General features: G+C 46.1%; 54 protein-coding genes (1 of these 54 running past the window's edge). 31 read left to right on the plus strand and 23 right to left on the minus strand.

The features are described from left to right. The first annotated feature begins 868 nt into the window (after positions 1-868). Both JGK14_RS13835 and JGK14_RS13840 read left to right on the plus strand, forming a co-directional pair. Complete coding sequence (locus tag JGK14_RS13835; protein ID WP_442921449.1) at positions 869-2143, plus strand: type IV pilus twitching motility protein PilT; 1275 nt, start codon at positions 869-871, stop codon at positions 2141-2143. A 701-nt stretch (positions 2144-2844) separates the two neighbouring features. Next, on the plus strand, positions 2845-3648 hold the full coding sequence (locus JGK14_RS13840) for a circadian clock KaiB family protein (protein WP_325315189.1): 804 nt from the start codon (positions 2845-2847) through the stop codon (positions 3646-3648). Between the two features lie 10 nt (positions 3649-3658). On the opposite strand, the gene JGK14_RS13845 is transcribed toward JGK14_RS13840, so the two are convergent. Beyond that, on the minus strand, positions 3659-4198 hold the full coding sequence (locus tag JGK14_RS13845; RefSeq protein ID WP_293213952.1) for a hypothetical protein: 540 nt from the start codon (positions 4196-4198) through the stop codon (positions 3659-3661). A gap of 225 nt (positions 4199-4423) precedes the next feature. Here JGK14_RS13845 and JGK14_RS13850 point away from each other — a divergent pair, with 225 nt between their 5' ends. Together JGK14_RS13850 and JGK14_RS13855 are read left to right on the plus strand one after the other, a co-directional pair. Continuing rightward, on the plus strand, positions 4424-4690 hold the full coding sequence (locus JGK14_RS13850) for a hypothetical protein (RefSeq protein ID WP_293181474.1): 267 nt from the start codon (positions 4424-4426) through the stop codon (positions 4688-4690). A gap of 242 nt (positions 4691-4932) precedes the next feature. Continuing rightward, positions 4933-5073 (plus strand): hypothetical protein, encoded by a 141-nt coding sequence (locus tag JGK14_RS13855; RefSeq protein WP_293223948.1) that lies wholly within the window; start codon positions 4933-4935, stop codon positions 5071-5073. A gap of 73 nt (positions 5074-5146) precedes the next feature. On the opposite strand, the gene JGK14_RS13860 is transcribed toward JGK14_RS13855, so the two are convergent. Then, a complete protein-coding gene (locus tag JGK14_RS13860) occupies positions 5147-6358 on the minus strand; it encodes a lipid-A-disaccharide synthase-related protein (RefSeq protein ID WP_293192812.1) in 1212 nt (403 codons plus the stop codon). 112 nt (positions 6359-6470) lie between these two features. Between JGK14_RS13860 and JGK14_RS13865 the strand changes: the two genes are divergently transcribed. From JGK14_RS13865 to JGK14_RS13915, 11 genes are all read left to right on the plus strand, one after another. After that, on the plus strand, positions 6471-7634 hold the full coding sequence (locus JGK14_RS13865) for a GuaB3 family IMP dehydrogenase-related protein (protein ID WP_293181480.1): 1164 nt from the start codon (positions 6471-6473) through the stop codon (positions 7632-7634). 576 nt (positions 7635-8210) lie between these two features. Then, complete coding sequence (gene trxA / locus JGK14_RS13870) at positions 8211-8534, plus strand: thioredoxin (protein WP_006631199.1); 324 nt, start codon at positions 8211-8213, stop codon at positions 8532-8534. 188 nt (positions 8535-8722) lie between these two features. Continuing rightward, entirely contained in the window at positions 8723-9784 is a 1062-nt protein-coding gene (locus JGK14_RS13875) for an LOG family protein (RefSeq protein WP_293181483.1), read from the plus strand. Between the two features lie 259 nt (positions 9785-10043). Further along, positions 10044-10310 (plus strand): hypothetical protein, encoded by a 267-nt coding sequence (locus JGK14_RS13880; RefSeq protein WP_293181486.1) that lies wholly within the window; start codon positions 10044-10046, stop codon positions 10308-10310. 156 nt (positions 10311-10466) lie between these two features. Next, positions 10467-11714 carry an RNA-guided endonuclease InsQ/TnpB family protein gene (locus tag JGK14_RS13885; RefSeq protein WP_293198765.1) on the plus strand — a complete coding sequence of 416 codons (1248 nt, stop codon included), beginning with the start codon at positions 10467-10469 and terminating at the stop codon, positions 11712-11714. A 30-nt stretch (positions 11715-11744) separates the two neighbouring features. Next, positions 11745-12110, plus strand: coding sequence for a hypothetical protein (locus tag JGK14_RS13890; protein ID WP_325315190.1), 366 nt, complete (start codon positions 11745-11747; stop codon positions 12108-12110). Between the two features lie 160 nt (positions 12111-12270). Continuing rightward, a complete protein-coding gene (locus tag JGK14_RS13895) occupies positions 12271-13476 on the plus strand; it encodes an urease accessory protein UreH domain-containing protein (RefSeq protein ID WP_293223950.1) in 1206 nt (401 codons plus the stop codon). Beyond that, positions 13451-13921: a hypothetical protein gene (locus JGK14_RS13900; RefSeq protein ID WP_293205188.1), complete on the plus strand. Its 471-nt coding sequence runs from the start codon at positions 13451-13453 to the stop codon at positions 13919-13921. Before JGK14_RS13895 ends, JGK14_RS13900 begins: the two co-directional genes overlap by 26 nt. Before the next feature lie 528 nt (positions 13922-14449). Beyond that, the gene (locus JGK14_RS13905) at positions 14450-15892 is read left to right on the plus strand and encodes a cytochrome ubiquinol oxidase subunit I (protein WP_293181498.1); all 1443 of its coding nucleotides are present in this window, start codon (positions 14450-14452) and stop codon (positions 15890-15892) included. A gap of 8 nt (positions 15893-15900) precedes the next feature. Then, positions 15901-16914 carry a cytochrome d ubiquinol oxidase subunit II gene (gene cydB, locus JGK14_RS13910; RefSeq protein WP_293181501.1) on the plus strand — a complete coding sequence of 338 codons (1014 nt, stop codon included), beginning with the start codon at positions 15901-15903 and terminating at the stop codon, positions 16912-16914. A gap of 469 nt (positions 16915-17383) precedes the next feature. Continuing rightward, on the plus strand, positions 17384-20788 hold the full coding sequence (locus JGK14_RS13915; protein ID WP_325315191.1) for a PAS domain S-box protein: 3405 nt from the start codon (positions 17384-17386) through the stop codon (positions 20786-20788). 17 nt (positions 20789-20805) lie between these two features. Here the strand turns inward: JGK14_RS13915 and JGK14_RS13920 are convergent, their stop codons facing one another. Beyond that, positions 20806-23028, minus strand: a complete 2223-nt coding sequence (locus JGK14_RS13920) for a PAS domain-containing sensor histidine kinase (RefSeq protein ID WP_325315192.1) — start codon at positions 23026-23028, stop codon at positions 20806-20808. Positions 23029-24018: 990 nt separating this feature from the next. Further along, positions 24019-25497 carry a leucyl aminopeptidase gene (locus JGK14_RS13925; RefSeq protein WP_293316870.1) on the minus strand — a complete coding sequence of 493 codons (1479 nt, stop codon included), beginning with the start codon at positions 25495-25497 and terminating at the stop codon, positions 24019-24021. A gap of 190 nt (positions 25498-25687) precedes the next feature. On the opposite strand from JGK14_RS13925, the gene JGK14_RS13930 reads away from it, so the two are divergent. Next, positions 25688-27889: a lytic transglycosylase domain-containing protein gene (locus JGK14_RS13930; protein ID WP_325315193.1), complete on the plus strand. Its 2202-nt coding sequence runs from the start codon at positions 25688-25690 to the stop codon at positions 27887-27889. A gap of 320 nt (positions 27890-28209) precedes the next feature. On the opposite strand, the gene JGK14_RS13935 is transcribed toward JGK14_RS13930, so the two are convergent. Further along, positions 28210-28707 carry a pentapeptide repeat-containing protein gene (locus tag JGK14_RS13935; RefSeq protein ID WP_293229982.1) on the minus strand — a complete coding sequence of 166 codons (498 nt, stop codon included), beginning with the start codon at positions 28705-28707 and terminating at the stop codon, positions 28210-28212. 108 nt (positions 28708-28815) lie between these two features. On the opposite strand from JGK14_RS13935, the gene JGK14_RS13940 reads away from it, so the two are divergent. Further along, a complete protein-coding gene (locus tag JGK14_RS13940) occupies positions 28816-29181 on the plus strand; it encodes a phage holin family protein (RefSeq protein ID WP_293190171.1) in 366 nt (121 codons plus the stop codon). 4 nt (positions 29182-29185) lie between these two features. Here the strand turns inward: JGK14_RS13940 and JGK14_RS13945 are convergent, their stop codons facing one another. Beyond that, positions 29186-30019: a cobalamin biosynthesis protein gene (locus JGK14_RS13945; RefSeq protein WP_293269663.1), complete on the minus strand. Its 834-nt coding sequence runs from the start codon at positions 30017-30019 to the stop codon at positions 29186-29188. Positions 30020-30254: 235 nt separating this feature from the next. Between JGK14_RS13945 and JGK14_RS13950 the strand changes: the two genes are divergently transcribed. Beyond that, positions 30255-30620 (plus strand): hypothetical protein, encoded by a 366-nt coding sequence (locus tag JGK14_RS13950; protein ID WP_293181524.1) that lies wholly within the window; start codon positions 30255-30257, stop codon positions 30618-30620. Positions 30621-30628: 8 nt separating this feature from the next. Here the strand turns inward: JGK14_RS13950 and JGK14_RS13955 are convergent, their stop codons facing one another. Together JGK14_RS13955 and JGK14_RS13960 are read right to left on the minus strand one after the other, a co-directional pair. Further along, a complete protein-coding gene (locus tag JGK14_RS13955; protein WP_293181527.1) occupies positions 30629-31150 on the minus strand; it encodes a GNAT family N-acetyltransferase in 522 nt (173 codons plus the stop codon). Positions 31151-31418: 268 nt separating this feature from the next. Then, positions 31419-32033 carry a TetR/AcrR family transcriptional regulator gene (locus tag JGK14_RS13960; RefSeq protein WP_293181530.1) on the minus strand — a complete coding sequence of 205 codons (615 nt, stop codon included), beginning with the start codon at positions 32031-32033 and terminating at the stop codon, positions 31419-31421. Between the two features lie 487 nt (positions 32034-32520). On the opposite strand from JGK14_RS13960, the gene JGK14_RS13965 reads away from it, so the two are divergent. From JGK14_RS13965 to JGK14_RS13975, 3 genes are all read left to right on the plus strand, one after another. Next, positions 32521-34116, plus strand: coding sequence for a M16 family metallopeptidase (locus tag JGK14_RS13965; protein WP_293181533.1), 1596 nt, complete (start codon positions 32521-32523; stop codon positions 34114-34116). 305 nt (positions 34117-34421) lie between these two features. Then, positions 34422-35903: a M16 family metallopeptidase gene (locus JGK14_RS13970; RefSeq protein WP_293269665.1), complete on the plus strand. Its 1482-nt coding sequence runs from the start codon at positions 34422-34424 to the stop codon at positions 35901-35903. Between the two features lie 112 nt (positions 35904-36015). Then, the gene (locus JGK14_RS13975; protein ID WP_325315194.1) at positions 36016-37266 is read left to right on the plus strand and encodes a class I SAM-dependent methyltransferase; all 1251 of its coding nucleotides are present in this window, start codon (positions 36016-36018) and stop codon (positions 37264-37266) included. Positions 37267-37459: 193 nt separating this feature from the next. Here the strand turns inward: JGK14_RS13975 and JGK14_RS13980 are convergent, their stop codons facing one another. The 3 genes from JGK14_RS13980 to JGK14_RS13990 all read right to left on the minus strand — a co-directional run bounded on the left by JGK14_RS13980 (position 37460) and on the right by JGK14_RS13990 (position 40299). Beyond that, complete coding sequence (locus JGK14_RS13980; protein WP_293323615.1) at positions 37460-38245, minus strand: Uma2 family endonuclease; 786 nt, start codon at positions 38243-38245, stop codon at positions 37460-37462. Positions 38246-38435: 190 nt separating this feature from the next. Next, positions 38436-39827, minus strand: coding sequence for an asparagine--tRNA ligase (gene asnS, locus JGK14_RS13985; protein WP_293190183.1), 1392 nt, complete (start codon positions 39825-39827; stop codon positions 38436-38438). A gap of 106 nt (positions 39828-39933) precedes the next feature. Continuing rightward, positions 39934-40299, minus strand: a complete 366-nt coding sequence (locus JGK14_RS13990; protein ID WP_293181554.1) for a DUF2203 domain-containing protein — start codon at positions 40297-40299, stop codon at positions 39934-39936. A gap of 114 nt (positions 40300-40413) precedes the next feature. Between JGK14_RS13990 and JGK14_RS13995 the strand changes: the two genes are divergently transcribed. After that, the gene (locus JGK14_RS13995; protein ID WP_293181557.1) at positions 40414-40689 is read left to right on the plus strand and encodes a DUF6439 family protein; all 276 of its coding nucleotides are present in this window, start codon (positions 40414-40416) and stop codon (positions 40687-40689) included. A 609-nt stretch (positions 40690-41298) separates the two neighbouring features. Here JGK14_RS13995 and JGK14_RS14000 read toward each other — a convergent pair. Both JGK14_RS14000 and JGK14_RS14005 read right to left on the minus strand, forming a co-directional pair. Next, positions 41299-41790, minus strand: a complete 492-nt coding sequence (locus JGK14_RS14000) for an ATP-binding protein (RefSeq protein WP_293181560.1) — start codon at positions 41788-41790, stop codon at positions 41299-41301. 195 nt (positions 41791-41985) lie between these two features. Continuing rightward, a complete protein-coding gene (locus JGK14_RS14005; protein ID WP_293181563.1) occupies positions 41986-42225 on the minus strand; it encodes a hypothetical protein in 240 nt (79 codons plus the stop codon). 13 nt (positions 42226-42238) lie between these two features. On the opposite strand from JGK14_RS14005, the gene JGK14_RS14010 reads away from it, so the two are divergent. Further along, entirely contained in the window at positions 42239-42388 is a 150-nt protein-coding gene (locus tag JGK14_RS14010) for a hypothetical protein (RefSeq protein WP_325315195.1), read from the plus strand. 98 nt (positions 42389-42486) lie between these two features. Beyond that, positions 42487-43377: an alpha/beta fold hydrolase gene (locus tag JGK14_RS14015; RefSeq protein WP_293181566.1), complete on the plus strand. Its 891-nt coding sequence runs from the start codon at positions 42487-42489 to the stop codon at positions 43375-43377. Between the two features lie 60 nt (positions 43378-43437). Here JGK14_RS14015 and JGK14_RS34050 read toward each other — a convergent pair whose 3' ends face one another. The 4 genes from JGK14_RS34050 to JGK14_RS14030 all read right to left on the minus strand — a co-directional run bounded on the left by JGK14_RS34050 (position 43438) and on the right by JGK14_RS14030 (position 46288). Beyond that, on the minus strand, positions 43438-43674 hold the full coding sequence (locus tag JGK14_RS34050) for a hypothetical protein (protein WP_442921451.1): 237 nt from the start codon (positions 43672-43674) through the stop codon (positions 43438-43440). A gap of 150 nt (positions 43675-43824) precedes the next feature. After that, a complete protein-coding gene (locus JGK14_RS14020) occupies positions 43825-43962 on the minus strand; it encodes a hypothetical protein (RefSeq protein WP_293147539.1) in 138 nt (45 codons plus the stop codon). A 443-nt stretch (positions 43963-44405) separates the two neighbouring features. Further along, positions 44406-46091, minus strand: coding sequence for a transglutaminase domain-containing protein (locus JGK14_RS14025; protein ID WP_293196752.1), 1686 nt, complete (start codon positions 46089-46091; stop codon positions 44406-44408). A 47-nt stretch (positions 46092-46138) separates the two neighbouring features. Further along, positions 46139-46288 carry a hypothetical protein gene (locus tag JGK14_RS14030; RefSeq protein ID WP_293181571.1) on the minus strand — a complete coding sequence of 50 codons (150 nt, stop codon included), beginning with the start codon at positions 46286-46288 and terminating at the stop codon, positions 46139-46141. Between the two features lie 230 nt (positions 46289-46518). Here JGK14_RS14030 and JGK14_RS14035 point away from each other — a divergent pair, with 230 nt between their 5' ends. Together JGK14_RS14035 and JGK14_RS14040 are read left to right on the plus strand one after the other, a co-directional pair. Further along, the gene (locus JGK14_RS14035; protein WP_293223962.1) at positions 46519-47382 is read left to right on the plus strand and encodes a DUF928 domain-containing protein; all 864 of its coding nucleotides are present in this window, start codon (positions 46519-46521) and stop codon (positions 47380-47382) included. Positions 47383-47820: 438 nt separating this feature from the next. Then, positions 47821-49857, plus strand: a complete 2037-nt coding sequence (locus JGK14_RS14040; RefSeq protein ID WP_293210830.1) for a ShlB/FhaC/HecB family hemolysin secretion/activation protein — start codon at positions 47821-47823, stop codon at positions 49855-49857. A 162-nt stretch (positions 49858-50019) separates the two neighbouring features. Here the strand turns inward: JGK14_RS14040 and JGK14_RS14045 are convergent, their stop codons facing one another. Further along, positions 50020-50418 carry an alr0857 family protein gene (locus tag JGK14_RS14045; RefSeq protein ID WP_293218977.1) on the minus strand — a complete coding sequence of 133 codons (399 nt, stop codon included), beginning with the start codon at positions 50416-50418 and terminating at the stop codon, positions 50020-50022. 1 nt (position 50419) lies between these two features. Between JGK14_RS14045 and JGK14_RS14050 the strand changes: the two genes are divergently transcribed. Continuing rightward, a complete protein-coding gene (locus tag JGK14_RS14050; protein ID WP_293202945.1) occupies positions 50420-50566 on the plus strand; it encodes a hypothetical protein in 147 nt (48 codons plus the stop codon). A gap of 90 nt (positions 50567-50656) precedes the next feature. Here the strand turns inward: JGK14_RS14050 and JGK14_RS14055 are convergent, their stop codons facing one another. Beyond that, positions 50657-51172, minus strand: a complete 516-nt coding sequence (locus tag JGK14_RS14055; RefSeq protein ID WP_293190189.1) for an HNH endonuclease — start codon at positions 51170-51172, stop codon at positions 50657-50659. Positions 51173-51743: 571 nt separating this feature from the next. Here JGK14_RS14055 and JGK14_RS14060 point away from each other — a divergent pair. The 3 genes from JGK14_RS14060 (at position 51744) to JGK14_RS14070 (ending at position 54184) form a co-directional block, all read left to right on the plus strand. Next, complete coding sequence (locus JGK14_RS14060; protein ID WP_293181586.1) at positions 51744-52088, plus strand: ribbon-helix-helix domain-containing protein; 345 nt, start codon at positions 51744-51746, stop codon at positions 52086-52088. Positions 52089-52278: 190 nt separating this feature from the next. After that, positions 52279-53634 (plus strand): D-alanyl-D-alanine carboxypeptidase, encoded by a 1356-nt coding sequence (locus tag JGK14_RS14065; RefSeq protein WP_325315196.1) that lies wholly within the window; start codon positions 52279-52281, stop codon positions 53632-53634. Positions 53635-53767: 133 nt separating this feature from the next. Continuing rightward, positions 53768-54184, plus strand: a complete 417-nt coding sequence (locus JGK14_RS14070; protein ID WP_293277075.1) for a ribosomal maturation YjgA family protein — start codon at positions 53768-53770, stop codon at positions 54182-54184. Positions 54185-54260: 76 nt separating this feature from the next. Here the strand turns inward: JGK14_RS14070 and JGK14_RS14075 are convergent, their stop codons facing one another. From JGK14_RS14075 to JGK14_RS14090, 4 genes are all read right to left on the minus strand, one after another. After that, entirely contained in the window at positions 54261-55376 is a 1116-nt protein-coding gene (locus tag JGK14_RS14075; protein ID WP_293181596.1) for an N-acetylmuramoyl-L-alanine amidase-like domain-containing protein, read from the minus strand. A gap of 268 nt (positions 55377-55644) precedes the next feature. Continuing rightward, positions 55645-56823, minus strand: coding sequence for an RNA-guided endonuclease InsQ/TnpB family protein (locus tag JGK14_RS14080; protein ID WP_293205213.1), 1179 nt, complete (start codon positions 56821-56823; stop codon positions 55645-55647). 85 nt (positions 56824-56908) lie between these two features. Further along, positions 56909-57187: a hypothetical protein gene (locus tag JGK14_RS14085; protein WP_293210824.1), complete on the minus strand. Its 279-nt coding sequence runs from the start codon at positions 57185-57187 to the stop codon at positions 56909-56911. Positions 57188-57244: 57 nt separating this feature from the next. Next, complete coding sequence (locus tag JGK14_RS14090) at positions 57245-57430, minus strand: hypothetical protein (protein WP_293210822.1); 186 nt, start codon at positions 57428-57430, stop codon at positions 57245-57247. 81 nt (positions 57431-57511) lie between these two features. On the opposite strand from JGK14_RS14090, the gene JGK14_RS14095 reads away from it, so the two are divergent. Beyond that, on the plus strand, positions 57512-57671 hold the 5' end (the start) of the coding sequence (locus JGK14_RS14095; protein ID WP_325315197.1) for a serine hydrolase. It continues 962 nt past the right edge of the window; only the first 160 of its 1122 coding nucleotides appear in the window; its start codon is at positions 57512-57514; its stop codon lies beyond the right edge, outside the window.

Genomic DNA, 57671 nt, shown 5'->3' on the forward strand with positions numbered 1-57671 from the left:
TGGATTTAAAGGCTAGTTCATCAATTTCAACAAAACGATTCTCGGTGGATTTAATGATGTGCCTCTCTGCTAGTTGCATTCAGACTCTCCATTTTTTGATGCTCGCAATAATTCTCTCAGTTGACCATTTTGACTATATGATACTACTATTGCTTACTACTGCTTACAAACTTAATAAAGTTTTATAATACTGTTTTTTAAGAAAAAGTCTTTCCCTTTAAAAAAATATTCAAAAATGTCGAAAATCCATATTCGATTGTAGGCCCAGAGCGATCGCCCGCGTGCAAACAGCAGAATATTTCCTTGCTGCGACCCCCTCTTGAGATAAACTGATCTGAACAGTTAAGCTTTTGTGCAAGAAACCCTCTTCGGGCGATCGGCATTGTCTAACTTCCACAAATCATCAGAAAATGTGGGTGCAACCCCCGTTCCTTCGGCAAGCTCAGGGCAAGCCTTACAGGACGGCTTTATATGTGGGAAGTGTGTTAAAATAGACACACACACGTTGACCTCTAAAGTAAGGTGAAACTCCTAGCAATTGGACGTTGTAGTTAAAAGACGTTTAACCGAAATGGTTAAACTGGTATCCAATAATACCCTACCTCTAGCCTTTGCAAGTAAAGACTCTGGGGCGAGTGAATCACTCACAACAAATCAAAGTAGCCTCAATGCTAGAAATAGCGGAGAGAATAGTGGGAATTGGCACCCCCTGTCGCGCTGCGGTAGAGTTCGACTAAGCGGCTCTACGAGTAGCGGTTCGAGCAATGTCCAACGGTGGATATCTCCTTCTAAAGAATCTCAGTGCGTTTACGCGCCTTGAGTGTCAACTGTTCGAGTCAGCCTTCTCACCAAATTCAAAGTAGCGCATATGACACAACAGCATCCGCCAGCTCCTCGTCCGCCCGTACCCGGAGCTCCCCCACCGCCCGGGCTGCCCCGCCCTCCAGCTCCAGGCATTCCCAGAGCAGCAGGAATGCCACCAGCACCGCCACCAGCACCAGCACCCCCACCACCCGCCGCCACACAGCCACCGGCACCCGCGCCCCAATCCTTCGCCACACCTAAAAATTCCAGCAACAGCAAAATTCCGACTTTGAAAGAGTTGGTAATGCGAGCCAAAGAAGAAGGAGTATCCGATCTTCACCTCGGAGTCAACGAATTCCCGCGCTTCCGAAACCGGGGCGAGATAGCCGACATCGGCTATCCACCGTCGGATTTAGATACGTTTTTTGGCTGGCTGCGCGAGTGCATGAGCGATGAAGAAATTGAAATTTTCCAAAAAACCCTAGACTTTGACGGCGCTTTCGATTTCGGCTTCGTCCGCATTCGGATCAGTTGCATGGACTCCTTGGCCGGCCCGGCGATGGTGCTGCGGCTAATTCCTGCCAAAATATTGACAATGGAGGAATTGAACCTGCCGCAAGTCTTTAAGAAAATATGTGGCTACCACAAAGGGCTGATTTTGGTGACGGGCCCCACAGGATCGGGCAAATCTACCACCTTGGCCGCCATGATCGACTACATCAACAAAAATAAAGCCTACAACATCATCACGATCGAAGACCCGGTAGAATTCGTACACGAAAGCAAAAAATCCTTGATCAAGCACCGGGAAGTCGGCAGACACACCCTCAAGTTTATGAGCGCTCTCAAAGGCGCTCTGCGGCAAGACCCGGATATGCTGCTAGTAGGAGAAATTCGGGACAGAGAAACGGTGGAAATCGCCCTCAAAGCCTCTCAGACAGGTCACTTAGTTGCAGGAACCCTGCACACCAACAGTGCAGTTAAAACCCTGAACCGGATTCTGGATATGTTCGGGGCGGAAGAACAGGAGGCCATACGGGTTTCAATTTCCGAATCCCTAGTGGCGATTATTGCTCAACTGCTGTGCAAAACCACAGACGGCAAGCGGGCTGCTTTCCACGACGTTATGATCAATACCGACGTGGTTAAGGAATACATTCTGAAGGGGCAGAATGAGGAAATCAACCAAATCATGATCAAAGATACTTATGAAGGCATGACGACGATGAATAAGTCGCTCTACGGCCTTTATCAAGAAGGTAGAATTACTGAAGAACTGGCTGTAGAAAACTCACCGTTCCCGAACGAAATGGCCCAGATGCTCCGAGGTCGAGTCTAAAGGTCGAGTGTTAAGTGTTAACAGTTAACTGTTATTAATTAATAGTTAACTGTTATTACAAAAGATTGCAAAAATCGCTCTCAAGTCTTGAAATGATCTGCGTTGATCTGCGTTGCATCTGCGGTTTATAGCCTTTCGAGCGAAAGATGAGGTATGCCGAGGTATGCTGCAACCGTTACAGTGTCAAGCTTTTCCTGGCAAAATTGGTCCGCGAACCTTTTAGAGAAAGGCTATATCTATCAATCAAAGATTTATGCAATGCAAGTCTATTGGTACTTCATTGACACTCTCAGGGAGTCAACGCCACTGAGATTCTACTGACAGAATTAGACAAGCGTGTATTACCTAAATCTAATCTCGTTACGGCCGTCAAACGCCGTCTACCTAGTCACCAATCGTCAAGCGATAGTTACTAGCTAATGATTGTTATTTCCAATGCTTTCAGAATCCATCGCTAAGCCAAGACACGGTACGCTCAACATCCTGCCATCCCACCGCTCTTTTTGTGTTACCTCTCACTCTTGTGTACTAAGTTGCAGGGATTTCTCCGATACTAGGATGTTTCAACACGTAGATGTTTTTGTTCTTACTCACAATTCAAATTATACCACATTTTCAAGAACACGGGGACTGAAGTCCCTCGCGTCGCTTTCCTCTCAGGTCTAAAGACGCGCTCGTTTCCCGCATCCCGTATTATTTTTATGAAAGTCGATCGCCCGATTTTACCAGAATTTTTTAAAGGCATTGCACTGTTTACACCAGGGGGAGACTTAATCTATTCTATAGACTCCCGCAAGCAAACTCAGTGGCACTTGCAGTTGTGCGTTGCTCTCCAGGAGATACTCGGTTTGTCGGAACCGCCGCATTTTCTGATACCTTGCTACACGGCAACAGTTGACTGCTGGCGCGATCGCACCGATCGACAGTTGCGGGTGGCAGCCGAGGCATACCCCCCGGTGCTGCGACATCAAACGCTGCTAAATGCCATTTTTGGCACGGGCGACTTGGTTTGGGAAGCCCGCAGCGACGAAATCTGCGAACCAATGGCGATCGCCACTTATCACGAACAATTCCCCGAACTTTGGGAAAATCACGACTTAGTTGTACGATATCCGATCGACGTTGGGCGATCGGACTCTCACAATTCTGCGATCGCGCCTCCCTCCCACTTTCGACAATCTCCGCTGTTCCCGCGAACCAAACCAACAGGACTCACCCCACCGCCACCAACCCAAGGGTACGTTTTGCGGCTGTTTGTTTCCGGGAGCAACCCCAGCACCGAACGCACCCTCAAAACTTTATACCAATTCCTAGAGCAATGTCTCGATCGCCCCTACACTTTGAAAGTAATCGATGTGTTAAAACATCCCGAACAAGCAGAAGCAGATCAGATTTCAGCAACTCCCACTTTAATTAAAATCTGGCCGAAACCCGTGCGGCGAATAGTCGGCGAATTGAACGATGCCCAAAAAATAGTCAGATTGTTGAGCAATTCAGAATTTTAGATTTGTGCGATTATTGAATACTGGCGATCGCCGGTTGACTCACCATCGAATTAACAAGATCCAGCAACTGCTGTTGAGACACTGCACTCGCCGATACCGCTACGGCATATCTGAGTCCTTCCTGTTCCCAAGAAATAGTTCTGCCACCACCTTTTGCTAAATAGTAGCCACGAATTCCACCACTCAAATTAACTGGCGAAATATCCTTATCTTGCCCAGGCCAATTTTTAGAATTAGCGGGTGAAACCACAGCGAATACTCCGACAGTGCAAGACGAAGCATTAGCAGATTTAGCGCAGTCTGGCTTAATTCCGATATTAACTTTAAATACTTTACCATCGGACTCAATGAAAGGATAAAGCTGTATCGGAGTAGCGGGGATAGAGGCAGGCAGTCGCATTTTCAAGCCTTTCGGCAATTGGCGGCGAATGTCGTCAATCAACGGCCTAAAAACAGAGGCTGGTTGGGCGATCGCAGATTCCACTGCCAACAAACCGCTTCCTAAAACTGTCAGACCAACTAAACCAGTGAACAGAGCTTTCAACTTCATCGATAGATTCCCTGAAAATAACCGTTTAATAATACAGCCACAAACTCTCGACTCCGCCTCACCCAATCGGATGAGTTATTATCCCCCAATGGTATGACTATCACTTTTCTCAGTAACATGAGGTACATTCGATCGTGGGTAATTGGTAATTAGTCATTAGCCATCGATCGCCTGTGCTTTACTTAAAAATATCTATAATAGTAAGAGCAAATAAATCAGAAAATCATGTCAAATTATATTCACAATTTAATCAACAATAATTTCCATCATCCAGATTTCGGGAAATTACTTTATCATCGCGACATTCACAACCCCAATATCTTGCATTACTCAGTACAACTCAACGATTGGGAATCTATCGCATGGGAACCAATTCATAGCAATCGCCAAAAAGATACGGCAAGATTAGCAATTTGGCAAATTGATTGGGATAGATTTCAAACTGCCAAATGGATATTATATCGCAATACGGTTGACTTAGGAAGAATCTGACTTGCAAAAAATGTTTGTATTGCCAGGAAAATCGTCAGATTAAATTCCTAAAAAGCGTTAAGTAAACGGTATTGTATTATATCGGAAAAAGGAACTCATCAACCAAGCATTGCATATTTCTGTAGCAGAGTTTCACGAACGCTGGCAATATGAACTCTATCGATTCAATTGCGAACATTGGGCAAGACTTTTCAGTTGACAGTTGAGGGCGACCTCTACCTGGAAGGAAGAGGATTGGAGTAATGAATCGTCTTTTTAAAATTTCTCCTGAGCGGGCTTGGGGCTTTCAACCAATTCTTTCTGATAACAACAGGGGATGCGAGAAGCCCATCCCTCTCCTAACTAAATTTAGCTTTTTAAGAATTACAGGCGTTGAGTATTAACTGTTTAAAACCTCGCTGTCAACTGCTTTCCTGCCAACTGCTAACTCTCAATTGTTTAAGCAGTATACTCCAATTAATCAGAAAGATATTTGGTTAAGCGATCGGCAATTTGGCTGCTACCGCCCGATCGCCCCATTCTTTCTAAGCCATTTTTTACGCAAGTCTCTAAATATTTTTTGTCTTGCAAAGTGCGATCGACTGAAGCGGCAGCTTCTTTGATAATCTCAGGATTTGCTGGTTCTTTGCCAATAACTTGCACTGAATCACCTAAAAGCCGATTTTGAGCCTCGGCAAACCGATAGGTAAATGACGGGCCGTTACCGGGGATGGTAATTACTGGTTTTCCTAAGCCTACGGCTTGTTCGATCGCAGTTCCGGTCATCCCAATTACTAAATTAGACTGCTGCAAAATGTCGGCGAAAGCATCTGAGTAGCAAATTACTTCAACTGTTGCTGCTTTTTCGCTACCATGCTGTTTGATTTCTTGACAAACTAACTTTCCTTCTCGGTGCAGCCATCCGGAGCGCGCTGCAATATTATCTAATTCCAGCATTAAACTTGGAACTAAGGCTGCTCGAAACTGCACTGGTAAGGTAGAGTTGGCGGCAATTTCTTTGACCAATTTTAGCAGCAAAACTAGGTTGTCGTTGGCTTCGGGGAGCCGCGAACCGGGCAGAAGGGCGATCGTCCGAACTCCGGGCTTTAACTGCAAATCTTTGCCTATAGCATTGAGGTTGTCCATGACAGGATTGCCGACAAATATGGCTTTCTCGAAACCCTGTTGGTTTAAGTCCGCAGCAGTCAAAGCATCCCTAGTGAAAATAGCCAGACATTGCTCGGAGGAAAGCAAATAATTCAAGAGGAAACCCAAATCGGCTAGCCCTTCATAATAAGTAGAATGAGCCGACAGAAAAATTATATACGGGCGGCCTGTGGCATGGGCGAACCCCGCCGCGACAATATCCCCAGTCGTTACTACCAAATCGCATTGCTGCGAATGCGCCGAAGCAGCTTTCACTTGCTGCAAAGTCAAACGAATTAGCCCCGCCCTCAAATCTTTGAGGAAAAATAGGGGATTCATGTAAAAAACTCCCCCAGATGGCATGGGACTGGTGGGCCCGATAATTGGTACTGTCGATCGACTGTAAGCAGCCCCGTCACCGACAATGGGCATCGCTGAAACCTGAATATCTGGCGCAGATGCTCTCAAAGCATTGACAATTTGACAGTTAATCGCATCTTCCCCGTGGCCGTTGCTGAGGAAAAGTATCTCCTTGGATTTCATAAAATCAGAATTTAGTGACGAGATTATTTTAAACACAGCCGCGCGATCGTTACCCACAGGTCGGCGAACTTTTTGTTAGTCTAATTTAAATACATTGTGGAAGTGAAACAGCGTGAATATTGAAATTGGGCGGGGCAAAAGCGCTCGCAGAGCTTACGGCATAGATGAAATCGCGCTCGTACCGGGACAGCGTACCCTCGATCCGAGTTTGGCAGATACTAAGTGGCAGATTGGCGGGATCGATCGAGAAATCCCGATCATCGCCAGCGCCATGGACGGAGTAGTCGATGTCCGCATGGCTATTTTGCTGTCGGAATTGGGAGCAATGGGCGTGCTCAACCTAGAAGGAATTCAAACCCGCTATGCCGACCCCCAACCCATTTTAGAGCGCATCGCTTCTGTTGGGAACCACGAATTTGTGTCCCTGATGCAGCAACTCTATGCCGAACCCATCAAGCCAGAATTAATCGATCTCAGAATTAAAGAAATTAAAGCTGGAGGAGGGATTGCCGCCGTCAGCGGTACACCGGCCGCTGCGAGCAAATACGGCTTAACAGTTGCCGCAGCGGGAGCCGATATATTTTTTGTCCAGGCTACTGTAGTCTCGACGGCTTTTCTTTCCCCAGAGTCGATCGCATCTTTGGACTTGACCCAATTCTGTCAAGAGATGCCAATACCCGTAATTTTGGGCAACTGCGTCACCTACGAAGTCGCCCTGAATTTAATGAAAACTGGCGCCGCAGGCATTCTCGTGGGCATAGGGCCGGGGGCTGCTTGCACATCTAGGGGGGTATTGGGTGTCGGCGTTCCCCAAGCGACAGCGGTAGCAGACTGCGCCGCCGCCCGGGACGACTACTATCGCGAAACTGGCAAATACGTGTCGGTGATTGCTGACGGCGGTTTAATTACCGGGGGCGATATCTGCAAGTGCATTGCCTGCGGCGCCGATGGAGTAATGATTGGTTCGCCCTTTGCTAGGGCCGCCGAAGCTCCGGGCCGGGGCTTTCACTGGGGGATGGCGACTCCCAGCCCGGTTTTGCCGCGAGGCACTCGGATTCGCGTGGGGACTACTGGGACTGTGGAGCAAATTTTGCGGGGCCCAGCCCTGCTCGATGACGGTACGCACAACTTGCTCGGAGCTCTGAAAACTAGCATGGGCACTCTGGGCGCTAAGGATATTAAGGAGATGCAGCAAGTGGAAGTGGTGATTGCTCCTTCTCTGCTGACTGAGGGTAAAGTTTATCAAAAAGCTCAGCAGTTGGGCATGGGCAAGTAGATTTACCGATCGAATACCAGGATACCTTGACAAAATTTGTGCGATCGTCTCGAAATTTACAGAATGTTGTGGAATTATCGAGAAGGAGGTGTCACAATATAAGAAGCGGAGACGCATGTTTCCGTTCACTCCTCACACCACACTCCGCCCGGACTACTGTTCGGGCGGTTCCTTTTTGACCCCAAGCGCTCCCCTTTACTCAGTAGGTACGGGGTTAAGGCTGTTCGATCCGGAGAGTGGGGGAGGGAGAGAGGGGGAGAGGGGGAGAGGGGGAGAGGGGGAGGGGGAGTTACAGAGAATTTTTTGCGGCCGAATGCCTTTTTATAACTTCCATTTCTCGAATTCCTTCTGAAGCCTTCTCTTAAAGTCGTCGCTCCCTACCCAAAAACGGATACCAGCCCCGGGCGCCAGGAGTGGAGAACTCAAAATATTCGATCGAAGTTCACGCTCCCAGATTCAATGCTGCAAGTAAATCTAAAATCTAAAATCTAAAATCGTAAAATCGACTGACGCAAGTGGTGACACTTTTTGCTAAACTTGTTATCCGAGAAATAGTATTTACAAGGATGGCTAGGGATGTCAGCAGCCGCGCAAGTAACCGACTCTACCTTTAAGCAGGAAGTGCTCGATAGCGAAGTTCCAGTTCTAGTGGATTTTTGGGCTCCCTGGTGCGGGCCCTGTCGGATGGTGGCGCCCGTCGTAGACGAAATTGCCCAGCAATATGAAGGGCAGGTGAAGGTAGTAAAAGTTAATACCGACGAGAATCCTAATGTGGCAAGCCAATACGGTATCCGCAGCATTCCGACGCTGATGATATTTAAGGGCGGTCAGCGGGTTGATATGGTGGTTGGGGCAGTTCCGAAAACTACTCTGGCCAACACTCTGGAAAAGTACATTTAACCAAACTGCCAGAGGTTTCGGGCTGTTTTTTTGGGCCGCGAAAGCTAACTATCTTCAAAACCGGGGTAAAGCTACTGGAAAAGTTATTAGTTGCTAGCAGCGCTATTTGCTGGTGGCTATTAGCTTCTAAATTTGGCTTGCCCCTTAATTTTTTCTACCAACAAATTGTTACCGTTTCGGAAAAATTCATGATTCCTTCTGGTCAAGGTTTTGAGTCCCTCCAAGCTGATGCGATCGACTTAATCGATCGCCTGCCAATGTTAAAGCACTCTGAGTGGATCGAACGATCGCTCTCGACGATCGTGCAAATGGCTGGAGAGGAACTTGATCGCCTCGATTGGAAGATTATGGCGGCGTCCCTGCGAGATATGGAGAGAGCTTTTTCCATGTTTTATCCTTACCGCCACGTTCGCAAAATTGTGATTTTTGGTTCGGCGAGGGTGTCGCCGACATCGGCGGAATATTTGCTAGCCAGAGAGTTTGCACGGGCGATCGCCCAGCAGGGATTTATGGTGATTACTGGTGGCGGTGGGGGGATTATGCAGGCAGGGAATGAGGGGGCGACTGCGGAACGTTCTTTTGGGCTGAACATTCAGTTACCTTTCGAGCAGAGTTCTAATCCTGTCATTGCGGGCGACTCCAAGTTGCTCAATTTTAAATATTTTTTCACCCGCAAGTTATTCTTTCTCCGGGAAAGCGATGCTTTGGCTTTGTTTCCCGGCGGTTTCGGCACTCTGGATGAGGCTTTTGAGTGTCTGACTTTGACTCAAACTGGCAAGTTTGGGCCGGCCCCTTTGGTTTTGCTCGATCGACCCGGAGGCGATTATTGGCACGATTGGAATTATTTTGTACAAAAACAATTGCGGGGTCGGGGTTTGATTTCAGCGGACGATCGCAGCCTGTACACGATTACAGACGATATAAATGTCGCTTGTGAGGCGATCGCGAGTTTTTATCTGGTTTATCATTCCTGCCGTTACGTGGACGGAAAACTGGTAATTCGCTTGAAGTCTCAACTTTCTGACGAGAATGTCGATCGGCTAAATACTAATTTTAGCGATATTTTGGTAGACGGTAAAATTGAAAAAAGTCAAGCTCTGCCCGCCGAAGCCACAGATGAAACCTTCGCTTTACCGCGCCTAGTTTTGCATTTCAACCAGCGGGATGCGGGGCGGCTTTATCAGCTAATTGCTGCTATTAATCAAATGGGAGCGACATCGCCGGCGGCGGCGCATCCAGAACAAAAGTAGTTATAACAGTTGACAGTTGACAGTTGACAGTTATGGTACCCGAATCAAACCGTCGATCGATCGCGGGTGCATCTGATTTTTGCAAATATATTCGTAGGGGCGAAGCATTTCGGCAGTCAATCTCTGGTTCTGGTTCATAAATTATGTGCCGAAATGCTTCGCCCTTGCCAAATTAAGATGCACCCTCGATCGCGGGGTAGCTTGCGTCAGTCAGATGGGGTAGAAGTCCTAAGAAAGTAAAAAATTAAGGGCAAAAGGTATGGCTTACAGCGATTTTAGTTTGGCAAGTGTCAAAAAATCTTTAAATTTAACGATTTCGCCCAGACAAGATTTGTTTTCGGCCGTACCTGATTTAAAATGCAGCAATTATTTAACAGAAACTTTAGCTTATAATGTTCCTTTTGCTCTGGCGAGCAATACGGAAAAATCGCGCTCAGAAATGATTATTGCGCCGATTTTGCTGGAACTTACCTCGAACAGCAAGAAGGCTCACACTGTACCTGTACGTTTGTCAGTGTCGAGATGAATTGCGCGTGAGTTGAGGAGTGTAGTCTGACCACATTTGAGCGCAGCGAAAACCGGGAAGACTACGACGACGAAACGAGCAAAATATTCTGTTTTTGGTGAAACAATCATCAAAAATGTGTTACTATGAATATGTAAACACGGTAAGGTCGATACCATGTATAGAGCAGTTAAGATGAGAATTTATCCTACAGGCAAGCAAGAATCATATCTAGCTCAATGTTTTGGCAATACTAGATGGTTGTGGAATCATATGCTTAATGCAACAACCACCGCGTACAAAGAAACAGGCAAGGGGCTTTCTAAAGCAGCTATGGATAAGTTGCTTCCGGGACTAAAAAAAGAATTTGAATGGTTGGGACTAGCTTATAGCCAAGTTTTACAACGAGTAACATTCAATCTTTCAAGTGCGTTTGTCAATTTCTTTGAGGGTCGTGCTAAATTCCCTAACTTTAAATCTAAACATGGTAAGGAATCAATTCAATATCCCCAAAATATCAAACTGATGCCAGAGGATTCTGTTATTAAGTTTCCCGGTAATCTGGGGTTAATGAAAACTGTGTTTCACAAACAACTACCTGATGCTAAATTCACGACTGTAACAATATCGAGAAATGCAGACGGCAGGTACTACGCATCTATTCTTTTTAACCAAAATGACAATCCGGTAGTTGCAATTAGGGAAGCTATCGGCGTTGACTTAGGATTGAAGCACTTTGCTATAACTTCCGAAGGCTCAAAATATGACCTACCTAAAAAGCAATTAGCCAAACTAGAAAATAATAAAAAATGCAAACAGAAAAAATTAGCTAAAAAGACAGATAAAACTTCTAATAAACGTCGTAAAGCTAGACGAATATTAGCCAAAGTTTCTAGCAAAATAGCTAGAATTCGTGAAGACTTTCTACACAAGCTATCTCGCAAAATAGCCTACGAAAACCAAGTTATTTGTGTAGAAGATTTGGCAGTTAAGAACATGGTAAAAAATCCCAACTTGGCAAAATCGATATCAGACCAAGGATGGGGGATGTTTCAAACCATGCTCAAGTACAAAGCTGAGAAATTTGGTCATACCTACCAAGAAATAGGACGTTTTTTCCCATCTTCTCAACTTTGTAGCGAGACTCTACTACCAATCCCGATGCTACAGAAAGGCTATGATTCATTGGGCGTAAGGTTTGTAGATTGTCCTCACTGCCAGAAACAGCATGATAGAGATATTAATGCTGCAATCAATATTAAAAATGAAGGTTTGCGACTTTTGGAGTTAGGAACTAGCTCTTCTGCCCTTGGAGGGGATGTAAGACCAAAGTTATCAGGACGTAAAAAAGCCATGAAGACCGAGGCAATCCCCAATGAATTGGGAAGCCTACACCCTATCTGTGCTCAGATGGGTGTTGGGTAGTTCACCAGACTGTTTCCCGATCGCATTAGTTTGTTTTCGGGTGTCGATTTTACGGTTGATAGCGACTTGGGATTAAACGGGAGTTGCGATTTTCTGATTAGCCGATCGGTAGAACTTTTGATTCTAAGCGCACCTGCGATTTTAATCGTTGAGGCAAAAAAGGAAAATATTAATGCTGGGTTGGGTCAGTGCGTGGCCGAAATGTATGCAGCGCAACTGTTTAATGAGCGCGAGGGAAATCAGGTATCAAAGATTTATGGAGTGGTGACAACGGGAGAAATTTGGAAGTTTTTGATACTGGAAGGGCAATCAGTTAAAATAGATTTATTAGAGTATTTTTTGAATGAAGTTGATAAAATTTTGGGGATTTTGGCGATCGGCATTCAAAACAGTTGAGAGTTGACCACAATCAAAAGGGTTTGTAGTGAGGACTTTAGTCCTTAGGAATCAAGGACTAAAGTCCTCACTACAAACCAGATCGCGGGTAATTGACCAGACATGACATAAGCAGTAAAAACCAATCTAAAATGTAAAATCTAAAATCCCCTGACTCAAAATGCTAGACATCCTGCTAATTGCAACTTTAGGATTTCTCGGCAGTTTCGGACACTGCGCCGGAATGTGCGGCCCGCTGACAGTGGCTTTTTCCCTGTCAAGTACCGACAAAGATAAATTAGCTTCCTTCCGCTTTCACCTGCTATTAAATGTGGGAAGAATTGTGGCTTATGCTTTAGTTGGCGCTGCAATTGGCGGAGTGGGTTCGGTATTGATTGCAGGCGGGCAAATGGCAGGTATCGGTAGCGGGTGGCGGCGGGCGATCGCCATTATCACCGGTACAATGCTAATTTGGTTTGGATTGGTACAAATTAAACCAGATTTGCTGCCGCGTTTGCCATTGCTGCATCCAGTGAAGCACGATCGCATCAGCAGTGCAATGACCAAGATTTCAACTCAAAACAACTGGTGGATACCATTGGCTTTGGGTTTGCTTTGGGGTTTAATTCCCTGCGGTTTCCTGTATGCAGCGCAAATCAAAGCAGCGGAAACCGGAAACCCAATTTTGGGTGCGGCAACGATGTTTGCTTTTGGAGCGGGTACCTTGCCAACTATGCTGGGAGTGGGATTTTTTGTTGGCAGATTCAGCGCCCACAAACGCAGTAAACTGTTTCGCGCAGGTGGTTGGGTGACACTGGCGATCGGCATCATTACTCTGTTGCGAACCGATGAAATGGTCGATCTGACAGGCCACGCAGCCCTAATATGCTTGATGCTAGCACTGATTGCGCGTCCGCTCAGCAAGTTTTTGCCGCCACTGTTGCGCTACCGTCGGGCTTTGGGTGTCGGAGGGTTTGCGATCGCCCTTGCCCACACGTTTCATATGCTAGATCATACGCTGCAATGGAATTTTGACGCTGTATCTTTTATGCTGCCGCAGCATCAATTAGGGATGGCATTGGGAATGCTGGGACTGCTGTTGATGATACCCGCAGCGGTGACAAGTTGCGATCGGCTTCAAAATTATTTAGGGAAGCGGTGGCGGCAAATTCATTTGCTAACAGTACCCGCTTTTTTGCTGTGCGCCCTTCACGCAGCCCTCATCGGCTCCCACTATCTCGGCGGTTTTGAATGGAAGTTGTACGATCGACTGGTGACAGCCGTCTTAGCCGCGGTTGCGGTGTTAGTTTTGTTAGTGCGATCGCGCTTATTTTGGTCAATTTTATCACTGGATAATTTCTATGTTGCACCTGTCAAAGAAAAGTAAAAGTTTAGGATTGTTAGTCTTCTTGGGATTGCTAGTACAAGCCGGAATATTTCCCATACCGCAGCTAAACACAACTGCGATCGCCCACGAAGTCGAAATCTCGGGAGATGTCGCCGCTACCTTTCACCTCGAACCAAACCACAATCCCCGCGCCGGAGAAACTGCAAAAGTGTGGTTTGCACTGACTCGCAGGGGCGGTCAAATTATCCCCTTAGAGCAGTGCAACTGCCAGCTAGCGGTTTATCCAAAAAATCACAAACAGGGGGATAAACCGCTGATTGAACCGCCTTTAAAAGCCGTATCTGCCGAGCGCTACCAAGGCATTCCCGGAGCAGAAATTGTATTTCCCAAGGCAGGAATCTACGAGTTAAAACTCAGCGGAAAACCCAAAGCCGCAGCTAAATTTAAACCCTTTCAACTCAGTTATACAGTCACAGTTAGATAATATAATATTCCCCTCAACAAACATCAATATTGTAGGGGCGGGTTCACCGAAATAACCGCCCAAAACAAACAATCTCAAAAACCCGCCCACCCAACTCAGTCATACAGTCACCGTTCGCTAATATCCTATCCCCTAAAAAACATCAATATTGTAGGGGCGGGTTCACCGAAATAACCGCCCAAAACAAACAATCTCAAAAACCCGCCCCCACCCAACCATAAATTCAAATGTACTAAAATCGTATCCCCGCATCAACAAATATCAATCTTGTAAGGGCTGGTTCACCGAAATAATCGCCCAAAACCAATAATCTGGTAAACCCGCCCACCCAACCATAAATTCAAATGTACCTATTTTCCAATAAAAACAACCGATAAACGTATTAAAAAACACAAATCAAATCTGTATAAAACCTTAAAAATTGCCAACCATACAAAATGTCACGAATTTTTACATTACATTGTAGTTAATGTCAATTCTAAAAATTGTGCAAACTAATCTCTGTTGAACTGACCAAAGGACACAAACATGGATATCTTATCTAATACCGTGGCGCTATCGCGGATGCAATTTGCGCTAACCGCCATATTCCATATGCTGTGGCCAGTTTTGACAACGGGAATGGGAATTTATCTGGTAATTGTTGAGGGAATGTGGCTGAAAACTCGCAATCCTGACTATTACCACCACGCTCGTTTTTGGTCGAAACTATACGTTCTCAACTTCGGTATTGGTGTAGCTTCCGGCATTCCCATGGAGTTTCAATTTGGGACGAATTGGGCACCATTTTCCGAAGCCGTGGGTGACTTTTTTGGCAGCATTTTAGGGTTTGAAGCTTCAATGGCATTTATGCTAGAAGCTGGCTTTTTAGGAATTATGCTATTCGGTTGGGGGCGCGTTCACCCGATCGTCCATTATTTCGCTACCATCATGGTAGCCTTCGGCGCAAACCTATCCACTGTATGGATTTTAGTCGCTAACTCTTGGCTGCAAACTCCAGCAGGCGGAGAAATGGTCAATGGCAAGTTTGTTGTCACCGATTACTTTCAAGCAATTATGAACCCCTTCGCATTAAACAGCATTCTACATATGTTTTTTGCGACGTTAGAAACTTCCCTGTTTGTAATTGGTGGAATTAGCGCTTGGTACATTCTAAATAAGCGCAACGAAGCCTTCTTTTCCAAATCTTTAAAGATTGCCATAGCGACGGCGATCGCAGTTGCACCTTTGCAGATATTCATCGGACATTTGAGCGCCGAACAAGTCTATCACTATCAGCCGACAAAATTAGCAGCGATCGAAGCTAAATGGGAAACCTCAGCAGCCGGAGAATCAGCCGATTGGACTTTGCTAGCTTTGCCTAATGAAAAAGCCCAAAAAAATGACTGGGAAATTAAAATTCCCAATGGCTTAGGATACGTTCTAGAATTCAAACAAAAACTTTCCGAACCAGTCCTCGGTTTAAAAGAGTGGAAACCAGAAGATCGACCCCGGATGGTAGGTTTAATCTACTATTGTTTCCGCATCATGTCCGGGATTGGATTCTTCTTTGTAGGATTGATGCTGTTCAGCACAATTCAGTGGATGCGAGGCAAACTTTCTGCTGAAAATATTAGCAGTCAACCTTGGTTGATGCGCGCTTGGATCTTAGCAGCACCCCTGGGATATATCGCTGTAGAATCGGGTTGGATTGTGCGCTGTGTAGGCAGACAGCCCTGGGTTTTATACGGGCAAATTCGCACGGCTGACGGCGTATCAAATATCCCCGCTAGCAATGTTTTAACTTCTCTGAGTTTCTTTGCGATTATTTACAGCTTTTTGTTTGTTTGCGCCTTGTATTTTGGCAGCCGCATTATCCGCAAAGGCCCTAATTTAAATCTGTCAGTACCTGGTTTAGGCAATCAACCTGCGATCGAAACTGAACTCGCAGAACACATTCCCGATCAACGCCCTGTAGAAGCACAACAATAGGAGATTTTATGCAAGCTTTGGAGCATTTTCTCCCGCAAGTCTGGTTCATCATTTTGGGTTTATTTCTTTTGCTCTATGTCATGCTAGACGGCTTTGACTTAGGGGTGGGAATATTATCTTTGACTGCTTCTGATGACGAGCGCCGAGGCATTTTAATGACCAGTCTGGGCAATGTTTGGGATGCTAACGAAACATGGCTGGTTTTAATGGGAGGCGCTTTATTTGGTGCATTTCCTTTGGCTTACGGCACAATTTTAACTGCCTTGTACATACCGATTTGCATGATGCTTTTCGGTTTAATATTTCGGGCTGTAGCCTTTGAATTTCGCGAGCATTCTAACCGCAAGTTGTTTTGGAATTATGCTTTCGGTGCGGGCAGTTTTTTGGCAGCTTTAGCTCAAGGATTTGCCCTCGGCGCGGTGCTTGAAGGCATTGCGGTGGATGAAGCGGGTCACTTTGTGGGGACTACTTGGGATTGGCTGGATTGGCGATCGATCTTGGTGGCTTTGACACTGGTTCAAGGCTACGTGTTGATCGGTTCCACCTATCTGATTATGAAAACCGATGGGGAATTGCAAACAAATCACTACCGCACCGCTAAAATTGCGGCGGTGACAACGTTAATCGGAGCAATTTTGATTACCATCGCCACTCCGGTTTTTTATGAAAGTACCAGAGCAAGATTGTTCGATAAACCGCTAGTTTATGTTTTTGCGGCGATTCCCGTGCTGGGATTGCTGCTGGTTGGACTCTTGCTCAGAAGCCTGGAACAAAAACAAGAACGCACGCCGTTTGTCTGGACGATTATGATTTTCTTGCTCAGTTTCATCGGTTTGGGATTGATTGTTTTTCCCTACATTATTCCGACACAACTCACGATTTACCAAGCGGCGGCGGCACCCAGCGCCCTGGTATTTATGATTGTGTTCATCGGCTTTCTGATCCCGATCATGATTTTCTACAACATCTACAACTACGTAGTATTTCGGGGTAAGGTTGCTGGTGGCCATTACGGCGAATAAAGCAGCATAACACCGCAAATCCAAGTAAAGACACCCAAATCTCCCCAGATTTAAAATTAATCCGATCTGCGGATATTTGCGTGTCTTTGCTGTTGACAAATATCGATTTCTGAGCGTCAGGGTTCTGATTTATTAATCAAAAAAACATAAAACTTTTTGTTTTCGCCCGCGAATTTAAGTGAATCTACTTATAAGAATGCTGAAAATTTCTGTATAATTAGTATAGAAAATGATTTCTATGCTCTTTTTGTCTGGCAACAGTTACAAGTTTTGGCTGTGTTTGCCTAACTATTGTCTCAGGTGCGTCGAGGCGAGATTGTCACTTTTTTTCAGGATTTAAGGGTGTTCCGGTACGAGGAACCTTATTGTTCTGTGAGTTTTGAGAATTAGTAGAAATAGAGTAACTCGTAAGTTGGTTGGCGATATTACGCAAATACTATGTATTATTTTACACCTAATTCAATAATTTATGTCTGAATTTTTAGACGGCGATCGAGAAATCAATCCCCCATCAGCAGCAGACGATCGCACTTTGATTTGTTTCAGAGAGAGGAAATTGCGGACTATTTGGGAAACTGCTCTAGATGCGATCGCGATCGCCGATAACAAAGGGCGATACCTCAATGTCAACCCCGCCGCCTGCGAATTGCTTGGACTAAAAAGAGAACAACTCCTCGGGCGCTGGATCTGGGAGTTTGCAAAACCAAGCTGGAATTTTCAACAGGTGTGGGAAGAATGCCAGAAACCGGAAAAAGTGCAGGGTGAATTTGAGTTAGTGCGGGCTGATGCAGAGATTCGCACCGTCGAATATGCAATAACGCTCAACTTTTGGCCTCACCGCTACTTGTTAGTCATGCGAGATGTTACAGGGCGCAAACAAGCCGAAACACAAGTCGAAGAACTTACCCGCCAACTCGCCCAAACCCAAGCTCAACTTCGGGAAGCAGGTATCGCACCGGAGAGTCCCATCAGTCCCACAGATACTGGTATTTTAGAGCAAATTGCCCGCCACATCCCGGGCGTTATTTATCAGTTTCGCATGGATATTGATGGTGGTTTCCATTTTCCCTATGCCAGCGGCAGACTGGAAGAGATTTACGGCGTTACCCGAGAACAAGTGCAACAAGATGCGACTTGTATTTTCAATCACCTCCATCCTGAAGATTTCGATCGCGTTTATCAATCGATTCTCGATTCTGCCCAACATCAGATACCTTGGTGTTGCGAATACCGGCTGTGTTTTCCCGACGGGCGGTTGCGGTGGTTGCGCGGCGATTCTACACCGCAGCGACAACCCGATGGCAGCACTATTTGGCATGGCTATGTTCGGGACAATACCGAGAGCAAAGCCGCAGAAATTGCCATCAAAACCAGTGAAAACAGATTCCGCACGATCGTGGAAAATCTCAACGATATGGTTTATATCGTCAATCCCGATAGCACCTTCAGCTATGTCAGTCCCCAATTAAAAGAAATCATGGGATATGAAGCAGCAGAAATGTTACATGAGAGTTTTGCTAATTGGGTTTATCCAGAAGATTTACCAATTTGTAAAAATACTCTCGATCGCTCTTTGCAAGGTGAGAAACTGCGGGGATCTGAGTACCGAGTTTTGCATCGAGATGGCAACTATTACTGGCACTCTGCCAATGTATCCGCGATCGTAAATGACGCTGGAGAATTCGTTGCCTGTTTGGGAATAGCGCGTTACATCCACCCTCAAAAACAAGCACAAATCGCTTTAGAAGAAAGTAACAGCCGCTGGCAGTTGGCTATAGAAGGAGCGGGAGATGGCACTTGGGATTGGAACCTCAAAACCAATGAAGTCATCTTTTCCAGGCAGTGGAAAGCGATGCTGGGCTATGCAGAACACGAAATTGTGAATGATTTAGCAGAGTGGGACGGTCGGGTACATCCAGAGGATAAAGCTCAATGCTATATAGATTTTGCCAAACATTTTCGCGGCGAAACTTCTACCTGTCGCAACGAACACCGCCTGCGCTGCAAAGACGGTTCTTACAAGTGGATTTTAGACCGGGGTCAGGTGGTGGAATGGGACGAAGAATCTGAACCGATGCGGTTTATCGGCACTCATTGCGATATCAGCGATCGCAAAACCGCAGAATTAGAGTTAGCTGCCTCTCAAGCAGAATTAATCGCACTATTTAACGCCATGCAGGATGTGATTATGGTGCTCGATGCAGAGGGACGCTATCTCAAAATATCTCCCAGCTCGGCTCCCTTGTTGTACAAACCTACCGCTCAAATTTTAGGTAAAACTCTTCACGAAGTTTTACCCAAAGAATCAGCAGATTTTTTCCTAGAGTCGATTCAAGAAGCGATCGCCAATCAATGCGTGACGCAGTTGGAATACTCATTACCAATTGGCGATCGCTCAGTCTGGTTTGATGCCAGGATTTCTCCCATGTCTCAAGAGCAAGTGGTGTTTGTCGCCAGAGATATCACCGATCGCAAACGCCAACAGCAAGCTCTCCGCTTAGTAGTCGAAGGTACGGCGGCAAAAACCGGCGCAGCATTCTTCAAAAGCTGCGTTCAATATCTCGCCAAGGCACTAGAAGTTCGCTATGCTTTGATTGCTGAATTTGGTGACTCTGAAAAAACGATCGCCACAACTCTAGCATTTTGGGCGGGAGATGAATTTGGGGATAATTTTACTTACCATCTATCCGAGACACCCTGTCAAAATGTCGAGCGGTGTACCGAGATATGTCGGTATCCCAATCTCTTGCACTGCTGGTTCCCCAAAGATGATAATTTAGCAAGTCTCCAAGCCCAAAGTTATGCGGGTGTACCGATTGTAGATGCCGCTGGAAATTGTTGGGGATTGCTCGTAGTGATGGATACTGAGCCGATGGTGAAATATCTAGAAATGCAGTCAGCTATCTTGAGAATATTTGCCACCCGTGCGGCTGCGGAAATGGAACGGATGCAGGCGGAAGCAGCAGTGCGTCAATCAGAAATTCAACTGCGGCTGCAAACTGAAGAATTAGAAGCAACCCTGAAAAAGTTGCAGGATACCCAAACTCAGTTAATTCAAGCGGAAAAAATGTCTAGTTTGGGTCAATTAGTCGCCGGAATTGCCCATGAAATTAACAATCCAGTCAGTTTTATTTATGGCAATATTCAACCTGCTACCGATTGTGCGAGCGAGTTAATTCAACTAATTCATCTTTACCGAGAGCATTATCCGATTCCGCCCCAGGCGATTGCCGATTTTATCGAAGATATCGAGCTTGAGTATCTAGAAAATGATTTTTATAAGCTGTTGAAATCGATGAAAACTGGAGCCGCGCGCATCAGCGATATTGTTAAGTCGCTGCGGACTTTTTCGCGGTTGGACGAAGCGGATTTAAAAAGCACAGATATTCACGAGAATCTCGAAAGTACCTTAGTGATTTTACAAAATCGCTTGAACGGTAGGGCGGGAAAACCAGAAATTCATGTCGCCAAATATTATGGTGAAGTACCTCTGGTTGAATGTTATGGCGGTTTGTTAAATCAGGTATTTATGAATTTGCTGGTGAATGCGATCGATGCGATCGAACAAAGGCGAGAAAGCCTAGAACCCAGCGCCAAATTAAATTATATTGGTCGGATCGCGATCGCCACTTCGTTCGCTGCTGACAATCGCGTGTCGATCTCGATTCATGATAACGGTTGCGGGATAACTCCCGAAGTTCAAGAAAAAATATTTAATCCCTTTTTTACGACTAAACCGGTGGGTAAAGGTACGGGGATGGGGCTAGCAACTAGCTATCAAATTGTCACGGAAAATCATCGGGGGAAGTTGCGGTGTTTTTCGACACCCGGAGAGGGGGCGGAGTTGGCGATCGAGTTGCCAACTTGCAAGTAAAATTATCTATAGCTAGTTTATAATGGAAGCTCGATCGCAAATTCCGTCCCTTCGCCCAAAACCGAATGGCAGATCAAGGTTCCGCCGTGTTTTTCCACCACAATTCGGTAACTGATGGCTAAGCCCAAACCGGTGCCTTTCCCCATCGGTTTTGTGGTGAAAAACGGATCAAATAATTGGTGGCGCACGTCTTCTGTCATGCCGATCGCATTATCGGCAATCCGGATGCAAATAATATTTTCGTTAAGGGCTTCTGTGTGAATGCTAATAGTTGGTTTCCAGTTGCCACTACCCGTTAGCGAAGCCCTAGGAGAGGAACGCTTTTTTTGCTTCCAAGCATCTTCCAAGGCGTCAATACTGTTGCTAAGCAGATTCATAAATACCTGATTTAGCTGACCTGGATAACATTCAATTAAGGGTACTTTCCCGTAATCTTTGATGACTTTAATTTCGGGATATTCGGATCTAGCTCGCAGTTTGTTGTGCAAAATTAGCAGTGTGTTGTCTATGCCTTCATGAAGATTGGCAGGCTGCTTTACCGAGTCGTCTAAACGCGAGAAGTTTCGCAAACTCAGAACTATTTCGCGAATGCGATCTGCTCCCATTTTCATCGAAGAGAATATTTTTAATAAGTCTTCTTTCAGGAATTCTAAATCTATGTTTTCAATATATTCTTGAACTTCTACTTGTGGTTGAGGATAGTGTGTTTGGTACAGTTCCACAAGCTGCAATAAGTCTCTCATATATTGGCTGGCGTAGGAAATATTGCCGTAGATAAAACTCACGGGATTGTTGATTTCGTGGGCGACTCCTGCTACCATTTGACCGAGACTTGACATTTTTTCGGTATGAATTAGGTGAGCTTGAGTTTCTCGGAGTTCTTTGAGAGCTATTTCTAGCTGCTGGGCTCTGTTGTTGGCGATCGCCTCGGAGAGTCGCAAAGCATCCTCCGCTGCTTTGCGCTCTGTCACGTCAAAAATGGCGCCGTTGAGGGATGAAATTTGACCGTCTGGGTTGAAAATAGCTTGACCTTTTTCTGCAACCCACCGCACGTTTCCGTTGCTGTGAATCAGGCGATATTCGATCGCGTAAGGTTGTCTTGTCTTAATCGCCCGATCGACAATTTTATCGATCTGCCCCACGTCATCGCCATGAACTATACTAGAAAAAGCTTGCACGGGTTTTTGCATAAAGTTATCTGCCCGATAGCCGGAAATAGCTTCTATGCCGCTGCTGATAAAAGTTAAGCTCGATCGCCCCGCAGCACTGCAACGGTAAACTGCGCCGGGAATATTGGAAACTAACGATCTAAATTCTTGTTCCCTTTCCCGCAAAGCTGCCTCAATCCGCTTGCGATCGCTAATGTCGCGAGCAAAGGCGCACTGATATTCTTTACCGTTAAATTGCCAATGGTCGATCGTAATTTCTACTGGAAAAATGCGACCGTATTTAGTGCTGTGGTGAACTTCAATATTAACGGAACCGCACCTTTTTAAGACTTTCCAGTGCAAATTCCAAGCAGTTTCGGGAAAATCGGGATTGATGTCGTGCACAGTTAGATCGAGCAATTCTGTGGCAGAATATCCCAATGAACAGCAAGCGGCGTCGTTGACGTACAAAAATTTACCGTCCGCTCCCATCCAGAATACCGCATCTGCCGATCGGTCGAGCGCAAATTGAGCCAATTGCAACTTTTCCTCAATCCGGTGGCGATCGGCAATTTCTTTTTGTAACAGTTCGCTTAACGAACTGAGAGTTAAAGTGCGATCGACAATATCGTCTGTCGGTGGTTTTGCCAATTCTGCTGTCTGTGTATCATCTTGCTGCTGATTTTCTGCTAGCTGTTTTAACGGCTGTTGTGGAATATCTTCTGTGAGATTTAAGTCAGATTCGGTAAATGCTTTCGGCATCAGGGCGATCGCAAATCCGGCTAAGAGCAAAGAAATCACACCACTTGCAGCTTTGAGATCTACCGACAGCCAATCAATGGAATGCCAAAGCGTCCAAACTTGCGTTAATTGAGCAGCGCCGCAGCCCAAAAAACCGACAGCAAATAGCCCTCCAATCTTGCTGTGAGAACTTTGGCGGGTAAAATAAACCAAAGATAGCGCCAGAGAGCAATAAGCGAGTGCCGTCAGCGAGTCAAAAACAGCGTACAGTCGCAACTGGGCCAGCCCGTCGCAGCCAAGTGCGGAAGATGCAGGCAGTGTTGCATAAAAAAATGTTAATAATTCTTGCATAAATTTCAAGAAAAAAGTTATTTGCAGCAATCCAAATCCATCAAATATAATTATTTGATTTCGGTGGCTGAAAAATGTTTACATAATTATATACTTTTTTCATTTTTTATGAAACAGCTATTTTTGCATGGAATGTCAAAACTGTATAGCTTCGGCTGACAGTTGACAGTTGACAGTTGCCCTGTGATAGTTGACAGTTGACGGTTTAAACAATACCGATGCAACCGGAAACGATATCAAAGGGTGGTAATGGGGAAAAAGGCAATTGGTAGTTCCTGTAAGCTGACTGAAGTTTCTGGGAGTAAAAATAATCGCGCGCAGTGTTTCCGATCCCTGGTGCTTCTAGAATAATTTTCGATATAGCGGTTTTCAGAAAGATAAGGTATGTTGTTGGGCTTTAGCCCTGTGAGTTTAGTAGTTATATGAGCTGTCAGTTATACCTCATCTTTTTGAGAAAGGCTATAAATTATGTACCGAAATGCTTCGCCCTTGCCTAAATGAGATGAACGCAAATACGTAGTTGCGAACTTAGCGCTTTTTGTTTAGATCATGAAGAGCGCTGAAGCGCAACTACGTACCTAGGATGATAATCAATAATAGCGCTTTTTGCTGGGATTGTTAAGAGCGCTGAAGCGCAACTACGTACCTAGGATGATAATAAATAATAGCACTTTTTGCTGGGATTGTTAAGAGCGCTGAAGAACTACGTACCTAGGATGATAATAAATAATAGCGCTTTTTGCTGGGATTGTTAAGAGCGCTGAAGCGCAACTACGTACCTAAGATGATAATAAATAATAGCGCTTTTTGCTGAGATTATGAAGAGCGCTGAAGCGCAACTACGTACCTAAGACGACAACCAAACGGCCCTGACTTCCTCCCCGAAATTGCGGGGAGGGAGTTACAAATTCACAAATGATTTAGGATTGCTATGACCCAGATTGCCAGCAGCAAAAATCTCTATTTTTGCGCTAGCCAATCCACAGTTAATTAAGCACCACCAAGCACCAAATGCACCAGAGTCCGAACTCCAAAACCAGTTGCTCCAGCGCCGTTATAACCGTTTTCCTTGTCGCTCCAAACTGGGCCAGCAATATCTAAATGTGCCCAAGGAGTGTCCTTAACAAACTGCTTCAAAAATAGCGCCGCCGTAATCGAACCGCCGTAACGAGGCCCTGTATTTTTCATGTCAGCGTGCAAAGCCTTCAAGCCATCAAAATACTTCTCTTCCATCGGCATTCGCCAAAACTTTTCACCTGCCAATTCAGAAGCCGCGACTATTTCGGCTGCGACACTATCTTGAGGACTCCACAAACCGGCGATATCTTCGCCCAAAGCAATGACGCAGGCGCCAGTGAGAGTGGCTAAATCGACAATTACGTCAACTCCCAACTTATCAGCAAATACCAAAGCATCAGCGAGGGTTAAACGACCTTCGGCGTCGGTATTGTTGACTTCAATTGTTTTGCCGTTGGAAGCTGTAAGGATGTCTCCAGGGCGCATGGCGTGGCCGCTGATCATGTTTTCGGTGACGGCACTGATAAAGTGAACTTCGACATCTGGTTTGATGTGTCCGATCGCCTTTGCGGCTCCCAAGGTAGCAGCGGCACCGCCCATATCTATTTTCATCATTTCAATACCGCTGCCGACACCTTTGATGTTCAAACCGCCGGAATCAAAGGTTAATCCTTTGCCGACGATCGCAATTTTGCGGCGGGGTGTGCCTGCGGGTTTGTAAGTCAGGTGGATGAATTTCGGCGGCAAGTCGGATGCTTTGGCAACGCCGAGAAAGGCTCCCATGCCTAGTTTTTCGCAATCTTCTTGCTCTAATATTTCTAATTCTAAACCGCATTCTGCTGCTAGACTTTGAGCGGTTTCGGCCATGGTAATCGGGGTGACATAATTGGCAGGTGCTGCGACTAATTCCCGTGCTAAAATAACTCCGGCAGTGATTTGGCGGGCGCGGGCGATCGCACTTTCGGTACCGGCAAAACCGAGCAAATGAATTTGTTCAACTTGCGGGCTTTTATCGTCGGGTTCCGATTTGAAGCGGTTGTCTTGATTCAGGGAGAGTTCGACACCTTCGGCGATCGCACTTGCTGTAACATCCGGCGCACTTTGCCACACCGGAAGGCTAATTCCGAGGGTTTTGCATTTCTCCTTTTTGGCTAACTTGGCGCACGCGCCCGCAGCTTGCCGCACGGTTTCTAATTTTAAGTCTGCGGCTTTCCCCAAACCGACGATCGCAATTTTGCGAATCGGACTATTGCCGCCGACACGGGCGATCGCACTCTGGCCCGCTTTGCCCTTAAAATCTACTTCCATTAGCAGCTCTTTCAACGTGCCTGCAAGCTTTTCATCTAATTGCGCCAAGTCGCCGGCGATCGAGAGAGCGTCCTCAAATAGACCAATTGCCAGGGCATCTCCCGTCCAAGCAGAGGGGAGCGTATCGGTGACTAGAAATTCCATGTTTTGATTTACAGTTTAGATTTTAGATTTTTGATTGTACTTTGTCCTTGCTGGTTTGTCGTTTTTTATTCGATCGAGTAAATAAATCTATCGCCTAAATTCTCCGCTACACATCTAAATAAATTCTGGTACGATATCAGCCAAGTCCGCTGGCGATCGATTTTCTATTGTTATTTTCTTAAATTTTCCCATGCTAAAGCGACGAAAAACCCGAGTTTCTGTTTTAATTGGCGTTTCAGTTTGCATAATGGCGATCGCCTCTGTGGTTGGTGCGGCGAAATGGATGGGTGTCGGCCCCTTCCAGAAGGCTCAGCGGCCTCGGGATGCAGCGAATTCCGCCTCTGAAGTCAAAATGTTGGTATCGCTGTCACCCAATGAGCGATCGGCAAAATTGGTTGAACTCGCCGCCAGTCAGTCTGCAAGTACGAACCCACAGCAGGAAATCTCCCCTCAAAGCCGCGCCCGCTATTTACTTGCTAGCGATTTAATCCAGCAAGGAAATGCCACCAAAGCACTAAAGTTACTGGAAAATTTAGAGCAAGAATATCCACTTTTAGCTGCTCAAATTGCCCTCAAACGCGCGCAAGCTTACCAATTGAGCGGCGACAAAGGCAAAGCACAAAAAGCTTGGGAAGACTTGCTGAAAAACTATCCTAGCGACCCAGTATCTGCCGAAGCTTTGTATGTTTTAGGCAAGTCAAAACCAGAATATTGGAAGCAAGCAATTACGGAATTTCCCGCACATCCGCGCAGTGTAGAAATAGCCCGGAAGAAGTTAAAAGAAAATCCCAATCAGCCCGAGTTAATGCTGCTAGTAGCAAAGCACGGTCATTATGTCAAAGATTACGGTACATTATTAGAACAACTGGCGCAGCAAAACAGCGCCACTTTGAAACCCGAAGATTGGGAAGAAATTGCCTTTGGCTATTGGGAAAAACAGGATTACGGCAAAGGAGCGATTGCTTACGGAAAAGCTCCCCGCACCGCCAAAAATGTTTACCGCAAAGCTCGCGGTTTGTGGCTAGACGGTAAAATCCCGGAATCGAGAATTGCCTATCAAGAATTAGTGCGGGATTTCCCCAATGACGAAGATACTGGTATGGGTTTAATCCGGCTGTCACGGCTGAGCGAGCCCAAGGATGCGATCGTGTATCTCGATCGCGCGATCGGCAAATTCCCCGATCGTGCCCCCGAAGCTTTGCTAGATAAATCCAAACTTCTCGACAAAGCAGGCAGCGGTGAATCCGCCTCACAAACCCGTAAGTTGCTATTGACAAAATACAACAATTCTGATACAGCAGCCGAATTGCGTTGGGCGATCGCCCAACAGTATGCCAAAGGCGGAGATTTAAAATCAGCTTGGCAGTGGGCGAGGGAATTAACCACCCATAATCCCGACAGCGAACAAGCACCAGAAGCAGCATTTTGGGTCGGCAAATGGGCAAAGCAACTCGGCCGCGAACAGGATGCCAAGACTGCATTTGAGTACACCATTGTACGCTATCCAGAATCATATTTCGCATGGCGATCGGCAGTATTTCTCGGCTGGCCAGTAGGCGACTTTACCACAGTCCGAGACTTATCTCCCAAGGTAGTGCAACAGCCTCAGCGCCCCGAACCAACCGCCGGATCTCCTGCATTAAAAGAACTGTATCAATTAGGTCAAGATAGAGATGCTTGGACGTTGTGGCAAATAGAATTTACCAACCGCGTCGAACCAACTATAGCCGAACAGTTTACCGACGGTTTAATGCGAATTGGAGTCGGAGACAATTTAGACGGTTTGTGGATGGTGGGGAGTTTGCGCCAGCGCGACAAACCCGATGATAGAACCCAATACCAAGCACTCAGACAGCAGCCAGCTTATTGGCAAGCCCTTTATCCTTTTCCGTACTTAGAAAACATTACCAAATGGTCAGAAGAACGGAAAATAAATCCTGTTTTAGTGACAGCATTAATCCGGCAAGAATCGCGGTTTATGCCCGGAATTAAATCAGCCGTTGGCGCCACTGGTTTAATGCAGGTAATGCCTGAAACGGCTACTTGGGTAGCAGCAAAAATTAACCTCAAAAAGTATTCACTGGAGAATGTGGACGACAATATTAAACTCGGAACTTGGTATTTGGATCATACTCACGACGAGTACAAGAATAATTCGATGTTAGCTGTGGCGAGTTACAATGCAGGGCCGAATGCGGTAGCAGATTGGTTGAAGAGGTTTAGTTTTAGCGATCCGGATGCTTTTGCGGAAAAGATTCCGTTTCCTGAAACGAAAGGATATGTGAAATCGGTGTTTGAGAATTACTGGAATTATCTGCGGATTTACAATCCAGAAGTTAATCAGTTGATGACTGAACATTATGAGGCTGCTCAGAAAAAAGCCAAGCCTTAATAAATCTGTTTTGAGCTGTCAGGAACAGGCTTTCCTGCCTGTTCCACAATCACATTAATTTTGTCTGTTTATTACTTGTGGGGAGGGCTTCTAGCCCGCCCGGAACAAGCTTTCCCCAGAGTGGTTTTATTATCATAAAAATAGGTACGTAGTTGGGCTTGGGCCCTCTTTAGGCGTATATATTAAACAGGGCTAAAGCCCAACAACGTACCTTCTGTATAAAAATAGGTACGCTCTTTAGGCGTATATATTAAAGAGGGCTAAAGCCCAACTACGTACCTTCTGTTCCACAAATTGAAATAATGGGATTATAAAATAAATCAACGACATCCCAAGGAATCGCGAGTTGAAATCCCAGTTTGAGAATTAATTCCGCTGGCTTTGCTGCACAATTCTTTAACTTGTGCGCCATCCATAATTGCATCAGTAAAATCAGCACCAGTAATATCAGCTTCATCAAAAGTAGAACGCAACAAAATTGTTTCGACTAAAATGGCATCGCTTAAATCAGCCTTAGTAAATTTAATTTGATCGATCATGGCATTAGTTAAATTTGCGCCGTGCAAATTCGCCTCAGTCATCACCGAAGCGCTCATGATTGCTCCCCGCAAATCGGCATTAGAAAAATTAGTTAAGTCCATATTAGCGTTAGAAAACTCAGCGGCGCGCAGCATTTGACCGGAAAAATCGCGTCTTGTCAGTTCGGCGTTGCTAAAGGACAGCGGCGGTGGGTAATATTTAGATTGAGCTTGGGCTGCGCGCGGCAGGATGAAGATGGTTAGCGCCAATAGGAATGCTGCTAGTTGCCGGAGTTTCATAAATCTGATGTGGTCGCAAGGTGGGTATTTGGTAGTGTATCCCGAACTTTGGTCGATCGCCTAAACAGCTACAATCTTAATTAATAGTGATGGAGATGAAAAAAAGATATGCTAAGTTTTTTCTTAACTTGGATAGTAGCGGCCGTTTCGCTGATCATTACCGCTAACATTGTACCAGGTATTGCGGTGACGAGCTTTCCGGCGGCGATGCTGGCTGCTGTAGTTATCGGATTTGTAAACGCGGTTGTCAGGCCGATTATTACATTGCTGACGCTGCCTTTCAGCATTCTGACTTTAGGTTTGTTTTTGTTTGTGGTGAATGCGATTTCGCTTTCCTTGGCTTCGTGGTTGGCTGGTGCTTTCAGTATCGGTTTTGCGATTAACGGTTTTTGGCCTGCTTTGTTCGGTTCAATTGTGTTGTCGTTGGTTTCTGGGCTGATTGGCCGATTTGTGAATACCGGTGTCGAGCAGTAAGATATTATCCTGGATAGTCGATCGGGCAAACTGCAACGGCTACAGTTACCGCAGAACCCCCCCTAACCCCCCCTTGTAAAGGGAGGGGATTTTTAGTGGAAAATATTTTTTTTGGCACTAAAAGCCTGTTATGGGCGGGCAGGATGCCCACCCCACAAGCAGAATATTCACTCTTTGTGGAACAGGCATCTTGCCTGTTGCTAATAATTGTGGAACAGGCATCTTGCCTGTTGCTGATAATTGTGTAATCTGTTGGTTCGATCGCGCAAAGTGCACTGGCTTCTGCTACGCTGGGCGTTCCCACTGATTTTGCTGCAACATCTGAAGGATTGGGGACTTCAACGGAACTTAAAACATCAGCCGCAAAGGTTTTTAACGGCCAATTTCGCGATCGACAAAGTTCCAGCAAGCCGATTTCGCCTGCTTTAGTGTCTATTGTAGCAATACCTGCGATCGCACTTTCCGCTAAATGATAACTGCGACAGACACTTTGAATCGCAGTTTCGATTAATTCTCGCGAAGTTCGGGCCTTGCAACCTATCCCTACCCACAACACTCTCGGATGCCACTGAACCTTCGGCAAAACAGATTCCGGCGCAAATCTTCTCTGGGTAAAACTAATCCAAATTCGCCCTTTGATAGGTGATATATTTTCCCCATCCCAATACAAACAATGTTTTTCCGGCAGACTGTTTCGCCACAAAGTCGAACCAACTTCTTGAATTACTTCTACAGTTTCCCCTCTCTGCATCGCAGCCGCCACTCCCGTCCAGTCGCCTGTCCCGCGATTCCAACTCCTGGGAATATCTAGCCTATCTAACCTAAATTCATCGCTCATTATGCAATTATATATATTCCAATACGGTTCACTTAAGATGGTCATTGCGAGGAACGAAGCAATCGCAATGTATATTTTTCATGAGTTTTCCCTGTTGTCATCTCTTAAGTTAACCGTATTGATATATATTCCGTAGTTTCACTGACACTGCAATCTTAAAATTTTTTTAACACTCTTTGTTGATTTTTTTTGTATAATCACCTTAGCACAAACTGCAAACAATTAAACATTTAATATGGTAGAACTGAACCAATTACTGTTAGAGTTTGAAAGCAACCTCGCATGGGAAGCAGTGACGCAAGAATGGAAAGAACGTCGCGACAGTTGGGTGAGCGACGTGCAAGCAGCAGTCGATCCGTCACAGTTAGCAAAATTTCTAGTTGAATTGGAATCAGACATCGAGTGGGAAGCGGTGCAAAATCAATGGAAACGGCGCCGGGAAAGTTGGGTAGAAGAATGTCAAGCAGCATCGACTCTTGAAGAAGTATCAAGTTTATTGCTGGAACTAGAAAGCAATACAACTTGGGAAGCATTTATTGATGAATGGCAGGAAAATCGGGATAATTGGGCACGGCAAATGTACGAGTTTAACGATGAGTAATAATTTACTCAATCAAAATCTATTTTCATAGTCAATGATGTCCCGGCTGTGCGGTTAATTATCTCGCTTCCCTCAATTACTTTAAATCCCGATCGCTCGTACAAATTCAGGGCCCGATTTGAGCTTCTGACACTCAGGGATACCGCTGGATAAGATGCTTTGGCTGCTGGCAACAAATGAGCCAGCAATTGAGTTCCTACACCCTGATTTGTGTATTCTGGAAGAACCGCGATCGCCAATTCCGGGATAGTATCGTCAATCCAGCCAAATCCCTTGTCATCCCCTGGAAATAAACGCAGCCACGCCGCTCCTACTGGCTGGCTGCTGTTCAATTCAATTGCTAGGAAGCCCATATCGCCTGCACGTCCCCAATGCTTGACATATTTCGCAATTAAAGGATGATTCACAACAGCTTCCACCGTTGATTCACCTTCTTCTGCCATGTGCGCCGCTTCGTACAGCATTTGCCACAAAAAAGGCTCGTCTTCCTGCGTTAGCGGCCTAATAGAATAGTCTAAGATTTTTTCCATAAGGTAGAAGAAAGTTAGGCAAAGGATTCGCTCGACGGATTTAACAAATGCGTGGAAGAATAAAGAAGGAAAAAAACCGAACTACTAATGACCAATGATTAATGACGTTCGCGAGCGGGGACGATCGCGCTAATAACGTTCGCGAGCGGGGACGATCGCGCTAATAACGTTCGCGAGCGGGGACGATCGCGCTAATGACAACTGACAACTGACAACTGACAACTGACAACTAACCACTAACCACTAACCACTAACCACTGCCAACTGACTAATCCTTAACTAAAACCCCATTCAGAAAAATCTCTGCCAATCCTTCCGCCATTTCCTGCATTTCCTGCGGGGAAGCATTCGGCTCCATAATTGTATTCTGACTGAAACCGGCGACGGCAAACATTCCCAAAAATACTTGAGCGACAATTTTTGGATTCATCTTCCGATAAACTCCTTTTTCCATCGCCGTTTCAAAAAAAGCCTCAGCCACAATACTCATTTTTCCGATGACTTCCAACTGAATTTTGTCGCGCAAATCGGGATGAAACTGCGCCTCCAAAAAACATACCCGCATCATATCGCTATTCTCGCGGATATTTAGCATCCGCCTCCGCATCACTTGAGCCACTGCTTTGTAACTACCCATCTCGCTCAATTCCGTCAGCAAATCTGTCAGCAACTCCACCCATCCTTCCGTCGCCACCTCAACCAAAATCGCTTTTTTATTATCAAAATGCCGAAATAGCGTACCCTCCGCCACCCCCGCCGCCGCTGCTAAATCCCGAGTTGTCGTACCGTCGTATCCGCTGCGGGCAAATAACCGCTGAGCTGCTTGTAAAATTCGTTTCTTGGTTTCTGTTTCTGAAGGAGGAGACTGATTAAAAATTCGCATGGCTTTGGAATGGGTAATTGGCGATTTAAGTAGAAGGAAGAAGGAAGAAGAAAGAAGGAAGAAGGAGGAAGACATACACAGCAAGCTTTTAAGCGAGCCGTATTTTACGTTTGATTAGGTTCATGCACTTGGAACTGCGGGTTTGGGGCGGGCGGGCGAAATAATGTTAAGTTTTAAGTAGTGCGCGACTTTAATCTTAAACTGGAAGTGGCGCAACAGATCGCTTATGCCCCCAAAAATCTTTATGCTTAAAAAGCATCTCTTGTTATTCGGCATAAACTTCTTGCCGTTTGACAATCCAAAATCCAAAATCTAAAATCTAAAATCGAATGACCCTTTTTGAGATTTGCTGTATCAGCCTAACATCTGTGGCGCAACAGATCGCTTATGCCTCAAAAAATCTTTATCCTTAAACAAGAATCTCTTGTATTCGGCACAAACCTCAGGTTTGACAATCCAAAATCTAAAATCTAAAATCTAAAATCGAATGATCCCGCAGTTCCAAAAACCACGCGCGGCGAAGCGATCCCTTAGGGAATCGCCCAAACCCAAAACTCGATTCATTGCCTCCCTACTCGCCGCTGTGCTGCTGTGGTGGGGAATTTCCCCCGAAATCGCCCTCGCTCGCGAGAACCCCGCTAGCGGCTCGCAATTAGTGTCTGTGCAACCGTCGCTCGATCGCGTAATCAAGCAAGTCACCGAATTTAAGCTCGACAATGGCATGACATTCGTGGTGCTCGAAAGGCCCAGATCCCCGGTAGCATCGTTTCTGATTCACGCCGACGTGGGAGGCGCCAACGAACCAGAGGGTCAAACTGGAGTCGCCCACTACCTGGAACATTTAGCTTTTAAAGGTACGCCCAAAATCGGCACAACCGACTACAAAGCCGAAAAGCCGCTGCTAGAAAAACAAGATAAACTCTTCGAGCAAATGCAAGCAGCGAAGGCGATCGGCAAAACTGAAGAAATCGCCAAATTCAAAGCAGAATTTGACAAGGTTGAATCCGAAGCTTTGCAATTTGTCAAGCGCAATGAATTCGGTAAAATTGTCGAACAAGCAGGCGGAGTTGGACTAAATGCCGCTACTTCTATCGACTCGACAATGTATTTTTACAGTCTGCCAGCTAACAAGTTAGAACTGTGGATGTCGCTAGAATCCGAGCGTTTTTTAGAGCCTGTTTTTCGGGAATTTTACAAGGAAAAACAGGTAATTTTAGAAGAACGGAGGCTGCGAACTGAGAATTCGGCGATCGGGCAAATGGTCGAAGTTTTTGCTGACAAAGCTTTCTCTGTTCATCCTTACCGTCGCCCGGTGATTGGCTACACTGAAGATATTAAGAACCTCACCCGCAGCCAGGTGCAGAATTTTTTCGATAGTCACTATATCCCCAGCAAGCTGACTGTGGCGGTGGTAGGAGACGTTAAAGCTGCGGAGGTGAAGCGTCTTGCTCAAATTTATTTCGGCCGCTACAAGGCGAAACCAGCACCTCCTGAATTGCAAATTGTGGAGCCTCCGCAAACACAAACGAAGGAAGTGACGCTGAAGTTAAAAACTCAACCTTGGTATTTGGAAGGATACCACAGGCCGGCGATGAATCATCCTGACAATGCGGTTTATGAAATCATTGGTTCTTTACTCAGCAGCGGCCGCACTTCTCGGCTTTATAAGTCTTTGGTTGAACAACAGCAATTGGCGCTAGCTGCTCAAGGTTTTAGCGGTTATCCGGGGGAAAAGTACCCGAATTTGATGCTGTTTTACGCTCAAACTGCTCCGGGTAAGACGGTTGATGAGGTGGCGGTGGCTTTGAGTAAGGAAATCGATCGCCTAAAAACTGATCCGGTGTCTGCTTTGGAGTTGGAACGGGTGAAGACTCAGGCGAGGGCTGGTTTATTGCGATCGCTCAATTCTAATATGGGCATGGCATTTTCGCTGCTGGACTATCAAGTAAAAACTGGTTCGTGGAAAAATCTGTTTAAGCAATTAGATGCGATCGCTGCTGTTGCTCCCGCTGACATTCAGCGAGTAGCCAAGGCAACTTTCCGCCCGGAAAATCGCACGATTGGCAAGCTTTTGTCGCTGTAAGAAGAAGGAAGAAGGAAGAGGGAAGAAGGAAGAGGGAAGAAGGAAGAAGGAAGAGGGCATTGGTGTCAACTTAAGCTGAAACCTAGTGCCGATATTCTGTCTGGCGATTAGGTCTAGATCCCCCCTAGCCCCCCTTAAGAAGGGGGGGACAGGAGTATTCTCAAAGTCCCCCTTTTTAAGGGGGATTTAGGGGGATCTGGCCTCGGAGAAAAGCGAGATTTACTGGTTTCCATGCTCTGCCTGGGAACGCATATCCCGAGGCTCTGCCTCGTCCAATGGTCAATAGATGAAAATTAGGAGCAAGAATGAAAAGGACTAGATTGAGACTGAAAAAAGTCAAGTTATTTCTGCTGGCACTTTGCTTTTTTACTGTTTCACTTGGCACGTTTAATTTGTTACCTTCCCTAGCGGCTGGGCCGAAGCACTATGACGAATTAAAATTCCCGGGGCTGGCAGAAATTAAACTGCCTAAATACACTCGCTTCGAGCTAAAAAATGGCATCCGAGTCTATCTGATGGAAGATAGAGAACTCCCGCTAGTCGGGGGAACGGCGCTATTTCGCACGGGCGATCGTTTTGAACCTGCTGATAAAATTGGATTGGGAGGTTTGACGGGAGAAGTGATGCGAACTGGTGGCACGAGTCGCCATACGGCTGATGAATTAAATCAGTTGCTAGAACAGCGGGCAGCTTCTGTAGAAACGGGGATTGATGTTGCTTCTGGCAACGCTAATTTTAGTGCTTTAGCTGAAGATGTGGAACCTGTATTTGACTTGTTTTCTGAAGTGATTCGGGAGCCAATTTTTGCTAAGGAAAAGTTGGATTTAGCTAAGAATCAAGAGCAAGGTGGCATCGCCCGTCGCAACGACGATCCTAACGATATTACGGGCCGCGAGTTTCAAAAGTTGATTTATGGCGATCGCAGTCCCTACGCGCGCACAGCAGAATACAAGACTATTGCCAATATTTCCCGCGACGATTTGGTGGGTTTCTACCAGAAGTATTTCCACCCGAAGAATATGATTTTGGGTATTTCTGGCGATTTTGATACGGCTAAAATGCGATCGCTCGTGGAGCAAAAATTCGGCAACTGGGTACCGACTCAGAGTGCAGAAATGCCTGCGCTACCAGCGGTAACGCCGGCGAATCAAGGCGGCATATTTTTGGTAAATCAACCGCAATTGAGTCAAAGTTACGTGCAGATGGGGCATTTGGGCGGGATGTTGAACAGCCCAGATTACGGTGCTTTGGACGTGATGAATGGGGTTATGAACGGTTTTGGCGGGCGTTTGTTCAATAATGTGCGATCGCGCCAAGGCTTAGCCTACAGTGTTTACGCGGCTTGGAGTCCGAGATTTGACTATCCTGGGACGTTTGTAGCTGGAGGCCAAACGCGATCGGACGCGACAGTACCGTTTATCAAAGCAATCCGCGCTGAGATCGATCGAATTCGCACCGAACCAATTACCGCCGAAGAATTAGCTTTTGCTAAAGATTCCACCCTCAATTCTTTCATCTTCAAATTTGAAAATCCCAGTCAAACATTGTCGCGACTAATGCGCTACGAATACTACGGTTATCCCGAAGATTTCATTTTTCGGTACCGCCGCAGCGTCGAAGCAGCCACAATTGCCGACGTGCAGCGTGTAGCTAAGACTTACTTGAAACCGGAGAATTTGGTAACATTAGTAGTGGGAAACACTGCGGGAATTCAACCGCCGTTATCGAGCTTAGGAACTTCGGTAAAAGTGCAATCTGTTGATATCACAATTCCATCGGCGACTTAATCAATAATTCGTGTGACGCACCAGACTATTGTGTGGTGCGTTGCTGTGATATTTTGACTTTAATTTGTAAATTTTCTTTCTGCGACGCACGCTACCGCTACTGAATAATATAATGAATATCAACACGCAAGAGCAATTCGAGTTAATTCTAGGTTCTAGTATAGAAAATCAAGAATTTATCAGATTAACTTTAGGAAAATATCGAGGAAAAGAAGACGGCTTAACTAAAATCATTGTGAGAAGCGTACAATTTAAATCAAGCATAAAACTTTCTTTTACCTATAGCTACAAAACTAAGGAAATAGTAAAAAATTACCTAATTGCAGAGGGAATAAATTTAATCAAAACCCTGACGGGAAGTGAATTTATGAGTATTAGATTATTCTCGCTGACGCAGGATGTCCAACTTGAATATGGCAAAGATAAAAAACCAAAACTTAAATTTATTAAGCCTACTTTTACCAATCCTGTTGATACGGTTCCGCAGGAACACGATCGCAATAAAAAACGGTATATTCAATCAGAAAACAATTTATATCTCACAGCATTAGGTATTACCAACAGTCAAGGTAATATCGTAAAAACAATGGAAGATAAGTTTAGACAGATAAATAAGTTTGTAGAAATTATAAATAGCTTAATTGAATCATCAGGATTGGCAGCGAAAAGTCATATCTCTGTAGTTGACATGGGTTCAGGCAAAGGATACTTAACATTCGCAATCTATGATTTTCTGAACAATATTTTAGACAAAGAAGGATCAGTTATTGGTATAGAAAGCAGAATACATTTAGTAGATTTTTGTAACTCAGTCGCCCAATCAGTTGAGTTTAAAAATTTACATTTCAAACAAGGCAATATCAGTAACTATAGCGCTGAAAAATCAGACATAACCATCGCACTTCATGCGTGTGATACTGCAACAGATGATGCAATTTATAAAGGGATACAATCTGATTCTTCTTTGATTATCCTAGCACCATGCTGTCACAAGCAAGTTAGGAAACAAATTCATCCGAATATCGTTTTGAAGGATCTGCTGAAGTCTGGCATTTTGCTAGAGAGGCAATCGGAAATAGTGACTGATGGATTAAGAGCGCTTTTACTTGAATTGTCTGGCTACAAAACCAAGGTTTTTGAGTTTATAGCTGCTGAACATACGAGTAAGAATATAATGATTGTGGGAATCAAAAGCAATCAGAGTATCAACAAGGAGCAGATTCTTGGACAAATCCAAGAAATTAAAAAACTTTATGGAATAAAGTTTCACTATTTAGAAACTTTACTATTTCCCGATCTCTTTCTTTCCCCCGATCTAGCTACTATAATTAATACTGAGTCGGTAGGCGATCGGGCTATATAGCAATCCTAAATCATTTGTGAATTTCTTACTCCCTCCCCGCGGGTTCGAGGAGGGTTGGGGAGGGGTAAAAATTTTACGACTCCTGCAAGGATTGCTATAATACCAATTTGAACCCGATCGCATTCAAGCAGTAAGGCTGGGTTTGAAGCGCCGTAGGGTCAATTTGGATTGAGTAGCGGCCCGATCGCCCGATTCATGTCAGCAAATCGGGATCGACACCCAACTCCCGCAACTTTGCCGCCAATACCTCCGCCCGCAGACGTTCCTGTTCGGCCCGCAGACGTTCCTGTTGGGCCCGCTGGCATTCCTGTTCCGCCCGCAGCCGTTCCTGTTCGGCTTGTTCCGAACTCCACAGCAGCAAATTTCCCTGCGAATCCCACCAGCGCAGCCAATTCATAGTTTGTCCCAAACGTTCCCCCCGCCAAATCCCCAGCCATAAATCTAACTCTGGAATCCGCACCCGTCCCTGTGCATCAGCAGTCTGGGTTACATAGCTCCCATTTTGCAGATACCGCACTTCCAACTTGGGCTCGTAGGGGTCGTAAGTAACATAGGTAGGAACTTGCAGAATCTGTTCGTAGAAGTAGAGCTTACCGTAGGGAGGAGTCGATCGCACAGACAATTCGCCGTAATCTTCATTAGACAAAAACTCCATCACCACCGATATCGGCGCACCCTCCAGATTCGGCGTGTAGCTGCGGCGAATCGTCCCCTCAGCAACTGGATGCACTTGTGGCACGTAAAACCAATCGGGTGCTTTAACTACAGTTTTCTGATTGATAGTCGCTACCAGTCCAAAATTGGAACCAATTAGGGCGAGTCCAATAAGTCCGGCGGCTCCCAGAGCATCGGTGAGAGAGGCAGCAAGGGGCGGTTGTTGAATATTTTCCACAGGATCGTCCGGTAAAATAAAGTCGGCTGGTAGGGCTTCCCAGGTGACAGTTGGTGCTTTGGAACTCGACGGAATTTGAAGAACCATGAGCCTATACCATGTTAGATTTTAGATTTGAGATGGGAAAAGAAGACGCTCGCGGTTGAAACCGCGTCTATACAGACCAAACCCGAGCTCAGAGGGGTTAAATAACGCGCTGTGAAGATTATGTTATTGTCTTCAGTCGGCGTCCGGCGGACTTTGTTTTTGTAGGCGCGGTTTCAACCGCCGTCTGCATCTAAAAATCAATAGTCAAAGGCGCTCTCGGAAACGGAATCACATCGCGAATATTCCCCATTCCCGTCATAAACTGCACCAACCTTTCAAACCCCAAACCAAAGCCAGCGTGAGGGACAGTACCGTAGCGGCGCAAATCCAAATACCACCACAACTCCTCCTTATTCATACCCTGCGCGTCCATGCGCCGCTCCAACACATCGAGCCGTTCTTCCCGCTGCGAACCGCCGATAATTTCCCCAATATTCGGAGCCAAAACATCCATCGCTCGCACCGTTTTCTCGTCCTCGTTTAAACGCATATAAAATGCTTTAATCCCGACGGGATAATCGCTGACAATCGTCGGCTTTTTAAACAAGTCCTCAGCCAAATAGCGCTCGTGTTCCGATTGCAAATCTAAGCCCCAGCTTACCGGAAAATCAAACTTTTTGTCAGCTTTTTCCAAAAGTGCGATCGCCTCCGTGTAAGTAATTCGCTCAAACTGATTGTTAATAATATTTTCAGCAGTCGCCAAAACAGTCTTATCAATCCGCTCGTTGAAAAACTCCATATCCTCCGGACAATGCTCCAAAACAAAGTTAAAAATGTACTTTAAAAACGCCTCAGCCAAATCCATATTACCCTGCAAATCGCAGAAAGCCATCTCCGGTTCAATCATCCAAAACTCAGCTAAATGCCGCGAAGTATTGGAATTCTCCGCTCGGAAAGTCGGGCCGAAAGTGTAAACATTGCCGAAAGCCATTGCCATAACTTCCGCTTCCAACTGGCCGCTAACAGTTAAATAGGCGCGCTTTCCAAAAAAGTCTTTCGCATAATCAACCTCTTGCGAATCAGTGCGCGGCACATTTTTTAGATCGAAGTTAGTAACCGCGAACATTTCCCCCGCACCTTCGCAGTCGCTAGCAGCCAAAATCGGAGTATGAACCCACAAAAAACCGCGTTCTTGAAAAAATTGGTGTACCGCCGCCGAACAAGCATTGCGGACTCGAAAAACAGCACCGTGGGTGTTAGTGCGCGGCCGCAAATGGGCGATTGTTCGCAAAAATTCCAAGGAATGGCGCTTTTTCTGGAGCGGATAAGTTTGCGGGTCTGCTTCGCCGTAAACTTGTACTTGTGAAGCTTTCAACTCAATTCGCTGTCCCTTCGCGGGAGATGCCACCAGCACTCCTGAAACTTCTACAGATGCACCTGTATTGATTTGTTTGAGTATATTTTCAAAGTCGGGCAAATCAGCATTAATGACTACTTGCAAGTTAGCCATCGCCGAACCGTCGTTGACTTCCACAAAGGCAAATTCTTTTAACTCGCGTTTAGTACGAACCCAGCCTTGAATGGTTACAGTTTCGTCTGGTTCGCCGGCGCGCAAAATTGCTGCAATTCGTTGATTTGTCATATCCAATCCTGTTTATTTAATATTTTGCACCATAATTCTCTCTTTTCTCTTCCTCTGCGCCCTCTGCGCCCTCTGCGGTAAAAAAAATCATAACTCCTAACATAATTCAACCGACATAGGATTTCAAAATCCAACCGAGCAAAATACCGAGTCCCCCAAAGCGAACCGCTTGCCAAAAAGGTTGTTTTATGCTTCCCCAAGAAAACAGGCTGCTTTCTAAATTTAACTCGATCGTTTCCAGTTCTTGTTCAATTTCCCGCAATTCTTTCTTGAGTTGCGGTAATGGGTTTTGGCGCAGAGACTGGCGGACATCTTCTCGCCGGTTGCCGAGTTCGGCTTGGCGCTGGCGATCGCACTGAATCTGAGTGTAACGCTCTTTGACTGCTGCGAGCGATCGCTCCACTGCTGCGATCGCCTGCACAAACTCATTTTCTGAATCTTCCCGATTTAACTCTGACGGCTGTTGAGGCATTTCGATCTGCAAACCCGACAATACTGAAAAAAACAATTCCCAATTAACTTGTTATTATATGCAGTATATTTTTTCAATTCAGAAACCGCAGCCAAATAGCTATAATTGCCATCTATGCTTGAAACTACACAAACAACCCAAACTGTCAACCTCAACGAGCTGAGCACAGTAGAACTGGCTCAAGCCCTCGCAGCCCGCCTCGCCATTTCCGAAAGAGATTGGCACCGCCTCAAAGCCAACCGTTCCGCCCGGGCCGGAGAGCAAGCCGCGGCCGCTTTGGTCTTTTTGCTGAAAAATCAGCCCGAAGAAGCTCTGCCGCGCTTAAACCAAGCAGCAGGATGGTTAGATCGATCGATCTGTGCACCTCCGTGCCCGACTCACGGCAAATAATTTTGAGTCTTGAGTTAAATATTTGATTAGATCCCAAAACTCAAACAATCGCGCTACTCGATCGAGCAGCGCGATTGCGAGCTAAAAAAGATTTATACTTTTCTCACTCAAAACTCACATTTTGCATTATCATCAAAATCAATCGGTAAGTGGGAAACGAGCGTGGCTTTAGCCCTGAGAGGGGAAACGACGCGGGCGGTTTCAACCGCCTTAAATCCCCTCTGGCGAGGGTTGGAGGGGTATGGTTGCCCCTCCGGTGAGGTATGGTTGCCTCGATCTCCCTTGCGGGGTAATGTTTGCTTCGACCTGGTTATAAAGGCTTGTTAGACCTGCAACACTGTTTCAGTGACTTTAAAACTGTTTAATTGCAGATGACAGAGCGGAAAACTAGCGTCGCATTCGCCGGTGTCGTGACCTAAATAACGTCTCCTCCGTATAGGGGTCTGGTCAGAACAGCTTGTAATGTCTTACAAGCTCAGTGGCTTAAGCCCTGAGTTCCTGACCTACTATCAATAGCTTGATACTCAAAATTTTCCATCCTCGGTTCAGCGAGGAAACGAAAAAAATTGCAGGTCGAGCCGAGCTGAAAAATGCTGCCAAATATCAGTTCTAGCGCAAGCGAGGCAGCCGGTAGCGACTGGGAAGTTCTTTGCACAGCCGTAACTCTGTGCCTTGAGAATTCCACTCAACCCGATCGAATATTTGGTAAAGGATAAACAGCCCCCTACCACATTCTTGTTCAACATGGGGGAATGCAGAATTATCTGCAACATCCTCTGTTATGAGACTGTCGCAAGTATCGGTATAAAGGTCGCAACCGCAAGGTGCTTTAAAGCCACAACCTTCGTCTGATATCACCCACCAATATTCGTTTTGGACGATCGAAAAACGGACTCCAACAGTTTTACTGGGGTCTAACTTATTTCCATGCTTAGCGGCATTTACCAAAGCTTCTTGAAGCCCCAACCGTAATTCCGCTTGCCAGTGAGGCGGAATCTCTGCTAGGAGCAGATCCAAAATAGGACAAAGGTATAGGGTAGAAGCGAAGCTAATCGTAATCCAATTGCGTCCGACGACCGGACGGGCTGAGATAGCAATCACTCAGAAAACTCCCTAACTTTCAGGTGGATAAACTTCACACCCTGCATAGTTGGCTCCCTAGTATTCAAAATACTCATTAATTGAGCGGCGCAGCTCTATTTCTATCTTAGAGTATCAAAGCCGTTAAGAAAAGCAAAGAACATCACAAAATATTCTGCGATTCTCAGAAACTTTTGCCAAGAACTCCCAGTAATTTTACTTATAACTTCTACCCGCATCCTGATTTTTGAGGTCGGCTTTTGCTAGGGCACTGAAGCTGAACCCGCTGCATCCCAAGCCGTCAACAGCTCGCTTACCAAACGATCCCCACCTTGAAAAGATCGGAAATCCGTCCAAAAAAGTCGATCCCTTGACTCCTAGCCAATGGGGATCGACTCCCACCACCACAGCTTGGGCCCGATCGCCTAGATCTCCTACTTGTACCAAAGATCGCAAGGATCTTACCTAGGTGTGTTGCAGTCGAAACCAGATATATTTCCAAAATGCCGATCGAATACTGAAAATCCGACTGCTGCGACCTTTACCAAATCAATATTTGTTACAAAACTTATTGATTATGAGTGCGATCGCCCGCACTAGCCCAACTCGACCAACTTGACGTATCCCTTACTGGCAAAACCCCAGCGCCTTGGCAAAACTTTATAAATCTGAACCTCACGATACAATAGTTAAAGTAAATACTTATTTCTTTACATTATGCAAACAACCCCAGCCATCACTGCAACCCCCATTCCAGGCACATACTGGCAATGGCGGGGCCATTCAGTATACTATGTGCGGTCGAGCGATCGACATCTCGAACGCCCTCCCCTGCTGTTAATTCACGGTTTTGGAGCATCCACAGACCACTGGCGCAAAAATATCAGCGGGCTGAGCAAAGAATTTGAAGTGTGGGCGATCGACCTGATCGGATTCGGGCGATCGGCAAAACCCGAAATCCAGTACAGCGGCGAGCTCTGGCGCGACCAACTCCACGACTTCATCACCAACGTCATCGGCCGGCCCGCCGTACTAGCCGGCAACTCCCTCGGAGGCTACGCAGCCTTGTGCGTAGCAGCCCAGCGTCCCGAATCAGCCACCGGACTCATCTTAATCAACAGCGCCGGCCCCTTCAGCGAACCTCAGCCCGCACCCGAAGCCCCGCCCTTGCAAAAAGCCATATCTACCGTAGCTAAAACCTTATTCCAGCAAGATTGGGCAAGTTTTCTGCTGTTCCAATACGTACGAGGGCGATCGACAATTCGGAAAACCCTACAAAAAGTTTATCTCGACCAAAGCGCCGTCACAGACCAATTAGTAGAAGAAATTTACCAACCCTCGTGCGATCGGGGTGCACCCAAAGTATTCGCCTCCGTCTTCCGAACACCCCAAGGTGAAAAAATCGACGTATTGTTGAGTCAATTAAATTGCCCGCTGCTAATGCTGTGGGGAGAGGGCGATCCGTGGATGAATTCTACCAACAGAAGCGCCAAATTCCGCGAACATTATCCGCAGTTGACAGAACACTTTATCAAAGCCGGTCACTGTCCCCACGACGAAGTACCAGAAGAGGTAAACGAACTGATTCGCGCGTGGATAATTGACTAGGGCATAGGGCATGGGGCATAGGGCATAGGGCATAGGGCATGAGTTACTGGTTATTGGTTATTAGAACGAACAACTAACAAGAAACATAGGACAAATCAGCTCCGAGGCATTTAAATTGCACGTCCGAATAAAGTTAAACTTTTGTGGGGCGGGCATCTTGCCCGCCCTAAAGATACAATTTAAATGCACAACCAATAACCAATAACCAATAACCAATAACCAATAACCAATAACCAACAACCAATAACCAATGACTTCAAGTGTGTTGATTGTGGCGCGGGTGTCCCGCCCGTGAATCCTACTAAATCAAATAGGTTTGTAGTGAGGACTTCAGTCCGCATCAATTTCTGCGGACTAAAGTCCTCACTACAAACCTCTAAAGGCGACCTATTTGGGTTGCCTTGTTTACTATCATGAAAAATGCAATTTGTCAACAGCAAATAGCGACTATTTTTTACGCTTGGCGTTATCTAAGCGCCTGCGATCGCGCCATTCAACTGCTGTCAAATAAGCGACCCCGCCAGTCACTGTCAGCAACAGCACAAAGGCTACCAAAACCAGCAAATTAGCAATCGAAAATTCCACAACCCCTCCTGCTTGCCTTATACTTGAGATTTAGACTTGAGATTATGTGCGATCGCACAACCCCAATAAAATTAGTTTGTAGCAAGGAATGGAAATCTTCATCAAACTCTGCGGACTAAAGTCCTCACTACAAACCTGATAACGGTTATTGTACCGGACGTGTTTTGAATTGGGTGAGAGGGAGACTTGGAGAGTCCGAGAGGGGGAGATGAGAAAAATCTTCCCGGAAGCATCTCAGTTTTGATTTTATAGTGCGACCACTTCAAGAACTCGCGATCTACGATCTATCTAACACTCGCGAGCGGGGACGCTCGCACTGTAAAGAAATTGCTTTTTTACAAAAGTGAGATACTCCGAGTCTTCCCTCTGTCAACTATCAACTGCCAACTGCCAACAGTCAACAGTCAACAGTCAACAGTCAACAGTCAACAGTCAACTCTTCCTTAAAACAACTCTTCCAAAATTGTAAACCGGACATGATTAATGGCCAGACTTCCCACGGAAACATCCTCCTTCTTCAAAGGCAGACCCCCGCTGGTGAGACTTTGGAAGCGAATTCCCTTGCCAATTTCCACGTGATACCAAGCTAAACCCATAAAAAACCGCAAAGGATAAGGGCCTCTGTCTTGAATGTCATCAGGATTAGATTCCATCGGCACCCAGCCAAAACCTGGAATGTAAAACTCCAGCCAAACGTGATTGAAATCGGGTTCCAGCGGCAAACCTTTTCTGTCAGCAAAAGCCGGACACTTATAACGCCCAATTGTGCGACAAGCAATTCCGTTCAACCTTGCCAAAGCCAACAACAACCCCACATACTCGCCGCAAGAACCGACGCCGCGACGCAGTACAATATCGGGAGTGTCAATGTGAGGTCTAATCCCGTAAGAAAGTTGGTCGTAAACAAAATTGCGAATGCTCAGTAACTTCCTCAGAATATTAGTTTCTGTGCCAATGGAGGCCACCGCAGCCGATCGCACAATCTCCGTATCCATCGCCAAATTATCATTGTCCACCAAATACTTCGCTGCAAACTCCGGCGATAGTTGCGGTATCTTTTCTACATTCCGAGGTGACAACTGATACTTAATCGATCGCACTTCTAACAACGCCTTCCAGCCAAAAACTCGCCGTTCCCCCTTCTGGAGGCGATCGAACTTAAACACCGCCACCCGTTCCCCTTCCTGAATTTCCTCAGTAAAAGGCATCCCAATCGGCGTAATTTTCCTGACCTTTTGTCGGTGAGTGTCCGAAGGTAAAGCAATCCGCCACTCCAAATTATCGATTTCTACCTCATCCAGGGGAGAAAGTTCCTCCACATAGGACATTTCCATCAAAAAACCATTTGACAGAGCGAAGCGTTCGGCTTCATTGTAGTGAAAAGATAAAGGGTGAACAAAAGTGCGATCGCGCTTCGTCAACTGAAAAGGATCTTCCGAATTCGGATCGTCCCGAATATAAAGTTCATCCCCGGCATAAGCCACATACAGAACCTCTTCGCCCGTCTGGGAATCTTTGTGAAAAGCCAAACCCGAAGGCCATTCAAAGGGAGTCAAAACGCTAAATTTAATCTCCCCAGTTGCCCGTTCCAAACAGTAAACAGTTTGCTCAGTCTTGTCGCAAACCCAGAGTTCCTCATCCCGGACAGTGATATTTTCTATCCCAATACCGGGAGCATAAAACCGAGTAATTTCCCGACCAGTTTTTACATCAAAAACCAGAATATAGCCCAATCTCTGGCAAGTCACATACAGCGTAGATTTCCAAACTGCAATCCCGTCAGCGGGATAAGAAAGGGAAACAAAATGTTCCGGTTTGAGTTCAGCGATTGCCCCATCCCGAATTGCGCCCGGACAGCAACAAATATCCTCATCTCGCGAAAACCAGAGAGTATCTTCCCAAATCGCCAGCCCGGTTGCGCCTGCAAACTTAGCCGTTTGATGAGGATTCAAAACAGTAGTGTTGTCAGTTTCTCGATCGATCTCCAATAGTAGCCCTTCGGTGCGATCGACCGCGAATAACCTATTTCCTAAAAAAGTAATGCCGTGCAGCGCCAAGACCCCGATCGGTCTTACCATCCGCAGCCCCGAAGGCTGTTTGTCCGAGAGAACAGGTGAATCGAGATTCATGCTAAATTTTTTTGCCGCTATTGTATTGTACAGAAAACTTAATTTGCTCACTTGTAGCCGATCGCTTTAGGCTCATCAGCAAAATTGCCGAGGTTCCTGATATCCTGAACTGACGCATCAACCGGTTTTTTTACGAAAAGACGCTTTTTAGCCTGCGATCGCAGTAAAAAAACCGGAATATTAGTCTTTCTGAACATTGGCTTTGACAAGCTCAACCCAACCTGCTGTCGTGCAGGCAAGTAAGTATAACTACCAAGCTACCACTGAAAAACGCGACACAGAATTCCATCTTGCTCAGAAGGGCCAAACTAATCGTATCTGTTGGAAGATATAAATTAAGTACAACAGATTACTAGATCAGTCAAAACCTTGGGTAGAATAAAATCGTGTGTTTAAGTTCCTAGGTTCATTAGAAGGCAGGTTCGTCATGGCTTGGAAGTCTGCTCTAAACATCGGTGCTCTTTCCTTAATTCTGTCTCTAGAGGGAGTTGCCGTTGGTAGTTTAATACCAGCTCTTGCTCTCAACAGCCCCGGTAACAATGTCCGCCGCCCCTCACAACCGCAGCTACCACTCAACTGGCAAACAGTTCAACCCCCGGAACTAACTGGAAGCAGACCGAACAACCAGCAATTGGGAGGCACGTGGAATAACTTTCAACCGCCGGAGCAGGGAGTACCCGGAAGACGGGAAGGGGGAGGAACCCGCGGCTTAGAATGCACTGCCACAAATGCCTTAACTGCCTTGATTCCCCAATCAACTATGGGGCAAACAATATCACCAAAGCCGACATTTTTCTACTACGTTCCCGTAGCCATCGACAAAACAGTTCAGTTTGAGTTAGCAGACGAAAGCGACAAAACGGTATACAAAAAAAGTTTTCGGATGGTAACGAGCCGTCCTGGTATCGTTAGCATCAACCTCGGCTCCGACGGCAACTCGCCAGCCCTGGAAGTTGGCAAAAACTATCAATGGTACTTTACTATCAAATGCAACCCAAAAAACTATAGAGATGAGGTTCTCGTTTCGGGGTGGATAAACCGCATCGCAGTGGCCCCAACCTTGAAAACAGAGTTGGATCGATCGCCCGAGGGTCGCGCCAAGCTGAGCATCTTCGGCAAACAAGGTCTCTGGTACGAGTACCTGGCAGCTCTAGCTCAATTGCGCGTGGAGTCTCCCAGCGATGCCAGTTTAGCGTTCGAGTGGTCAGAAGTGTTGAGTGCAGTCGAACTCGGCAAAATTGCCCGAGAACCATTAATCCCCAGTCAGTTAACACCCATCGCCAAAAAATAATTCGACTTGTGCAGCAAGTACCAAAAACCCGTGGCGATCGCGCGCGGTATTTGGCAGCGCCACAGATGATTTTTGCCTGTCTCGGGTTTTTTGGTCGATCGTCCTCAATAAATTAAAATTTTTGCGCTGACCAGCATAAGGATTCGCTAGGAGGATCTGGGAGGTTGCAACTGGGCATTTTTATTGAAGCGACTGCACTTCAGATGCTACTAGAGTCCCGATCCTCGCGACTAAATCCCCCAATCCCCCAAATCTAAAATCTAAAATCTAAAATCTAAAAGATCGATCGACTTCGATAGCAAAATTGAGATGCTCCCAGTCCCCTTGTCTCTGGAAAGCCGGACTATTGAAAATTTTATGTTCAAATTGCGCCCAATACTAAATGGTAAACTTGCATAGTCAAGCAGCAAGCAAAATTATTTTACAAAAATATTAATTATGCGCCCGAGAGCAAATATTGCAATATTTCGGTTGGGGATTTCACTTCTAACTGCGCTCCCCATTGCTTGCTTTGATGCCCATCAAGCTATATCCCAAACGGACGATATTTCTCAGTTGCCCGCCGCCGCTGACAACTTAGCAGATCCGGCCAACGGAGTATTAGCACTGCAAAAACTCGAAATCAAGCAGGATGAAACTGCAACTAACTTCAATCAACTGCCGGATTTTGCCGAAAACAACCCTCTTGACAACCAGGCCGATCGCTGTTCCACAATTAATGAAACTGGTTGTGATGCCCACCCGGAACCCGAAGCACAAAATCTAGTTGACAGCGAACCGATATTCCCTAACCAGCTACATAGCAATGTTTTAGCCCAAAACCCACAAAATACCCCTCCAAACCTGCCCCCGCCACCGACTCAGCCAGATCCAAATCGCGATCGATTTTTGCAACCGGCCCCGCAGCCTTCCCCAGAACCTCCTCAAATACCGCAACCAGTTGCACCGGAGCGCCCGTCCCCAGTTCCCCTGCCGCTGCCGAATCAGGTAATTCAGGTGGAGAAAATTCAAGTAGTTGGCAGCACAATTTTAAGCCAAGACGAAATTAATGCCTTAGTCAAGCCGTTAGAGGGCCGTTCTACCACGCTAGAACAGCTCAAACAAATCGCCGACAAAATTACCGAAATTTACCTCAATCGCGGCTACATCACTTCGAGAGCCGTCTTGCCGCCCCAAACTATCACCGCAGGAGTAGTCAAAATTCAAGTTATCGAAGGCAAGCTGACCCGAATTGAGGTAGAAGGAGCTAAAAGATTGCATCCAAGTTACATCCGCAGCCGGATTCGACTCGGTGCCCGAATGCCTTTAAGTACAGCTTCATTAGAAAACCAACTCCGGCTGCTGCGAGTCGATCCTTTATTTGACAATGTTGAAGCCAGCCTGCGGGCTGGGGATAATGAAGGAGAGAGCATTCTGATCGTCAGAGTTACGGAAGCTAATCCATTTCAATCTAGTTTCAGCATTGACAATTATTCGCCTCCCAGCGTCGGTTCTGAAAGATTGGGTGTTAGTTTGCGGCACCGCAATCTCACAGGAAATGGCGATGAACTTGCGGGTGCTTATTATCGATCGCTCGGCGATTCAGATGTCTTCGATTTCAGCTATCGCTTGCCGCTAAATGCGATGAACGGCACGTTGCAATTGAGGGCAGCGCCGAACCGCAACAGTATAGTACAAGAACCTTTTGATGCTTTTGACATTTCGGGAAAATCGCATTTATTTGAAGTTAGTTACCGCCAGCCGCTGCGGAGAACGCCGATCGAAGAATTTGCCTTATCTGCCGGTCTTACTTATCAGAAAGGCAGAACTTTTGTCGCCGGTGTACCGACTCCATTTGGCTCGGGCCCTGACTCCAATGGTGTCACGACTACCACTGCGATCAAGCTGGGACAGGACTACATTCGGCGGGATCCCCAGGGTGCTTGGGCTTTGCGATCGCAATTTACGATCGGCACAAGCTTGTTTGATGCTACTCAAAATGAAGGTTCTGTCCCTGACGGACAATTTTTGAGTTGGCTGGGTCAAGTGCAGCGAGTACAGCGATTAAATGATAAACATTTATTAATTTTGCAGTCAGACTTACAACTTTCTGCTAATAGTTTGTTACCTTCGCAGCAATTTGTAATTGGCGGCGGGCAATCTCTGCGCGGCTACCGCCAAAATGTGCGTTCTGGCGATAACGGCTTCCGACTGTCGATCGAGGATCGGATTACTTTGCAGCGGGATGCTTCGGGAAATCCCAAACTTCAATTAGCTCCTTTTTTGGATGCGGGTACGGTGTGGAACGCTCCCAATAATCCTAATAAATTAACCAATCAGACATTTTTAGCAGGTATGGGTTTGGGGGTAATCTGGGAACCGATACGGCGGGTGAACTTGCGTGTAGATTATGCTTTTCCTTTGGTGAGAATTACCGATAAAGGCAACAACCTGCAAGATAATGGCATTTACTTCAACATCATTTACACGCCTTAACGAGAGTGGGGGATGGAGAAAGCATCTGATTGCAAAAAGCATTTTTTTTACAGCAGTGCGAGCGTCCCCGCTCGCGTATTTTATCACTCGCGAGCGGGGACGCTCGCACTGCTATCAAAGCTGGCGCCGAGATGCTCCCTGCCGAACTTTCTCGATCGGATCTTAATCGCCGACTTCCCCGACAACCTCGGCAGCAGCCTGAGTTTCGAGCCAGAGTCCGAGCAACAACCGCTCCGCCCGATCGCTCAAAACCGTCGCAAACACCCCATCAGCGCCTTCAGATGCCCCTCCAATCCACGTACCGCGCAGGGTCACTTCGACAAAATCAGCATCAGCAACACAAAGGTCGATCGAATCGGTATCATCTCGGCGGGCCTCAGATTCCAACAGAGAAAGCGCCGGCAAATTCGCGGGCAGCAAAAATGCCGCAGTGCTCGGTTCGACGCTGATGCTTTGACCAACTCGCATAGCCAGCACAACTCGCAGCGCCACTAACTGTTCGGGAGATTGAGCCAAACGCTCTAGGTTAAAGCCCGTTTCAGTGTAAGTCAACTTCAGCATATTGACAGCCTTAAATTTGGAATTGAAAATTGAAAATTGGGAATTGGGAATTGGGCATTGGGAATCGGGAATTGGGAATCGGGAATTGGGAATTGGGAATTGGGAATTGGGAATTGGGAATTGGTCAAATAGGGAATTGGTCAAATAGGGAATTGGTTATTAGAAAAACCACTAACTATTACCCATGCCCCATGCCCCATGCCCTATTCCCCATGCCCCATTCCCCATGCCCCATTCCCTATTCCCCAATTTGGTATTCGTGCCAAAACATTTCGGCAAAAGCAACAGTGGGGTGAATGGGAGCCTTCGGCTTGGTTCGCAGAGACATTCCAGCTTCTATGGGAGTTCGATCGCCCTTACGAGAGTTGCACCGTTCGCAAGCCGTCACTACGTTGTCCCAAGTATGCGACCCGCCCTTCGATCGAGGCATCACGTGATCCAGCGTCAAATGCCTGTTGTTGCCACAGTATTGGCAAGCATGGGCATCTCGGCGCAACACTTCCCGGCGATTGACCGGTGGTACTTTCCAAACACGCTCCCTGTTGCCAAAAGTTAAGCGGATTTGTTCGGGTACGTGGATGCTGGTGCTGGGCGATCGCACTAGATAGCCATTGCCGATGCTAAAATCCAGAGGTTCAGCCTTGCCTGTTACCAAAAGTACGATCGCCCGTTTGATGTTGACACGGCTCATCGGTAGGTAATTTTGAGAAAATACCACAACAGATTGCCTCAATACATCAGTTACTACGGTCACGGCTTGCTCCTCCTCATTTGGATTTTAGATTTGAGATTTTAGATTTGAGATTTTAGATTTGGAATGCTTCCCAGCATTGGCTACATCTAGTTTTTGCGAGTTCCCCAAGCCTTGCCAAATTGCTCCAATCTCCAATCAAATGCCCCCGCTTCTCTTACGAGTGAAGCGGGGGCTAGAAAAACTGCTTTCATGCAAATTTTCATCTTATGTTGGTACAGTCGTTAGCTGTACCTCCCGCTTCGCCTATCTTTATGGTGTGGCCGTGCCACTCCCAGACCGTCCCGGTCTACCTCGTTGTAATTAATTTCTGAAATTAGTCCTAATCCACTATAACCGGGTTTAATTGGGCTTGTCCCAGCCCACGAGGTCGCTGTAGGGGTTAGCAAACCTGTCATAAAGACTTGCCGTGAGGACTCAGCGCGACCCCTGGGGCGATCGCACTTGAGTTGATAAGTAGAGTAGGTGGGGAAAAATTTCACAGTAGGCAGAAAGTGATCTGAGACCTTTAAATCTAGCTTTAAACATACTACACTGATATTACAGATATGTCCACCCGTCACGGAGAAAAATTATGCATACCCTACCTAGAACCTCAACCACCGAAATGGAAGTCACCAGCATTCGATTGGAAAGAGAGCTCAAGGAGAGACTCAAAGAGCTCGCTGGCAATCAAGGCTATCAAGCTTTGATTCGAGATTTGCTCTGGAATTACGTCCAGCAGAAGTCTGGAGAGTATCGTCAGATGTTTTGTCGATCGGATATTCGAGCCAGCATTAACGCCACAGCACAGCAGGAGGAACGCTGCGCCCTTACAGGAGAGTTGATTCGAGTTAATGAGCCGATGTTATTAGGCCTGACGATGCACGGCGAAATGGTGCCCCTGAGTATGGGGAGTATGGGCAGTATGGCTGGATAAACCAGTTTACCGAGAATTTGCGATTGCGATCGGCCTGGGGTGAGAACCCCAGGCGCTGAAGATCAAATCCCGAAGCATTTCCAAGATATCTATATTTAAAGAAAGCAAGAAGACGCTAAGTTCGCGAAGAAAGATCCCAGAAGGAAGACGCGCGGACTAATGCTAAACTTTCCATCGGGTATGCCGAAAGATGATGGTAAATTTGATGGAAAAGATTAAGGTAATGCTGAAAAATCGCTACTTGAGTGCTGTAAGCTCGATCGCCCTTCTCACAATTATCACCGGATGCGCCGCTACCGAATCACCCCAACTTGCAACTCCCTCTCCTGTAGCCGAATCTTCCCCGCCGCCAGTTAAACCAAATCAGCCGTTAACAGTCTCTCTCAACAATCCCGAAACCGCCACAAATACCAAAATCCAGCAATATCTCAACGCATTGACGGCCCAAGGTTCTGCCAAAGAAGACCAAGGCATCTGGATGCAATCGGGCAATACATTACTCGCCAATCATCAAGGTACAGTTCCTCTGTCAGCCGCTTCCATTACCAAAGTAGCAACATCTCTGGTAGCGCTGCAACAATTTGGGCCGGAACATCAATTTATCACCGAAATTAGTACCAACGGCACCATCAAAGACGGTGTATTAAAAGGCGATTTAGTGATTGAGGGCAGCGAAGATCCGTTGTTTGTGTGGGAAGAGGCGATCGCCCTCGGTAACATCTTAAATAAAAAAGGCATCAAACGAGTCACTGGCACTTTAATTATTGTCGGTAAATTTTACATGAACTTTGAATTAAATCCCCTTAAATCAGGAGAATTGCTCAAACAAGCATTGAACAGTGAAATCTGGCCGGGCGAAGCCGCAGCCCAGTATCAAACACTTCCTCCCAATACACCGAAACCCCAAATAGTAATTGATGGTACTGTCAAAGTTTTGCCAGCACGTCCCAGCGCCGTACCCTTAGCCAAACATTATTCTTTACCCCTCGCCGAACTTATCAAAAAAATGAATCAGTACAGCAACAATCTCATGGCAGATATGCTAGCTGATACTGTTGGTGGCGCCAAAACAGTCGCGCAAAAAGCAGCAGCAGCAACTGGAGTTCCTCCCGCAGAAATTCAACTCGTCAACGGTTCCGGATTGAGCGACGACAATCGCATTTCTCCTAGAGCGGCCTGCGGGTTATTTATAGCTTTAGAACGCTACCTGCAACCTTACAACATGACAGTTGCTGATGTCTTAACAGTAGTTGGCAAAGATAAAGGAATACTATCAGAACGGGCGCTACCAAAGTTAGCAGTAGTCAAATCTGGCACGTTGGATAATGTTAGCGCTTTGGGCGGAGCGCTACCCACTCAAAAACAAGAAACCGTGTGGTTTGTGATTATGAATCGAGGGGCAAATGTCGAGGCATTTCGCACTCAGCAAGAGGTTTTGTTGAAAAGCTTTTTGACTGAATGGGGAAGCGTTCAAGTTTCGCCACCGGAATTAACGCCAAATCCTGCTAGAAGTAGTAAGGTATCTCGCAGCGAACTTGTTCAATAATAACTGATTTGATGAATAATATTATGTTCGATTCTTGGCGAGTAGTCAATAGTTGTACGGTGGATCGGCACAGAGATTTTCAATGGGTATCTAAAATTGTGCCAACTGACGCACCCTACTATTAATACCTAAAATGGCATCACCTTTTAATCGCGCGCATCGCTTTTTTAACTATCGAGTTGCTCTTTTATTGACTATCATCCCTATTTTGATTGTCGGTTTAAGCAGCGAATTCTATTCCGGGCCGGGGCGAGAGTTTTTTAATGATTATTTTGGTGATTTTCTCTACCAAATTTTCTTGATTCTGCTAATTGTTTTCATGTTTCCCCAAGTTTCTCCGACTAAAATTGCCTGGGGAGTTTTCATTTTTAACTGTCTCATTGAATTTAGCCAACTGTGGAAACCTCCTTTTTTGCAAGCTATTCGCGCTACATTATTTGGGCGTTTGTTTCTGGGTAGTGGCTTTTCGTGGGAGGATTTTATTGGCTATATTTTGGGATGTACTTTGGGGTGGGTTTTGGTGGTAGGGCTGAAGCGGAAATTTAGATAATTTGATTTTTTGTCAAACTTCGATATGGTTTGTAGTGAGGACTTCAGTCCTTCATGAATGCGGACTGAAGTCCTCACTACGAACGAATTGGATTAGGTGTTTTTGCTCTAGCAACTACAATGCCGATCGCACTTTCGACTCTGCTAATATATCTCTGCAAGTCGTAAGCAACTGTCACAGCCCCAGCCGGCGAAGCGTGAATTAAGCCGAGATTCCCGTCTGCATTCCTGTACACAAAACCTGTGTGGGTGACATCCAATCCTTTAACATCCGTGGCTACCGCCACAATATCCCCAGGCTTTAACTGGGAATAAACACTTTTGATCCGATTTGTCGGGATGTAATTAACCGTAGTTTTGGCTAATTCTGCTTCTTGGCTGACTATGCACTGATAAGTTGCTTCATCTTTTACCATTTGCGGGTAACTGCTGCGGTGCTGGCTCATGAAATTTAGTGTTTTATTCATCGGCACTCCGCCCAATTGAGCGGTAATGTTTTCTACGGTTTGCCGTTTTTGATTGTCTTTAATCCATTCTGAAAAATAGTGCAGCCGGCTGCAATAGCCGTTCATTTTACCGTTTAAATACCGTTGTTCTTCTATGCGATTTACAAAATTTTGATATTCGTAATCTTTTACTGCTACGCCTCGGGAAATAGCCAAAACCGTCTCTACAAACAAAACGCAATCAAATTTATTCAACGTTACGATCAACTTTTCTTCGCCGGATTTGTCCAGCAAACCCTCGACGTAGGGCAATCCTTGGAAGTTATCGCCGATCGCCTGGATGATTTGTCCGATCGGGCGATCGGGCAAATTTTCCTGTTTGGCATACTGTACAATCTTTTCAAAACGTGCTATGTCTTCGGGTAGTATAGCGGTTTCTGTCGCAGTATTCTCTGAGTCTGGTCGTCTCGCCAGCACTTCTAGCCATTGGGAATACGGAATTTCAGGTAAGTTGTTCAAGTCCCGAAACAGACTGAGCAAACTAGAAACACTTTGCTTATTTTTGGGTTCCCGATTTTCGCTGTCTGCGATCGACTCAGCCACTACATCCGGGCCGCGTGCTTCTGTTTGTCGATCGACAACAGCGACAGCAGGTTGAGACTGCAATGCCCAAACATCAGGTATCAAATAATTATTCACCCAGGCGATCGCAAATCCCAAAACAGCCAGACTCCAAAAATTTCTCATGTTTTCCCAAGGATTTTGCTTCAACTCAGTGCTATCCTGAAATCTTTACGATTACTCGAACTCTTAATCAGCCTAGCAGGTAGATTAAATTGACGAAAGTGTAGACCCGTTTCAAAAAATAATGCAACTGTTGGCAAGTTCCAAACCCTTATACAATCAGTTATTCCACATCTAAAATTTAAAATCTAAAATCTAAAATTCTATTAGACACCGCCCTATTTTGACACTCCCCGGCCGTACCGCGGGATTCTTTGATCTACGACATGACTTACTTAAACAGGATTTCTCCAGTTAAAGTAGAGGACTCATCTCCCAAAGCGTTGCTTGCATCTAATGCAAAGGTTCCGGTATGCCCTACCGTACCTAATCCTCTCCTGAGGATATTTCTAGCTGCATTGAAATCTCTATCGAGCGTACAACCACACTGACAAACGTGTGTTCTAGTAGATAGCGTTTTCTTGACAATTGCACCGCAGCTAGAGCATTCTTGGCTAGTATACTGCGGATTTACCGCAACCGTTACTTTCCCAAATACTTTGGCAAAATATTCAAGCCAGATCCGGAACTGATACCAAGAAGCATCGTTAATAGACTTAGCCAAACAGTGATTTTTCACCATATTTTTAATCCTCAAATCTTCATAGGCTATCAAGTCGTTTGACTGAACTACGCACCGCGCAAGTTTGATTGCATGGTCTTTGCGCTGCCTACTTATTTTGAGGTGGCGTTTTCCTAAAATCTGTCTAGCTTTGCCTCGATTCTTTGAACTCTTAACTTTTCGGGAAACACGACGTTGACAACGCTTGAGGACTTTTTCGCCTTTGCGGAGAAATCTCGGATTTTCAATCATCACTCCGTTGGAATCGGTGTAATATTCCTTTAGTCCTACGTCTAACCCAATGGTATTTCCAGAGGGTTCTATGTTTTCTTTTCGGTTAACATCAATACAGAATTGAACGTATACGCCCGAATCCCGTTTCACCAATCTCACCCGTTTGATTTGGTTGAAGGAGTAGAAATGTAAGTCGCGCGTTCCTTTTAGTTTAAGCTTGCCAATTCCCTTTTTGTCGGTAAACTTGATTGACTTTCGATCTTCTGCCAGTTTCCATCCAGTTGACTTATACTCAACTGAGCGACAATCTTTCTGGAATTTTGGATATCCTTTTTTACCAGGAATTCCTTTCTTACAGTTTTCGTAAAATCGGGAGATAGCAGACCAGGCTCGTTCGGCGCTAGCTTGTCTAGCTTGAGAGTTAAGTTCGTCGGCAAACGGAAATTCATGCGCCAGTACCGCACAGTATTTATTTAAGTCGTACTTATCTATTTTCCGGTTGTCCATCCAATAGCGCAAACAACTATTTCGGACAAATTGAGCTGTACGAATTGCTTCATCTACTGCGGCAAACTGACTCTTATTTCCGTAGGCTTTAAACTCAAAAACTAGCATAGCATTTACCTCCTTTCTTATGCTAGACCTCCTAGCACAAAACTGACTGGTGTTGCAACAAAGATTTACAATTAAAGCCGTCCTTTTAGGACGGGGTTTTAAACCCCGATGTCCTGATAAACTGATCCTGCGAGTTTGATACCAAAACACTGTAATGCAAGTAGACCGCCGACGCAGCCCAATCGGGCCCCAACGCCCCATCCAGCCCCGACGCCCAAGCAGCGAGCCTCAAGTCCAATCCCGACGCGCAAGCAGCGATCGCCCAGTCAAACCCCAACGTCCTATCCAATCCCGACGCCCGATCGGCGATCGTCCAATCTGGCTCCAACGCCTCATCTCGCTCCAACGACTCATCTGGCTCCAAATCTCAATCTGGCTCCAACGCCTCATCTTGCTCCAACGCCCAATCTGGCTCCAAATCTCAATCTGGCTCCAACGCCTCATCACCGATCGTACAGTCGCGCCCCGACGCGTCATCACAGATCGTCCAGTCGCGCCCCGACGCCAAATTAGCGATCGTCCAGTCGCGCCACGACGGCAAATCAGCGATCGTCCAGTTGAGCCACGACGGCAAATTAGCGATCGTCCAGTCCAACCTCGACGGCAAATCAGCGGCGATCGTCCAGTTGAACCCCGACGCCTCATCACCGATCGTCCAGCGCCATCTCGCCGGCGACTGAGGGCAAAATTGTCTCGGCTCAAATACCGCAACATTTTGTGTTTAATTGCGGGGGCGATCGCGTTTTTTTGGCTCCTGACAATCCCCTTCAGAACTCGCCGCGCCCCAGAACCACCCGTCATATTGTCTCAAGAGGCTATCTCGCCACCGACAATTCCAACATCCCAAA

It is taken from the genome of Microcoleus sp. PH2017_28_MFU_U_A (assembly GCF_020738035.1).
Classification (GTDB): Bacteria; Cyanobacteriota; Cyanobacteriia; order Cyanobacteriales; family Microcoleaceae; genus Microcoleus.

What these genes read in the sequence shown, in the direction of transcription:
- JGK14_RS13835 (WP_442921449.1), top strand. Translation starts at nt 869, where the DNA reads ATGACACAACAGCATCCGCCAGCTCCTCGTCCGCCCGTACCCGGAGCT.
- JGK14_RS13840 (WP_325315189.1), top strand. Translation starts at nt 2,845, where the DNA reads ATGAAAGTCGATCGCCCGATTTTACCAGAATTTTTTAAAGGCATTGCA.
- JGK14_RS13845 (WP_293213952.1), bottom strand. Translation starts at nt 4,198, where the DNA reads ATGAAGTTGAAAGCTCTGTTCACTGGTTTAGTTGGTCTGACAGTTTTA.
- JGK14_RS13850 (WP_293181474.1), top strand. Translation starts at nt 4,424, where the DNA reads ATGTCAAATTATATTCACAATTTAATCAACAATAATTTCCATCATCCA.
- JGK14_RS13855 (WP_293223948.1), top strand. Translation starts at nt 4,933, where the DNA reads ATGAATCGTCTTTTTAAAATTTCTCCTGAGCGGGCTTGGGGCTTTCAA.
- JGK14_RS13860 (WP_293192812.1), bottom strand. Translation starts at nt 6,358, where the DNA reads ATGAAATCCAAGGAGATACTTTTCCTCAGCAACGGCCACGGGGAAGAT.
- trxA (WP_006631199.1), top strand. Translation starts at nt 8,211, where the DNA reads ATGTCAGCAGCCGCGCAAGTAACCGACTCTACCTTTAAGCAGGAAGTG.
- JGK14_RS13875 (WP_293181483.1), top strand. Translation starts at nt 8,723, where the DNA reads ATGATTCCTTCTGGTCAAGGTTTTGAGTCCCTCCAAGCTGATGCGATC.
- JGK14_RS13880 (WP_293181486.1), top strand. Translation starts at nt 10,044, where the DNA reads ATGGCTTACAGCGATTTTAGTTTGGCAAGTGTCAAAAAATCTTTAAAT.
- JGK14_RS13885 (WP_293198765.1), top strand. Translation starts at nt 10,467, where the DNA reads ATGTATAGAGCAGTTAAGATGAGAATTTATCCTACAGGCAAGCAAGAA.
- JGK14_RS13895 (WP_293223950.1), top strand. Translation starts at nt 12,271, where the DNA reads ATGCTAGACATCCTGCTAATTGCAACTTTAGGATTTCTCGGCAGTTTC.
- JGK14_RS13900 (WP_293205188.1), top strand. Translation starts at nt 13,451, where the DNA reads ATGTTGCACCTGTCAAAGAAAAGTAAAAGTTTAGGATTGTTAGTCTTC.
- JGK14_RS13905 (WP_293181498.1), top strand. Translation starts at nt 14,450, where the DNA reads ATGGATATCTTATCTAATACCGTGGCGCTATCGCGGATGCAATTTGCG.
- cydB (WP_293181501.1), top strand. Translation starts at nt 15,901, where the DNA reads ATGCAAGCTTTGGAGCATTTTCTCCCGCAAGTCTGGTTCATCATTTTG.
- JGK14_RS13915 (WP_325315191.1), top strand. Translation starts at nt 17,384, where the DNA reads ATGTCTGAATTTTTAGACGGCGATCGAGAAATCAATCCCCCATCAGCA.
- JGK14_RS13920 (WP_325315192.1), bottom strand. Translation starts at nt 23,028, where the DNA reads ATGCAAGAATTATTAACATTTTTTTATGCAACACTGCCTGCATCTTCC.
- JGK14_RS13925 (WP_293316870.1), bottom strand. Translation starts at nt 25,497, where the DNA reads ATGGAATTTCTAGTCACCGATACGCTCCCCTCTGCTTGGACGGGAGAT.
- JGK14_RS13930 (WP_325315193.1), top strand. Translation starts at nt 25,688, where the DNA reads ATGCTAAAGCGACGAAAAACCCGAGTTTCTGTTTTAATTGGCGTTTCA.
- JGK14_RS13935 (WP_293229982.1), bottom strand. Translation starts at nt 28,707, where the DNA reads ATGAAACTCCGGCAACTAGCAGCATTCCTATTGGCGCTAACCATCTTC.
- JGK14_RS13940 (WP_293190171.1), top strand. Translation starts at nt 28,816, where the DNA reads ATGCTAAGTTTTTTCTTAACTTGGATAGTAGCGGCCGTTTCGCTGATC.
- JGK14_RS13945 (WP_293269663.1), bottom strand. Translation starts at nt 30,019, where the DNA reads ATGAGCGATGAATTTAGGTTAGATAGGCTAGATATTCCCAGGAGTTGG.
- JGK14_RS13950 (WP_293181524.1), top strand. Translation starts at nt 30,255, where the DNA reads ATGGTAGAACTGAACCAATTACTGTTAGAGTTTGAAAGCAACCTCGCA.
- JGK14_RS13955 (WP_293181527.1), bottom strand. Translation starts at nt 31,150, where the DNA reads ATGGAAAAAATCTTAGACTATTCTATTAGGCCGCTAACGCAGGAAGAC.
- JGK14_RS13960 (WP_293181530.1), bottom strand. Translation starts at nt 32,033, where the DNA reads ATGCGAATTTTTAATCAGTCTCCTCCTTCAGAAACAGAAACCAAGAAA.
- JGK14_RS13965 (WP_293181533.1), top strand. Translation starts at nt 32,521, where the DNA reads ATGATCCCGCAGTTCCAAAAACCACGCGCGGCGAAGCGATCCCTTAGG.
- JGK14_RS13970 (WP_293269665.1), top strand. Translation starts at nt 34,422, where the DNA reads ATGAAAAGGACTAGATTGAGACTGAAAAAAGTCAAGTTATTTCTGCTG.
- JGK14_RS13975 (WP_325315194.1), top strand. Translation starts at nt 36,016, where the DNA reads ATGAATATCAACACGCAAGAGCAATTCGAGTTAATTCTAGGTTCTAGT.
- JGK14_RS13980 (WP_293323615.1), bottom strand. Translation starts at nt 38,245, where the DNA reads ATGGTTCTTCAAATTCCGTCGAGTTCCAAAGCACCAACTGTCACCTGG.
- asnS (WP_293190183.1), bottom strand. Translation starts at nt 39,827, where the DNA reads ATGACAAATCAACGAATTGCAGCAATTTTGCGCGCCGGCGAACCAGAC.
- JGK14_RS13990 (WP_293181554.1), bottom strand. Translation starts at nt 40,299, where the DNA reads ATGCCTCAACAGCCGTCAGAGTTAAATCGGGAAGATTCAGAAAATGAG.
- JGK14_RS13995 (WP_293181557.1), top strand. Translation starts at nt 40,414, where the DNA reads ATGCTTGAAACTACACAAACAACCCAAACTGTCAACCTCAACGAGCTG.
- JGK14_RS14015 (WP_293181566.1), top strand. Translation starts at nt 42,487, where the DNA reads ATGCAAACAACCCCAGCCATCACTGCAACCCCCATTCCAGGCACATAC.
- JGK14_RS14025 (WP_293196752.1), bottom strand. Translation starts at nt 46,091, where the DNA reads ATGAATCTCGATTCACCTGTTCTCTCGGACAAACAGCCTTCGGGGCTG.
- JGK14_RS14030 (WP_293181571.1), bottom strand. Translation starts at nt 46,288, where the DNA reads ATGTTCAGAAAGACTAATATTCCGGTTTTTTTACTGCGATCGCAGGCT.
- JGK14_RS14035 (WP_293223962.1), top strand. Translation starts at nt 46,519, where the DNA reads ATGGCTTGGAAGTCTGCTCTAAACATCGGTGCTCTTTCCTTAATTCTG.
- JGK14_RS14040 (WP_293210830.1), top strand. Translation starts at nt 47,821, where the DNA reads ATGCGCCCGAGAGCAAATATTGCAATATTTCGGTTGGGGATTTCACTT.
- JGK14_RS14045 (WP_293218977.1), bottom strand. Translation starts at nt 50,418, where the DNA reads ATGCTGAAGTTGACTTACACTGAAACGGGCTTTAACCTAGAGCGTTTG.
- JGK14_RS14060 (WP_293181586.1), top strand. Translation starts at nt 51,744, where the DNA reads ATGCATACCCTACCTAGAACCTCAACCACCGAAATGGAAGTCACCAGC.
- JGK14_RS14065 (WP_325315196.1), top strand. Translation starts at nt 52,279, where the DNA reads ATGATGGTAAATTTGATGGAAAAGATTAAGGTAATGCTGAAAAATCGC.
- JGK14_RS14070 (WP_293277075.1), top strand. Translation starts at nt 53,768, where the DNA reads ATGGCATCACCTTTTAATCGCGCGCATCGCTTTTTTAACTATCGAGTT.
- JGK14_RS14075 (WP_293181596.1), bottom strand. Translation starts at nt 55,376, where the DNA reads ATGAGAAATTTTTGGAGTCTGGCTGTTTTGGGATTTGCGATCGCCTGG.
- JGK14_RS14080 (WP_293205213.1), bottom strand. Translation starts at nt 56,823, where the DNA reads ATGCTAGTTTTTGAGTTTAAAGCCTACGGAAATAAGAGTCAGTTTGCC.